The organism is Achromobacter piechaudii NBRC 102461, from assembly GCF_001571245.1.
Lineage (GTDB): Bacteria > Pseudomonadota > Gammaproteobacteria > Burkholderiales > Burkholderiaceae_B > Achromobacter > Achromobacter piechaudii.
Genome location: NZ_BCTK01000001.1, coordinates 504,704 through 560,732, shown reverse-complemented (window position 1 = coordinate 560,732; position 56,029 = coordinate 504,704). Strand labels below are relative to the sequence as shown.

The following is a 56,029-nucleotide window of genomic DNA, read 5'->3' as shown; positions in this document are numbered from 1 at the left end:
ATCCAGGTAATCGACCATCTTGCGATTCAACGTTGCCCAAAGCTCGTGCGTCATGCACTTGCCCGGCTTTCCGTCGTTGCCGCTCGTACAGTCCCGTTTGCCGCCGCAGCTGGTCGCGTCCAGCGGTTCGTCGACGGCAAAGATGATGTCTGCAACGGTCACATTACGCGCCAGGCGCGCAAGCGAATAACCGCCGCCAGGTCCGCGCACGCTGTCCACGAGTTCGTGGCGACGCAGTTTCCCGAACAGCTGTTCCAAATAGGAAAGCGAAATATTCTGACGCTGGCTGATGGCCGCAAGAGTGACCGGGCCGCTGTGCTGACGCATCGCAAGATCGATCATGGCAGTCACGGCGAAACGCCCTTTGGTAGTTAGCCGCATGGTGGGTTCCCTGTGATTCGGCAATGGCCGCCAGCGAATCCAGCGGTCAATACCCGAGTAATTGGGTCAAGTATAGCCTATTCCCGACTAATTTGGTATGGCTCCGGGCCAGAAAAAACCGCGCTGTTGCGCGGTTTTTTCGTTGCCAGATACCCCAAGAGCCACGCGCTGCGTGGCTCTACGGAAAAGCGGTCAGGCCGCTTGGTACTGGGTGGCGCGCTTGCGGACCAATTCCAAGACACCCTGGCAGGCGTCTTCCAAATAATCGAGAACCTTGCCGAAACCGTCAGCGCCGCCATAGTAAGGATCGGGCACGGTGGCCTCTTCGAACTCATTGGCGAAACGCATCAGCAGCATCAATTTGTGCTGATAGGTTTTGGGACACTGTTGCTGCATGGCGGACAGGTTGTCCCAATCCATGGCGAGGATGAGATCAAAATCGCGGAAATCATCCGCGGTGACCTGACGCGCCTCACAGTGCGTGATCTCGTAGCCGCGTTTACGCGCCGCAGCCTGCGCCCGGGCATCAGGCGCCTCGCCGATATGAAACGCGTGCGTGCCCGCAGAGTCGATGCGAACAACGTCGCTCAAACCCGCGTCGTTCACCAAATGGCGAAACACGCCCTCTGCGCTCGGCGAGCGACAGATATTGCCCATGCAAACGAAAAGTACCTTGGTCATCATGGGAGTAAGTGTGAGGGAAAACCCGAGATAAGGCAAGCTTTTTTTGCAAAGAAACAATTGCGCAGCGGGCTCGGATAAGTCAGATTTTCTTTCGTAAAATCAATGGTTTATATCAATATTCAAATGTCATTGCTCGGTGCCGAACGCGTCAGCGGCGGGCTTATTCAGCCCCGCCGCGCAACACTCTCCCCAACACCTAAATTCAGCTAGCTGTCAGCACGCATTTACCTCTTGATCCGCCCCTCTAATCAGACGGCGCCATCCAGCAAGACGCGTTGCTTCAAGGCGGTGAGAGCATCGCGCGCGGCCGCCGCCTGCTCGAACTCGAGATTCCGGGCGTGGTCCATCATGAGCTTTTCCAGACGCTTCAGCTCCCGTGCCAGGGCCTTCTCGTCCTTCAGGAATTCGGCCGGTATCGCGGCTTCCAGGGCATCATGCTGCACCGGCGCGACGATGCCGTCGATCAGCTCGCGCACAGCCTTGCGAACCCCTCGGGCCGTAATGCCGTTATCAATATTGAATTGCAACTGCTTGGCCCGGCGGCGACTGGTTTCTTCCATGGCCCGCTGCATGGAGTCCGTCACACGATCCGCATACAGAATGGCGTGCCCGTTCAGATTGCGCGCCGCCCGACCGATCGTCTGGATCAAGCTGCGCTCGGACCGCAAGAAGCCTTCTTTGTCGGCGTCCAGGATCGCCACCAGCGACACCTCGGGAATATCCAGCCCTTCTCGCAGCAAGTTGATGCCCACCAGCACGTCGAAGGTGCCCAAACGCAGGTCACGCAGGATTTCCACGCGCTCGACGGTGTCGATATCGGAATGCAGGTAGCGGACCTTGACGCCATGCTCACTAAGGAAGTCGGTCAGGTCTTCGGCCATACGCTTGGTCAGCGTAGTAACCAGGACGCGCTCGCCCACGGAGACACGCGCCTTGATCTGCCCCAGCAGGTCGTCAACCTGCGTGCGCGCCGGCAGCACCTCGACCAGCGGGTCGACCAGGCCCGTCGGCCGCACAACCTGCTCGACCACATTGTCGGCGTGCTCTTTCTCGTATGCCGCGGGCGTGGCTGACACAAACACGCACTGGCGCATACGTGCCTCGAACTCTTCGAGCTTGAGGGGCCGATTGTCCATCGCGGACGGCAATCGGAACCCGTATTGCACCAGGGTTTCCTTGCGCGACCGGTCCCCGCGATACATGGCACTGAGCTGACCGATGGTGACGTGACTTTCGTCGATGAACATCAGCGCATCGGGCGGCAGGTAATCGATCAGCGTGGGAGGCGGCTCGCCAGGCGCGGCGCCAGAAAGATGGCGCGAGTAGTTTTCGATTCCCTTGCAAAAGCCCAATTCCTGAAGCATTTCCAGGTCGAACCGAGTGCGCTGCTCGAGCCGTTGCGCCTCAACAAGGTGGCCGTCATCGACGAACCGTTTGACGCGGTCGCGCAGCTCTACCTTGATTGTCTCAATGGCGCGCAGCACCGTGTCGCGCGGCGTCACGTAGTGCGAACCGGGATACACCGTGAATCGGGGCAGCTTTTGGCGGATACGCCCGGTCAACGGATCGAAAAGCTCAAGGCTTTCGATCTCGTCATCAAACAGCGTCAGGCGCAACGCCAATTCGGCGCTTTCCGCCGGGAAGATGTCGATGGTTTCGCCTCGGACGCGAAACACGCCGCGCGTGAACTCTGCGTCGTTACGCGTGTACTGCATGGCGACCAGCCGCGCCAGGATCTCCCGCCGCGAAATCTGATCGCCGCTGCGCAGGATCAGCACCATGGCGTGATAGTCGCCAGGGTTGCCGATACCGTAAATGCAGGAAACCGTGCCCACGATGATCGTGTCCCGGCGCTCCAACAGGCTCTTGGTTGCCGACAGACGCATCTGCTCGATGTGCTCATTGATGGACGAATCCTTCTCAATGAACAGGTCACGCGTCGGCACATAGGCCTCGGGCTGGTAGTAGTCGTAGTAGGAAACGAAATACTCGACGGCGTTCTTCGGAAAGAATTCGCGCATTTCCGCGTACAACTGCGCCGCGAGCGTTTTATTGGGGGCCAACACCAAGGCGGGGCGGCCTAGCTGGGCGATCACGTTCGCCATCGTATAAGTCTTGCCGGAGCCGGTCACGCCCAGCAAGGTCTGGAACATCAGGCCGTCTTCGATACCCTGCGTCAACCCCTCGATCGCCGTGGGCTGATCGCCCGCCGGCGGATACGGCTGAAACAGCTGGAACGGGCTGTTCGGGTACTCGACAAAGCGCGGCTCCGCACCAGCGATGGGCGCGACGTCACTCGTAGCCGGCACGTCGGGATTTCCCGCGAGATTCTGGGCCAGATCTCCCGCGCCGCTTGGGTCTATTGGACTGTTTGGCATGCTAGACTGTTCCAGGGTAAACCCCCCATTATCCACAGCACCTCGTACTGCGTCCACCCATCCTCATCAGAGTCCCATGAGCAACCTTTTCGATTCCGTCGAACTCGCGCCGCGCGACCCCATTCTTGGTCTGAACGAACAATACAACGCGGATACGCGCCCCGGTAAAGTCAACCTGGGCGTGGGCGTGTACTACGACGATCAGGGACGGATCCCCCTGCTGGGCGCCGTTCGCAAGGCCGAAACCGCCCGCATCGAAGCGGCCGCCGCTCGCGGCTATCTGCCCATCGAGGGCATCGCTGGCTACAACCAGGGCGCGCAAGCCCTGCTGCTGGGCAAAGATTCCGCGCTGGCCGCCGCTGGCCGCGTGCTGACCACCCAGGCGTTGGGCGGCACGGGCGCACTCAAGATCGGCGCCGACTTCCTGCGCCAATTGCTGCCCTCCTCCAAGGTCCTGATCAGCAACCCCAGCTGGGAAAACCACCGTGCGCTGTTCGAGCGCGCCGGTTTTGAAGTCGGCACGTACTCGTACTACGACGCTTCCACGCGTGGCCTGAACTTCGAAGCCATGCTGGCTGACTTGAAGGCCGCACCGGCCAAGACCGTTGTCGTGCTGCACGCGTGCTGCCACAACCCCACTGGCGTGGACCCCACGCCGGAACAGTGGAAGCAGATCGCCGCTGTCGTGAAGGAAAACAACCTGGTCCCGTTCCTGGACATCGCCTACCAGGGCTTTGGCGAAGGCTTGACCGAAGACGCCGCTGTCGTGCGCATGTTCGCCGACATGGACATGACCATGTTCATCAGCTCGTCGTTCTCGAAGTCGTTCTCGTTGTACGGCGAACGCGTGGGCGCGCTGACGATCGTGGCTGGCAGCAAGGAAGCGGCCGGCCGCGTCCTGAGCCAGCTCAAGCGCGTCATCCGCACCAACTACTCCAACCCGCCGACGCACGGTGGCACGGTGGTGTCGACGGTTCTGAACACGCCCGAACTCTTCGCCATGTGGGAAGAAGAGCTGGCTGGCATGCGCGACCGTATTCGCCTGATGCGCAAGCAGCTGGTCGACAAGATCAAGGAACACGGCGCCAAGCAAGACTTCAGCTTCGTCCTGCAACAGCGCGGCATGTTCTCGTATTCGGGCCTGACCGCCGCTCAGGTGGATCGCCTGCGCGAAGAGCACGGTGTTTACGCGGTGTCCAGCGGCCGCATCTGCGTCGCTGCGCTGAACAGCGGCAACATTGACAAGGTCGCCGCCGGCATCGCCGCCGTGCTGTAAGCCTGATCGCTTTCGGGCCCATTTGCGGCCTTGGATGACAAAACGGAGCCTTTGGCTCCGTTTTGCTTTCCGGCGAACGCGAGCGGCTTGCATTTTTGCGCTGCGTCCCCCAGAATGGCGCTGTATATATGTACAGTCCGCTCACACCGGATCATCGCCATGGCCAGCAAACTTACCGATCGCCAGCAACAAATCCTGGACCTTATCCGGCAAACCGTCACGCGCACCGGCTTTCCGCCAACGCGCGCCGAAATAGCCCAGGCCCTCGGTTTCCGCTCACCCAATGCGGCGGAAGACCATCTCAAGGCACTGGCGCGCAAAGGCGCTATCGAGCTTACCGCAGGCGCCTCGCGCGGCATCCGCTTGAAAGACAGCCCCACCTCCTCGCCCACTTCGTCAGCTATACCTTCGCTGGCGCAGCTGTTGCTGCCGCTGGTGGGGCGCGTCGCGGCAGGCAGTCCGATCCTTGCGGCGGAGCACGTGGAACGCGAAGTCGGCGTGGACCCGCACCTGTTCGCACAAGCACCAGATTACCTGCTGAAGGTGCGCGGCATGAGCATGCGCGATGCCGGCATCCTTGAAGGCGACCTGCTTGCCGTAAAGAAGGCGTCTGAAGCCCGCAACGGCCAAATCGTTGTTGCTCGCCTGGGCGACGACGTTACGGTCAAACGCCTGCAACGCACTAACGGACACATCGAACTGCTTCCAGAAAATCCCGACTTCCAAACCATTGTGGTCGAAGCCGATCAGGAATTCGCCTTGGAAGGCATCGCTGTCGGACTAATCCGTACGACAGCTCTGCATTGAATTGCCAAGCGCGTTGCCAATGCAGCGCAGTATTTGGCACCGCAATAAAAAACCCCGCCAGACACAATGGCGGGGTTTTTATTTGGGCGCCCCAAACTGAAGGCGCCCAGCCTGGAGAGGCAATCAGTGCTTGAGCACCGGGTCGGTCGAACCAGGTTCAGCAGGCTTGGTCACCAGCGCGTCTTTGACGGCTTCTTCCTCGGCCAGCGGTTCCGGCAGACGTTCCAGCGCCAGTTCAAGCACCTTGTCGATCCAGCGTACCGGCACGATCTCAAGGTGGTTCTTGACGTTGTCGGGGATCTCCGCCAAATCCTTGACGTTTTCCTCGGGGATCAAGACCGTCTTGATACCACCACGGTGGGCTGCCAGCAGCTTCTCTTTCAAGCCACCGATGGGCAACACTTCGCCGCGCAACGTGATCTCACCGGTCATGGCGACATCGGCACGCACCGGAATGCGCGACAAGGCTGAAACCATGGCCGTGGTGATCGCAATACCCGCGGACGGGCCGTCCTTCGGCGTGGCGCCTTCAGGAACGTGCACGTGCATGTCGTGCTTTTCGAAGACGCTGTCAGCAAAGCCCAGGCGGCGAGCGCGTGAGCGCACCACCGTGCGAGCCGCTTCAACCGACTCCTTCATCACGTCGCCGAGCGAACCCGTACGTTGGATGACGCCCTTACCCGGCATGTCGGCGACTTCGATGGTCAGCAGATCGCCACCCACCTCGGTCCACGCCAGACCCGTCACCTGACCAATCTGGTTTTCCTTTTCGGCCATGCCGAAGGTGTAGCGACGTACGCCCAGATAATCGCTCAGGTTGTCGCCCGTGACATTCACCGGCTTGACCTCGAGGGTCTTGCCTTCCGCCTTGGCGCGATCATTCTGAGTCAGCAATTGCTTGATGACCTTGCGGCAGATCTTGCCCACTTCGCGCTCGAGCGCCCGCACACCGGCTTCCCGGGTGTAGTAACGCACGATATCGCGCAGCGCGCTGTCATCGACGGTCAGCTCGTTATCCTTCACGCCGTTGTTCTGCATCAGCTTGGGCAGCAGATGGTCGCGGGCGATATGGATCTTTTCCTCTTCCGTATAACCGGACAGGCGGATCACTTCCATACGGTCCAGCAGGGCCGGCGGGATGTTCAGCGTATTGCTGGTCGCCACGAACATGACGTCCGACAGGTCGAAGTCGACTTCGATGTAGTGGTCCTGGAACGTGTGGTTTTGTTCCGGGTCCAGCACTTCAAGCAACGCCGACGAGGGATCGCCGCGGAAATCCATGCCCAGCTTATCGATCTCATCAAGCAGGAACAAGGGATTGCGCACGCCAACCTTCGACATGTTCTGCACGATCTTGCCAGGCATCGAGCCGATGTACGTACGACGGTGGCCACGAATCTCGGCCTCGTCACGCACACCACCCAGCGCCATACGCACGAACTTGCGGTTCGTCGCCTTGGCGATGGACTGCCCCAGCGAGGTCTTACCCACGCCCGGAGGACCGACCAGGCACAGGATCGGCGCCTTGACCTTGTCTACGCGCTGTTGCACGGCAAGATACTCAAGGATGCGTTCCTTGACCTTTTCCAGACCGTAGTGGTCGTTGTCCAGCACCGTCTCGGCGTTGGCGATCGAGTTGTTGATCTTGCTCTTCTTCCTCCAGGGAAGGTTGATGAGCGTATCGATGTAATTGCGCACCACGGTGGCTTCGGCCGACATGGGCGACATGAGCTTGAGCTTCTTGAGCTCGGCGTCGGCCTTCTTACGTGCCTCTTTGGGCATGTGGGCCGCGATGATCTTTTTCTCGAGCTCTTCGATATCCGCGCCCTCTTCGCCTTCGCCCAACTCTTTCTGAATGGCCTTGACCTGCTCATTCAGGTAGTAGTCGCGCTGGCTCTTCTCCATCTGCTTCTTCACGCGGCCACGAATCCGCTTCTCGACCTGAAGAATGTCGATTTCGGTTTCGAGCTGGGTGAGCAGACCTTCAAGGCGCTCGGAAGTACCGACGATCTCGAGCATTTTCTGCTTTTGCTCGAGCTTGAGCGGAAGGTGCGCGGCGATCGTGTCAGCCAGGCGGCCCGCATCATCGATGCCAGCCAACGAGGTCAGGATCTCCGGGGGGATCTTCTTGTTGAGCTTTACGTACTGCTCGAACTGGGCAACGATCGCGCGGCGCAGGGCCTCGGTCTCGGAGCCTTGCATGGCGTCCGGCTCAATCGGCGTCACCTGGCAGGTGAAGTGCGAATCGGCGTCCTCGATGCTGTTGATACGGGCACGCTGAGTGCCCTCGACCAACACCTTTACGGTGCCGTCGGGCAGCTTGAGCATCTGCAGAATACCGGCGACGCAGCCGATTTCGTAGACGTCTTCGGGGGTGGGATCATCCTTGCCGGCGGACTTTTGGGCCACCAGCATGATGCTTTTGCCCGCTTCCATCGCAACCTCGAGCGCGCGGATAGAGCGCGGACGGCCGACGAACAGCGGGATGACCATATGCGGAAACACCACGACATCGCGAAGTGGCAGCAGGGGCAGGTCGATCGGGTCGGAAGGCAGGGTCTGGCTGGCAGACATAGGAGGTTCCTCGGTATGACTCGGCGTATCGGGGACGGGGAGCCTGGGAGAGTACCCGGGCTATCCGCGTCAGTTACGTCTGTTATGGGAACAATAGCCGAAAATTCAAGATCCCGGCTGCCGGATAGGCAAAAGGCGAAAAAAAATGCCCCGAAGGGCACTCCTACGGCAAAAAAACCCGTTACAGGAACGGGCTTTTTTGAAATATTACGCTGCGGCGTCGCGAACCTCGCCACGCTCGGGCTTGTCGCTCTCGCCAGCTTCGTCCGCATAGATCAGCAAAGGCTTGCCTTCACCTTCAATCGCGTTCTCGTCGACGACGACACGTTTGACGTTGCCCTGCGAGGGCAACTCATACATGGTGTCCAGCAACGTCTGTTCGATGATCGAACGAAGGCCGCGCGCGCCAGTCTTGCGCTTGAGCGCCTTGCGGGCGATGGCTTTCAAGGCGGCGGGCCGCAGATCGAGCTCGGCGCCTTCCATCGCAAACAGCTTCTGGAATTGCTTGAGCAGCGCGTTCTTGGGTTCGGTCAGGATCTGAACCAAGGCCGCTTCGTCCAGTTCGTCCAGCGTGGCGACCACGGGCAGACGACCCACGAGTTCCGGAATCAAGCCGAACTTGATCAGATCTTCGGGTTCGACTTCCGAGAACAGTTCGCCCACGCCACGTTCGGACTTGGCGCGGACCGAAGCCGAAAAACCGATACCAGACTTTTCGGTGCGATCACGGATGACCTTTTCCAATCCGTCGAAGGCGCCGCCCACGATGAACAGGATGTTGGTCGTGTCCACCTGGACGAAGTCCTGGTTGGGATGCTTGCGCCCGCCCTGCGGGGGCACCGAAGCGACCGTACCTTCGATCAGCTTGAGCAGCGCTTGCTGCACGCCTTCGCCGGACACGTCGCGCGTGATGGACGGGTTGTCCGACTTGCGGGAAATCTTGTCGATTTCATCGATGTAGATGATGGCGCGCTGCGCCTTCTCTACTTCGTAATTGCAGTTCTGCAGCAACTTCTGAATGATGTTTTCGACGTCTTCACCGACATAGCCGGCTTCGGTCAGCGTCGTGGCGTCTGCCATGACGAAAGGCACATTCAGCATGCGCGCCAGAGTCTGCGCCAACAGCGTCTTGCCCGAGCCGGTGGGCCCGATCAGCATGATGTTGCTCTTGGAGAGCTCGACTTCGTCACCCTTGATCTCGCCGTGACGAATGCGCTTGTAATGGTTGTAAACCGCCACGGCCAGCATGCGCTTGGGCGAATTCTGCCCAATGACGTACTGATCGAGGAAGGTCTTGATTTCGGCCGGAGTGGGCAGTTCGGAACGAATCGCCGCGCGCGCGGTCGCTTGCGCTTCCTCGCGGATGATGTCGTTGCACAGATCTATGCATTCATCGCAGATGAACACCGACGGACCCGCGATCAGCTTGCGGACTTCGTGCTGGCTTTTATTGCAAAACGAGCAATGCAGCACTTTTGCGTCTGCCGATCCCTTTTTTTCAGGCATATTTGTTTCGTATCTCAGGTAAAGATGCGCCAGACCGGTCAGGGGTCCAGCGCATGCGCTTACTCAAACTTGGTGGCAGCGGGTTCGGATCAGCCTGGAAGTCAGCCTTCCGAGCGCGAGCTCATCACCTTGTCCACCAATCCATACGATACCGCATCTTCGGCGGACATGAAGTTGTCACGTTCCGTGTCCAGGCCGATTCGCTCCATCGACTGGCCGGTGTTGTCGGCCAGGATCCGGTTCAGGCGTTCGCGCAGGTCCAGGATCTCGCGAGCCTGGATCTGGATGTCGGACGCTTGCCCTTGGGCGCCACCCGACGGCTGGTGGATCATGATCCGGGAGTTGGGCAGCGTGAAACGCTTGCCCTTCTTGCCAGCCGCCAGCAGGAACGCACCCATGCTGGCTGCCAAGCCCGTGCACAGGGTCGAGACGTCCGGCTTGATGAACTGCATGGTGTCGAAAATGGCCATTCCCGCATACACCGACCCGCCCGGCGAGTTGATGTACAGGGAAATGTCCTTGTCAGGATTCTCCGATTCCAGGAACAGCAACTGCGCCACAACCAGGTTGGCCGTTGCGTCATTGACCGGACCCACCAGGAAAATGAGCCGTTCGCGGAGCAGACGCGAATAGATGTCGTAAGCGCGTTCACCGCGCCCCGACTGCTCGATAACCATGGGAATGTAGCCCAGGCCGGTGGGGGTCACCGAAGACCCGCCATTCATTGCCGCATAGAAATCGGTGAATCTCTGCATAGTGTTACGCCATCCCCATCAACTGATCGAAAGGCACCTTTTCGTCGGTGACCTTAGCCTTTTCCAGCACGTGCGCGACGACATTGTCTTCCAGCACGATAGCCTCGATTTCAGCACGACGCTGGCGGTCTGCCAGGTAATAGCTGACAACCTGAGCGGGTTGTTCGTAGTTTTCCGCGAATTCTTCAATGCGCGCACGAACTTGCTCGGGCTTGGCTTGCAGCTGGGCTTGCTTGACCAGTTCCGACACCAGCAGGCCCAGGCGGACACGGCGTTCGGATTCGGTCGAGAAGGCTTCAGCCGGGATCGGCACGGATTCGGCGTTGGGGATGCCACGCTGCTTGAGCTCTTCGCGGGCAGCGGCGACACGGCCTTGGACGTCGTTGTCGACCAGCGCCTTCGGCACGTCGAACTTGCCGGCTTCGACCAGGGCGTCCATGACGCTGGACTTGGTGCGGCCAGCCGAACGGACCTTGACTTCGCGTTCGATGTTGCTGCGGATGTCGGCCTTGAGCTTTTCGACGTCGCCTTCGGCTTGGCCGAGGGACTTGGCGAATTCGCTGTTCAGTTCGGGCAACACGCCTTCAGCCACTTCCTTGACGGTGATGGTGAATTCAGCGGTCTTGCCGGCAACTTCCACGCCTTGGTAGTCGTCCGGGAACTTCAGTTGGAAGACCTTGGTTTCGCCAGCCTTCAGGCCACGAGCGGCTTCTTCGAATTCCGGCAGCATGCGGCCTTGGCCGAGCACGAACGGGAAATCTTCGGCCTTGCCGCCTTCGAACGGCACGCCGTCGATGGTGCCAGCGAAGTCCAGCGTGACGCGGTCGCCGTCTTGCGAGGCGCGGCCTTCACGGGCTTCGAACGTGGCGCGCTGCTTGCGCAGGACGTCCAGGGTTTGTTGAACTTCGGCGTCGGTGACGGCGGTTTCGTAACGGGTGACGGCCAGCGCCGACAGGTCCGGGACGACGACTTCGGGGTACACCTCGAACGTGGCGGTGAACGCCAGCGTGTCGTCGGTGACGCCTTCAGTCTTGGGTTCCAGGTTCGGGGCGCCAGCGACGCGCAACTTGGCGCCGTCGATGGCTTGTTCGAACGCACGGCCAACTTGGCTGTTGATCACGTCGTAGCGGATGCTGGGGCCATGGCTGCGCTCGAGCATGGCGAGCGGAGCTTTACCCGGGCGGAAGCCGGGGACCTTGGCGGTGCGAGCCACGCGCTTCAATTGCGCCTGGACTTCCTTTTCGACGTCGGCCACCGAGACGGCCAGATCAACACGGCGCTCCAGGCCGGAGAGGGTTTCAACCACAGGCTGCATTAAAAGACCTATTTTCCGAGAGATGAGATTACGGGCGGATAAACGCGCCATTTTACCGGAAACTTCCGGAACCCTGACGCAAAGGGGCGCGAGCCCCGGATTTGCCCGGATACTCGCGCCCCGATTTCCACCCGAAAGGGGAGGAAGAACGTCGCTTTGACGCCTTATTTGGCCTTGGCGATGCGATCTTCGATGTGTTGAGCGCGCTTGGCCGAGGACGGGTGCGAGCTCATCATATCGCTCTTGCCGCCATCCAGCTCGGCAAGCTTCTGAAATGCCGTCACCAGACCGCGGGTATTGAGCTTCTTGGCCTGGAGCTGGTCGAACGAATAGTCGTCCGCGGCGCTTTCCTGCGACTGCGAGAACTGAGCGTTGATGAATTTCTCCGTCAGGTCGCCCAGTTGCGAAGAATTCAGCGCGGCCACCGTCGCGCCGCCTGCAGCGCCGGCGGCGTCACGCGCGGCGGACACGGTGTAGGCGGTCTGCATGGCCTTCTTGCTGTGGCCCAGCGCCACGTGACCGATTTCGTGGCCGACCACGCCCATGACTTCGTCGTCCGTCATCATGTCCATCAGGCCGCTGTAGACGCGGATGCAGCCGTTGGCCATGGCCCAGGCATTGACGTCCTTGGTGATGTAGACCTTGTAGTTGGCCTTCTGACCATTGACGGTGCCGCCCAGCGCCTTGGCGATTTTCTGCAGACGCGCGTCGTACTTGCTGCCGGGCGCGGCGATCTTCTCTTGCGAATCGCTCTGCGCGCAGGCCTTGTCGGACAGCGTCTTGATTTCGGCATCACTCAGGGTGGCAGCTTGCACGACCTTGCTGCCGGCGCCCACCAGGCCACCGATGTCGAAGGCATGCGACGCGGAATAAGGGGCAAGCGCAACGGTCAACGCGGCAACGGTGTAGCGAATCTTCATGGGAACAAACTCCTCTGGACTGACTCTATGCGAGCGAGGCGGCAATTCTATCTATGCCAAAAGCGCTCCAAGCGTTTCGCCACAGAGTTTCGCAAATGGCAGTTTCGCTTACATAAAAGGCCGGCAAACCGTCTTCAAGCGTGCTAGCCCGGCGCGCCGCACTGACCAACAGATGTCATAAAAATCTGCTGCGGCTGTCGTCGCGGCGTTGTTAGAATTGCCGCCGCGCTTTTCATCGCAACCCACAAATGGCTCGCACCCAACAATGATTGAACGCTCCCCTCCCCGCCTGGGCCTGCTGCCCAGTCTGATCTTCAGTTCGCGCTGGCTACAGCTGCCGCTCTACCTTGGCCTGATCGTGGCGCAAGGCGTTTACGTCATGCTCTTTTTGAAAGAGCTGTGGCACCTGCTGACCCACGCCAACAGCTTTGGCGAAATGGAAATCATGCTGCTGGTGCTGGGGCTGATCGACGTCGTCATGATTTCGAACCTGCTGGTCATGGTGATCGTCGGCGGCTACGAGACGTTCGTGTCACGCCTGCGCTTGCAGAACCATCCGGATCAACCGGAATGGTTGAGCCATGTGAACGCCAGCGTGCTTAAAGTGAAACTGGCGATGGCCATCATCGGCATCTCGTCGATCCACCTGCTGCGCACCTTCATCGAAGCCGGCACGATCGGCACGCCGAACGCACGTTTTACCGAAGCCGGCGTCATGTGGCAAACCATCATCCACGCCCTGTTCATTCTGTCGGCGTTGGGTATTGCGCTGGTCGACAAACTGTCCACGCCGACCGCGCACAAGCATTAAGACTGCATGTGCTGCGGCGCATGGCGTCGTGGCGAAAAAAAAGCCTCCACACATTGCGTGTGGGGGCTTTTTTATGGGCCGAACACCAGGCGCACCCGGCGCGCTACCCGCGGAGAATCAGGTTGCGACCTTGATGTTCTTGGCGCTGGGACCTTTGGGACCGGTACCGACCTCGAAGGTGACGCGCTGGTTTTCCTGCAGCGATTTATAGCCTTCGCTGCGGATCTCGGAGTAATGGGCGAAAAGGTCTTTGCTGCCGTCGTCGGGCATGATGAAGCCATAACCCTTTTCGGCGTTGAACCACTTAACGATGCCGGTTGCCATGGAGTGTCCTTGAACCTAAGAGATGCGATTTCTCGCGGGGCGCCAGATCATCAAGGATGGGAGAGGAAGCAACCGCAGCACCACTGACGGCGACAAGTTGACGCAGACCGCGTCGCTTGAAAATCTCGCTGAACCCAGTGTATTGGTGAACCCCGAAAAACGTCAAATATGCGAACGGTCGATCAAAGCACGACGCAAGACAGCCGGAATTTTCACCTTGCTATGAAAAGATACACGCCGATACCTACCGCTATCGGAGCGCGGCCAGGGAGTTGCCTGGCGGATCAGCCCGCAAAGCCTCCTGACTCCAGGAATTCATGCTCGGCTTGCGTGGTCTGTCGGCCCAGCACCGCGTTGCGATGAGGGAAGCGGCCAAACCGTTTGATGATGTCGCGATGCAGGACGGCCCAGCGCAGCGTGTCCGCTTCCAAGGGTTCCATCAACGCCACGCCGCGATTCTGCATCGCCAAACTCTCCGAGTGTTCGAACGGCATGTAGAAAAACTGGCGCATCGCCGGCGCAACAGCCAGATCGTGGCCAGCCGCGATAGCGCGTTCAGCAAAGTACTGCGCCAAGGGATCGGTGGCGAACATATGCGCCGTGCCCCGATACGCGTTGCGCGGGAACTGGTCCAACAGGATCATCAACGCCAGGGCGCCATCGGCGTCTTCCTGCCAGGCATCCAACTGACGCGACGCGGCCGCCCAATGTGTCGATTCGAAGCGTTGGCGGAACTCAGCGTCGAACGCATCGCTTTTGCGATACCACTGCGCGGGGCCTGCATCGGCCCAGAAGGCCACCACATCGTGCGCTTGGATAGGTTGGGTTGCTGACGGCGAAGATGTCATGGGAACGATCCTGAAGGCGCTGGAGCGATAAGGGCATGCGCGCCGCGTGTAGCGCGGCACCGCAGCCTTGCCAAGAATAGCGCGGCCAAAAACAAAAAAAGCCCCCGAAGGGGCTTTTTTGCGAAAACTCAGACCTTTACAGGACCTGAATCTTCGTGGCTTGCGGGCCCTTGGGGCCATTGGCCGTCACAAAGCTGACGCGCTGGTTCTCTTCCAGAGACTTGAAGCCAGAACCCTGGATTTCGGAGAAGTGAGCGAACAGATCTTTACCACCCGCTTCCGGGGTGATGAAGCCATAGCCTTTTTCCGAATTGAACCACTTAACGACGCCGGTTTCCATACTGTATTTCCTAGAGATAATGGGCAAATGCCCGGAGGTCACGAATCAATCAAGGAGGGGACAGTAGAACAATAACGCTGAGCCGGAAAAGGCACGGCACTGAACGAAAATCGCAACGCTTGTGATCGTGTGCCGACACTATCGTTATGTTCCCCTCACAAGTCAACATAATCCTAAAAAATACGTGCCAATAATGCAACAAAGAGAAACTGCGTTGAAAATTTGCACGTTTTCATAGGCAAAACTTGTCCCTGCATAGGTGTAAACACCCATACAACATAAAAAAACAATCAGGGCTTATATAAATGCTGTCCTAATGCATACGTCTTTCATACGTCATTTGGATCAGCACTTTGGTTTGCCGCCAGGCTTACTCGTCGATAGGTAAACCCAACAGATCGAGAGCCGCGCCAAAAGCATCGGATCCCGAGCAAAGGAAAACCGCCACGTCGCCGGGATTCATATTTTCCAGGACTTGGTCGATTTGTTCTTGCGCATTATCAATATTGTCGACATTTGAAGCGTGTATATCCGCTCCGGCTTCGACCTTTTCGATGGGGACGATGTCAGCGATCGCATTGAGATCGGATACGCCCACCACCACATAGACGCTGATGGGCTCGCCATCCAGCGTCGTGAGCAGCTCGACGCCGCCCGCTACGTCGGCAAGGTGCCGACTTACTATTTCCATGTTCACTCTTCCTTGATCAGCGGGCAGGGCCCGCTTGGACGCACGCACCGTGAAGGTGCAATCTCACGCCCAGGCGCGACTATAACAGCCTTCGCCTAATGTTTTTTGACATTCGGGCCCAGGGACTGCCGAGCGGCCCCGGACGTGGCCGCCACGCTACGGCAGCGCACCCCGGCATCGGTCAGCACGCGAATGAGCGGCTTCTGGGTCGCCAGGAACACGCTCTTCTCTTCGCCAGCGAGCTTGCAGATGAACATCTGCGCCTGCAATTGCGTGCGGCGGGCCTTACGGTTGTCGGATTCCTGGGCAAGCCAGTCACCGATCCAGGCAGCCGCAGACTCGGCGTCGCCTTGTTGCTTGACGTGGCCCAGCAGGTCGAAAATCGTCACGCCTTCGATGCGCTCGTCTTCGCCTCGGGTGAGGTAGAGCTTGGCGGCCTGGCCCGAATAACCGGGGATCACCGCGAGGCAATCGCGTTCAGCGGGTTTCTTCATAAAGTTCTGTAGGTAGAGTCAGTTGTCGAGAACCATCGACTGTAACCCGACCTTGCGCGCCGTCGCATCCGCGCCACGTAACTCTGCTATTGTCAGCCTACCCATTTTCTTACGGTGAACATCATGCAACGCGATTTCGACTTGGTCGTCACGATCCTGGGCGCCCTGCGCGACGCGCCCGGGCCCAACCTGAGCACCCACGACATCAAGAACGCCGCCCTGGCCCCGCACCCGGAAGAACAGGGCTTGCAGGTCATTGCTCATCACCTGGATCTGTTGGCCGACGCCGGCCTGGTCAAGCAAGTCAGCGAGACCGCGGCCAACGCGGGCGCGGCGCGCTGGCGCATTACCTGGAAGGGCTATGACGCGCTGGAACAGGATGAAGACGACGAAGACGACGCCGACGAATTCGACGCCGAAGAGTAAAGCGTAAGGCCTGGGCTCAGCGGCGCTGCAAGATGCGCCGCGTGAGCAAGGATGCGGCGGTGCCGATCACCAGGCTGAACATGAATGCGGCGATGGCAAGCATCGCCGACAAGTCGCCGAAACCACCCTGGCGCGAAAGCATCACGACCGCCACGCAAATGGCCGAGGCCAGCGCGATCACGCCGATCAACACCTGTTTGACCGAGCGCAGGCGGCCGCATAGCGAGCCGCCGACCAGCGCGGCCGCCACCATCACGGCCATGGACCAGAACAAATATTCGTACTGCATGCGAACGTCTCCCCCGTAGGCGTTGAGGCGTGCGCATTATAGGCGGCGCTCCCCCGTGCCTGGCCCCGTCAAGCCGGGGCGGCGACGGCAACCACGCTGATCTCGACCTGCGCTCCGAAATGCAATTCGCGCGTGGGCACGACCGCACGCGCCGGACGATGATTGCCGAATGCTCGCTCGTACACCCGATTGACTTCATCCCACAAGCCGATGTCGGGGATGTAGACCGTCACGCTCACGACCGAATCCAGCGATGCGCCCGCTGCGTGCAGGATGGCGCCAATGCTGCGCAGCGCCGCTTCGGTCTGCGCGGTGGCTCCCGTTGCAAGAGCGGGCCTGGCGCCCGGCTGCGCGGCGGGCAGAAAGCCCAGTTGCCCCGACACGAACACAAAACCGTTAGCACGGACGGCTTGCGAGTAATGGCCAGCGGGCGGCGTTGCGTCCGGGGTATTAATGAAATCCATGTCCGGTTCCTTGTTCATTCCGATTACCAGCCTCGAAAGCGTTCCCAATGCGCCACTACACCCGGCACGCCGGGCTGCACGACTTCGTAGGCGTCGTGCTGCGCGCAGGTCGCGCAGGCATGGTTGGGCAAAATGCGCAGCTTCGTACCCAAGGGCAGATCAGGCAAAGAGGCGCCACTTGCCGCGCGCAGCTTGACGATGCCCTGCTCCTGGTTCGTTTCGGCCAGCAGCAGATCAGGATAGATCCGCCCCTGCACATCACAAACCACGCCGTACAACTGGTCGACTGCCTGCTTGGCAGTGCCCCGGTCCCGTGACATGGCCATCCATCCCGCATCCACCAAGATCCAGCCCTTGTCGGGCTGATGGCCGATCACGGTGGTGAGCACCGAGGCAGCGATATCGTCCACCGTACACACGCCCAGGCCCGCCATCACAAGATCGAAAAACACGTACACGCCCGCACGCACTTCCGTCACGCCTTCCAGGTTGCGCGCGAAATGGGCGGTAGGCGTGGACCCCACGCTCACCACCGGGCAAAGCAACCCCGCGCCGCGGATCGTCTCGGCGCAACTGACTGCGGCGGCGCGCTCCTGCTCGGCCATGTCGGCGATTGCTTCAACGCTGCGGCAAGCATAAGACTCCCCCGCGTGGGTCATCACGCCGCGCAGGCTATGCGCCTCGTGCAGGACGCGGGCAATCGCCACAAGCTGCTCGGCGTTGCCGGGTTGCACGCCGGCGCGGTGACCGTCGCAATCGATTTCGATCAGTGCGGGAATCGCAGCGCCGGCCATCTGAACGTGCGCGGCCAGGGCGCGCGCCGCTTCCAGGCTGTCGACGACCACCGTCAGGTCGACGCCGCGCTTGCGCAGCGCCTCTACGCGCGCCAGCTTGCCGGGCGCCACGCCCACCGCGTAGAGCAGATCGGTGACGCCGGCCGCGGCAAATTGCTCGGCCTCCTGAAGGGTGGACACCGCCGCCGGCCCCTGCGGGCTGCTCATGACGCGCCGCGCCACCTCCACCGATTTGGGCGTCTTCAGGTGCGGGCGCAGTTGAACGCCATGCTCGGCCATCAGCGCGCCCAAGCGCTGGATATTGCGCATCATGCGCGATTCATCCAGCAGCAGGCACGGCGTTTCCAGATCGTCGAGCGTGGGAGTAAGGGTGGCAGCAGTCATGGCAAATCTCGGAGTGAAGAAGCGTTCGGAACAGTTTGAGTGCAATGACGCCAGTATGGCGCGCACGGGCTGGACCGTGTTTAATCATGGCTTAATTTTTCATTAAGCTGAAACTGAATGATTACCACCGACGACCTGCGATTTTTCCTGAGCCTGTCGGCGACGCCTTCGCTAGCGCAAGCGGCGCGCGCGCTGGACGTGACGCCGCCCGCCGTCACGCAACGGCTACACGCATTGGAAAAGCGTCTGGGCGTCCGGCTGGTCAATCGGTCGGGTCGAGGCACCGCACTGACCGACGAAGGCCGCCTGTTGGCGCTGCGGGCCGGGCAGATCTGCGGCGAGCTTGGCGACCTGGCCGACGAACTGGCGGGCCGCCGTGGCGTCGTGGCGGGGCATCTGCGCGTCGTGGCGCCGCTGGGCTTCGGGCAACGATATATGGCGGAACTGGTGGCGGACTTTCGCAAGACCAGCGACAACATCACGGCAAGCCTGACCTTGTCCGACGGCCCGCCTCGGCTGGCGACCGACAACTGGGACGTCATGGTCCACATCGGCGAACTGCGCGATTCGACATTGGTGGCCTACCCCTTGGCGCCCAATCGCCGCATCCTGTGCGCGTCCCCGGCATACCTGGCGCGCCACGGGGCCCCGGCCAAGCCCGAAGACCTGCGCGATCACGACTGCATCGCCCTGCGCGAGAACGACGAGGACGTGACGCTGTGGCGCTTCAAGCGTGGCCGTGGTCCGGCGGTAGGGGTGCGCGTGGCACCCGTGCTGTCCAGCAATGCGGGCGGCGCGGCGTTGCAATGGGCGTTGGCGGGACACGGCATCGTTGCACGCTCGGAATGGGACGTCGCCGAACATCTGCAAACGCGGGCGCTGGTGCCGCTGCTTGCCGGCTGGAACTTGCCCGACGCCAACGTCGTGGCGCTGGTGAAGTCGCGCCAGGACCAGTCGGCCCGCACCGCCGGATTCCTGGCGCATCTGCGCGCGGCCTTCGCCACGACGCCGTGGCGCGACAAGCCCTAGCCGGGGGCCCTGCCCTAATCCAGCATGGCTTCCGCTTCGATCTCGACCAGCCATTCGGGCAGCGACAAGCCGCTGACGATCACCCAGGACGACGGCGGCGGGTCTTGGGGGAAACGATCCCGCAGCGCCTGCGCAATGACTTCCTGCTCTCCGCGCACGGTGTCGCAGATGTAGATGCGCAACATGATGACTTGCGCCAGCGTGGCGCCCGCAGCGGCCAGCACGCGTTCGATATTGTCGAGCGCCGCTTCGGTTTGGCCTTGCAGGCCCGGGCTGACGGTGCGTTCATGGATGTCGACGCCGACCTGGCCCGACAGCAGTATTCTGCGCTGGCCGGTCACGATGACCGCCTGACTGAACCCGTACTGGACGGTATTGAAAACAGTGTCGGGGTTGATGACGGTTCTGGACATGTGTGCTCCTGTGAACGGCGCGGCCCACACCGCGCCGGAACCGCCATTCTATCGACGCCCTGGCCTACCGCGCGGCGTTCGTCGCCGCTTGCATCCGAGCGCCCGGCAAAGCCACCAGCAGCACCACCGCGCCGGCTGCCGCCGCCGTCCAGAAACCCGCTTGCACACCGTAGTGATCGACCACCCAGCCCGCTATCGCCGCCCCCGCCGCCACGCCCGCGCCCAATCCCGTGATCAGCCACGTCAGGCCTTCCGTCAGGCGCTGGCCCGGCACATTGCTCTCGACCAAAGCCATCGCAATGATCATGGTCGGCGCGAACGACAGCCCGGCCAGCAACACACCCAGCGCCAGGGTCAGCAGATCGTTCACCAGCAGCAGCGGCAAGGTCGTGAATGCCGTCACGGCCGCTGCGATCGACAGCAGGCGCGCCAGCGGCATCTTGAATTTCATGACGCCGAACGCCAGCCCCGCCACGCACGAACCCAGCGCGTAGGCCGACAGCACGAGGCTGGCGCCGGCGGGTACACCTTGCGCCCGCGCAAAGGCCACGCTCAACACGTCGATGGTGCCCACGATGACGCCCATGGCCGCCATCATCGCCACCAGGGCGCGCATGGACGGCATGCGCAGCACCGACGCCTGGCGCCCTGCTGGCCGGGCCTCTACCGCTGGCGCGGTGGCGCGTTGCGATACGAATGCCGTCACGCCCACCGCCAACAACAACGCGGCGACGAGCGGACCCGCCTGCGGAAAGAACATCACACTGAGCCCCACGGCCAAGGGCGGTCCCAGGATGAAGCTGACCTCGTCGGCCACCGACTCCAGCGCATATGCCGTGCGCAGTTGCGGCTGGTCGCGGAAGATTTCCGTCCAGCGGGCGCGGATCATGGCCGGCATGCTGGGCAAGGTGCCCGCCAACGCGGCAAACAGAAACAGTGTCCAATCCGGCGCGTTCCAATGCACGCAGGCGGACAGGCAGATCAGCGCCGTCACGCAGGCACCGGCGGCAAGCGGTAGCACGCGTCCCTGCCCATGGCGGTCGACCAGCCGGGAAATGCGCGGCGCCAGCAAGGCCGTGGCCAGCGCAAAGGTGGCCGCAACGGAGCCCGCCAATCCGTAACTGCCCCGCACTTCTGACAGCATCGTGATGATGCCGATGCCAATCATCGGCAGCGGCAGGCGCGCGATGGCGCCGGCCAGGACGAAACCCAGGGCCCCGGGTGCATTGAACAGCTCACGATACGGATTGGACACCGACGACCTTCGAATTCATGTGGACGGGCAGATCGTATTCACATACATTGCGTATGTCAATTAAGCTACGCACCGTATGTCAGGGGGAGACGCGCATGTCCCGCACTCGCGCACAAATGATCGAAGCCACCCGCGCCAAACTGCTGGCCACTGCCCGGCACGCGTTCGAGCGCGTCGGTTATGCGGCGACGTCCATGGACGATCTCACCGCCCAGGCCGGGCTGACGCGAGGCGCTTTGTATCACCATTTTGACGACAAGAAGGGTTTGCTGGCGGCGGTGGTCGAACAGATCGACGACGAAATGGACCAACGCCTTACGGACATTTCCGACACGGCGCCTGATGCCTGGACGGCGCTGCGCGAGCGGTGCCGCGCCTATCTGCGGATGGCGACCGAACCGGCCATTCGAAGAATCGTGCTGCAAGACGCGCCAGCGGTGTTGGGCGCGGCACCGAACGCGGCGCCATCGCAGTGCATCGCATCAATGGAGGCGTTGATCCAGCAACTGGTCGAAGACCAGCTCATCAACGCTGTCGCTCCCCGAGCACTCGCGCATTTCATCAATGGCGGATTGACGGACAGCGCATTGTGGATCGCTAGCGCCACAGAGGGCGAAGAACGCCTGGATGCAGCGTTGCACACGCTGGACAGCTTGCTCGAAGGCTTGCGGCGGCGCTGACCGCGTCGTCCTGATCATTGCTTATCGGCAGATGCCGCCAATCCTCGGACCTTACGCATCGAAATACAGCAAAGGCGGTATAGAACGTCACGCGCGTCTTTGCTACGCTCATTAGCACCTGCAAAAGGTGGCGCCCATGAGCAACAAGATTCGAGTCCTTTGCGTTCAACCGTCTTCGCTATCGGCGAGGTTCGCCTTCCTGGCGATTGCGCTGCGATGGTCTTTGGGCGCGACGCCACGCCCTACGCGCCTGATGATCGGGCCGCATGACCTGGAACCGCTGGGATCTGAATCCGCCTTCTGGCGCTTTGCATTGCGGCATGCGCTGACCGGTCAATCTTTCCTTGTCACCCGCGGCGGACACTGGGATCTGGCGGCGTCGGTGGATGGAGACGAGGTCCACGCTTTCGGCCGCAAATTCGCCCTTAGCCAGTGCCTCTATTGACCGATCTGTCGCCGGCTTGATCGCTCGGAAGCGAAGCGCTCACGCGTCGCAGTCGGGCTTGCGGTGGAAGGCCACCAATTCCTCGGCGGTCCAACGTTGACGCGCCTCGTCCTGACAGCACGACCGAAACACCCGTGCGCCCACGTCCAGGAACCGGCTGACGTCGGCATCGCTCAGCTTGCCTTGGACCTCCAACAGACAATCGGCGTAGGCGGACAGCACGCCATCCCAACCGTCCAACTTATCAGGCGCCACGTGCTGGGAAATCATGCGGGCCATCATTTCACTGTGATCCATTCGGTTCTCCCCCCTCGGATACCGCATCGACGGCCGCAGTGCCGCAACCGTTCGTGAAGAACCCATCAGCAAGTGCCATGCCCGAGGTCGCTCGATTTACTTGCTCGGCGCCGCGTCCTGCGCCCTGCCGCGCAACAGCGCGTCCGGGTGGGCCTGCAAATAATCGGACAGTTGCCTTAGCGAGCGCGCCGCCCGACCCAGCTCACGCAGGGCAGTATCCGTATTTACCGGTAAGTCCGATTCGGGCGCCAGCAAAGCGCCCACGGCGGCCAGCGACCGGTTGGCCTGGCGCAGCACGGCCTGCGCCTCGGGGGCCAATTGCCCGTCCAGCCGCTTGACCAGCTTGCTTGCCCCACGCAGCGCGCCAGCCAGCTCGGTGCCGATCTCGTCGAACGGCACCTTCTCGACCTTGGTCAGGATGCTGTTCAGTTGCTGCTGCAACTGGTCCAGGTTGTTGGGCACTGTAGGAATGAAGGGCTGGTCTTCCATCGTGAAAGTCACCGGCTTGGCATTCGGAAATTCAGCCAGCGCCACGTAGAGTTGCCCCGTCAACAGATTGCCGATGCGCAACTGGGCGCGCGTGCCCCGCGCGACCAACGCGGCCATCAACACGCCGCTGGGATGCCGCGTGTCCGGCCCCGCGAAATCCTTGATTCGCTCGAACGTCTGCGCCCCCAGGCGTTCGGGGTACAGCGTGGCGGAAACCAGGGCGTAGAACTGCTTTGTCGTCTCGTCAAAATCCAGGTTGATGGCGTCCACCTTGCCCACGGTGACGCCGTACGCGTCGATGGGAGCCCCCACCACCAACCCACGCACGGACTGGTCGAAACGCATGCGCACGCGCAGTGGAATGCCGTCGGGCTGGGCACGGGCCGACTCTTCGCTTGAGAACAGCGGAAAAGCGGTGCCCGCTGCCGCGGGTTGCCGTTCATGCTGACCCAGGGTGTCGAAAGCGACGCCACCGATGATGACCGAAACCAGGGACTGTGACCGCATTTGCAGACCGCGCGCATCCACGCTGAAGTCCACCCCGCTGGCATTCCAGAAGCGCGTGTTTTCGTTGACGTAAAGGTCATTCGGGGCGTCGACGAACACCTGCACGTCGACGCCGTCCCCGCCCTTGGCCAGCCGGTAGCTCACGACCTGGCCGACGGCGATGCGGCGGTAGTACAGGGGCGAACCGACATCCAGCGACCCCAGGTCGTTCGCGTGCAGCGTAAAGCGCTTTCCCGCGCGATCCTGGGCCACCTCGGGTGGGATTTCCAATCCGATGAAGTCGCTTTTGCGTTCGCCCTGGACGCCATTTTTGCCCTGGCCGCCAACGGGATCCAAGCCGATATACGAACCGGACAACAGCGTGCCCAGGCCGGACACGCCGCTCAGGGTCAATCGCGGTCGGACCACCCAGAATACGGTTCCTTCACGCAACAGCGTAGCCGCGTCCTTGTCGACGCGAATGGTCACCACCACGCCGGTGCGATCTGCATTCAGATTGACGCGTTCGACCAGCCCGACCGTGACTTCCTTGTACCGAACCTGCGTCTTGCCGGCTTCCAACCCTTCGGCCGTCTGGAAGTGAACGGTCGCCGTGGGGCCCGCATTCAGCCACGCTTGCAGCACCAGCGCCAGTCCGCCTATCACGGCCACAACCGGAACCAGCCAGATCCAGGACAAGCGGCGCCGCCTGCGTGGCGGCGTCGGACCTGCGGCAGCATCAGACTGAGCCATAGAGGATGTCCCCTTTGTGTATGCGTCAGACCCCGACGCCCCGCCAGCAGGCGCCCGCAATAGCAGGTAGCATGGCCCTCCTATTTGGAGGAAGTCAACGTGAATATCGCCATCCGCCCCGCCACCCTCTCGGACGCGGCCCAGATCTACGCCTTCATCACTGAACTGGCCGTCTACGAACGTGCCGCGCACGAAGTGATCGCCAGCGCGGACGACGTCGCCCGTACTCTTTTCGCCCCCCAGGCGCCCGCCAAGGCGTTGATGTGCCTGGTAGATGGAAAGCCCATCGGGTATGCCGTCTATTTCTACAGCTATTCCACCTGGCTCGGCAAGAACGGCATTTACCTGGAAGACCTGTACATCACGCCCGAACACCGCGGCATCGGGGCCGGACGCGATCTGCTGCGCCACCTGGCGCAGGAGGCGGTGGCCAACGGTTGCGGACGGCTGGAATGGAGCGTGCTGGACTGGAACAAGCCAGCCATCGACTTCTACGTGTCGATTGGCGCGGTGCCGCTGGATGAATGGGTGCGCTACCGCCTGACCGGCGACGCGCTGACGGGCTTTGCCGAAGGCCGCCGCCTGCCCGCCTAGAACTCCGGCAGATCGAACAGCGTGTGCAGCGTGGAACTGGGGGCAGGCACAGAGGCCAGCAGCTCGCTGCCGTCGTCGGTCCTCAGCACTCGAACGGGACGCAGCGCCACGCTGGTGCCGTCCACGCTGATGGCGGTTTCCACGTCCGCCCCGTCCTTGATCACGTCGATGACCTCCGACGCCGACGCCGTGACGGGCTCGGTGACCCAGCCCGGCACGCCGCGTTCCGCCTGGCCCCAGCGCACGTAGGCAATGTGCCCGGTGACGGGCTCTTTTCGAACGGCGACGATCACGTAAAAAGACATCCAGGCCTCCCTAAAGTGGTTTGGCCAGGATCGTATAGCAAGTCGGCGCCGATGGCATGCGCGCCTGCTTCAAGGTTCGATATCGATGGCCGCAAAGGATTTCACCAGATCGTCCAGCTGCTTGAGCTGGGTGAGGAAGGGTTCCAGCTTGTCCAGCGGCAGCGCGCTGGGGCCGTCGCACTTGGCGTTCCTGGGATCGGGGTGCGCCTCCAGGAACAGGCCCGCCAGGCCCACTGCCATGCCGGCGCGCGCCAGTTCGGCCACCTGCGCACGGCGGCCGCCCGATGCCGCATCCAGGGCGGAACGCTGCTGCAAGGCATGCGTCACGTCGAAAATCAAAGGACGGTTCCCCGACACCTTTTTCATCACGCCGAAACCCAGCATGTCGACCACCAGATTGTCGTAACCGAAACTGGTGCCGCGATCGCACAGGATCAGCTTGTCGTTGCCCGCCTCGGTGAACTTTTCAACGATGTTGAGCATCTGGGTCGGGCTGAGGAATTGCGGCTTCTTGATGTTGACCACGCGCTGCGTCTTGGCCAGCGCCACCACCAGATCGGTCTGGCGTGCCAGGAAAGCCGGCAATTGCAGGATGTCGGCCACTTCGGCCACCGGTGCGGCCTGCCAGGGCTCGTGCACGTCGGTGATGACCGGAACGCCGAACTCTTTCTTGACGGCTTCGAAGATCTTCATGCCCTCTTCCAGGCCGGGGCCCCGGTAGGAATGGATCGAAGAACGGTTGGCCTTGTCGAACGACGCCTTGAAGACGTAAGGGATGCCCAGCTTGGTCGTCACGCGCTGATATTCTTCACACGCGCGCAGCGCCAGATCCAGGGATTCCAGAACGTTGATGCCCCCGAAAAGCACGAAGGGGCGATCATTGGCGCAGCGGATCGACGAGGAAATTACGACTTCTGGGGCGGTCATGATGGGGAAATCCTGTAGAAATAAGGCGGGTGACAGTGCGTAATGTACAACCTGCCCGCCCCCCGTTTCCCCTTGCGGCTGTTTTTTCCTGGGCGGCTTACCGGCTGCGCAGCATGCGGCGCAACACGCCGTCGCGCAGGTAGTAATGGTGGAACAACGCCGCCAGCGCGTGCAACAGCGCCAGCACGATGATTGCCCATGCGACCAGCTCGTGCATGTCCCCGATGAAATGGCGCTGTTCGCGGTCAATCGCAATCAGCCTGGGCACGTCGAACAAGCCAAAGAACGTGAACGGTTCGCCTTGCGCCCAGCGAAACAGGAAGCCCAGCACGATCTGCGCTGCCATCAACAGGTACAAGAGGCCATGTACACCTGTACTAGCTGCCCCTAAAAACCCCTGGGCGGCGGGCGGCAGGCGCCGGCCCTGCGTCGAGCGCCAGATGATGCGCAGCACGAACACCGCCGCGAACAGCAGGCCAAAGGATATGTGCAGCGATTGCAGCAAGCGACGCGTCGGCGTCCCGCGTGGCAGGAAGCTCCAGATCTCCGCCAGCGCGAACAGGCCCACCACCAGCACGGCGGTGGCCCAATGCAGCGCAATCGTCATGCGGTCATAGTGGGACCGCAAGGGGTCCGTGGCCTGCAAGGGGGAGGTAGTCATCAATGGGCTCTGAGTCTTAAGGTAACCGGCAAGCGTATTGATTTCCGACTTACGGCGTCCTGAGCGACGCTTGCCACTGCGCGGCGTCAACGCTGGACGTGGCCGCGAACCGTGGCCACAATGACCCGTCGTGGGGGCCGGCGCGTCGCCCACCCTCTGATTCAAAGGCAGGCACATGGGTTTTTTCGACACGCTGTTCCGGCGCAAGCCTACGCAGGACCAATTCGCCAAGCTCTTCGTCGAGGCGGCGCGCAGGCAGGGATTCGAGGGCGACCTGAGCTACAAGGCCGATGAATTCCGCTTGCTACTGGGCGAAGGCTCGTTCTTCAACCTGCACAACGCCTACCACGCCTATTGCAATACGCAGGGCGCCCAGCAAAAGCGCGCGCTGCAAGGCTTTGTGTCGGCCCTGGCCAGCAGCAAGCAACTGACGCCGCAGCAGGCAAGCGTGGCGCGGCCCATGCTGCGCGCCGTCATCCGCAGCCGCACCGCATTGGAAGACGTGCGCCTGCACCACGTGCGCACCGAGGGAAACGATGCCGCCTTCCACCCCGCCTACCTGCCCTTTGGGGACGACTGCGTCGTGCTGCTGGCGCTGGACCACCCGGACGCCATCTCCACCCTGACCAACGGCCCCGAGGCCGCATGGCAGTTGACGTTTGAACAGGCGCTGGCCATCGCCATCGACAACCTGCGCGACACCCCCGACGACTTCGCCGAAATTTCCCCTGGCGTGCACCGTGGCGCCTGGGCAGACGGCTATGACATCAGCCGCGCCCTGCTGCCCGACATGATCGAACGCGTGCCGGTACGGGGTCGCCCAGTGTTCATGATGCCCACGCGCGACGTGCTGCTGGTCACCGGCGACAACGACGATGAGGGACTTTCCAACATGGTCGAGCTGTCGCTCCAGGCGCTCATGCAAGGCCGATCGGTCAGCGCGCACATGTACCACTTCAATGACCGTCAGCCGCAGCGCTATGAGCCGACAGACCCGGTGCTGGCGCAACGGCTGGCGCATCTGGCGCGCCTGTTGGACAAATCGGAATACGACGCACAGAAGGCCGTGCTCGACCATATCCATGAGGAACAAGGCCACGACATTTTCGTGGCGAACTACAACCTCTTCACCACTGACGAAGAGCCGGCCATGTCGTTTTCGTTGGCGTCCTGGACACGCGGGGTGGACACGTCGCTGCCCAAAGTCGACCGTCTGGCGCTGGTGCGCCCGGACGCCCAGGACGACATCGGCGAAGTCCGCGTCGTTTCATGGGACCAGGCGGCGCACCTGCTGGAACCCTTGCTGGCGCGCGAGCCGGGCTACCCGGTCCGCTATCGAACGCGCGGCTTTCCCGACGATGCGCAACTGGCTCAACTGACGGAAGTGCCCTAGCCTGGCTAGCCCGGATTTATCCCTGCACCGGCGTGCAAAGCTCCACCAGCGTACCGTCCGGGCAACGCACATACGACACCACTTGCCCCCAGGGCTTGGCGCTGGGCGCGCTCAGTTCCGACGCGCCCTCGGACACAGCCTTGGCATGGGCCGCCGCCACGTCGTCCGTCACGAACGCCACTTCCATGCCCAAAGGCAGTGAAGACGAAGACGCCTGGACGTGGCCCGAACCGAAATTCATGTCGGCCAGTTCATGCGCGGCGAACGACAGCGTGGTGTCGCCAGTGTCCAGTTCGCCATAGGTTTTCGACTCGTGCAGGAACCGGATCGGAAAACCGAAGGCGCGTTCAAAGAACGACAGCGATGCCGCCACATCGGGCACGTAAATGATGGTGTATCCAAATTTCATGTCAGGTCCTTGAAGGCATCGTGCGCACCCACGGGCATGCGGGTGCGCCAGCCTGCGCATGATACGCGGAGGTCGCCGCGATCATGCGCGTACCGAGGCGTATCAGGCCTTGAGCTGCCGGGCTTCCAGGCTCCACAACTGCGGGTCGCTGGTGGACACCCCCACCGCGCCGTGCTTCATCGCGGTGCCGATATCCGCCTGGTTGCAGACAAAGCCCGAAGCCACGATAGGCGGCAGCGCTTGCAGATCCTGCCTGGCCATGTGGGTCAGCATCGGCGCGGGCATCAGCTGCACCAGGTTAGGGTCGCTTTGCTCCAGCGCCTTGACGCTGCGCGGCCAGGTGGAACGGTCGGTCACGAAGACCTTTTGCATCGTGACCATGCCCGCCCGATTCGCCCGCTGGATGGTGGCCACCCGGGTGGAAACCAGGCTGGCAACGCCGATGTCGGCCAGGTATTCCACCCCGCCCTTGTCCTGCGACAGGCCCTCGCAACTGTCGATATTGACGATTGCGAACTTGCCCGCGCGGTTCAAGGTGGCGATCACCGGCGCCAGCTTGCGCAGTTCGACGTTGGCGACGATGCCGATTTCGGCCACGCTGCCCACGAAGGTATTGATCTGCTCAAGCCCGTACAGCGTCGCGATGACCGGGTGGCGCGCCAGGCACGCCCCAAAAGACCTATCCATGGCTATCAACTTTCCTGACCGTAATGGCGCTGATCGCTCAGGCCGAGCTTGCCCGGGTTGAGAATATTCTGCGGATCCAACTGGCGCTTGACCGCAAGCAGCACGTTGAACGCAGCGCCCAGCGAATCCTGCATGTAGGGCGCTCGCAGCAGGCCCACGCCGTGATGATGACTGAGCGCCGCATTATATTTAATCAGCACTGCATTGGCCGCATCCCACGCGGCGCGATACCACTGAGCGCGGCGTTCCACCGCCACGTCGCCGCGCAGCGAAAAATACAGGCAGGCGCCATCGACATAGGCATGCGATTGATGCGCGGACCCGGCCAAGGTGCCAGGCACCGCGTTCACCGCCGCGACCACCTCGCTGTAGATGGCAGGCAGGTCGCTCCAGCGGCCGGACATCTCAAGCGTATCGGCAACGAAACCGGGGCTGCGCTTGAAGCCTTCCGCGCTCTTGCCCGTCAGATAGCGCGTTTCAAGCCAACGTTCAAAAATGGCCTCGCCGTCGAGCTTGTCGCCCAGCGATTCGCACACGCCCTCGCTGAGCTGCATGACGGCGTCGACGATGGCGCGCGCGCCCTCGTCGGCCACCAGCAGCACATTCGTGTCCGGCAGGTTGAACTGCACGCCGCTTTCCAGTTCGTCGTACAGGCGCAGCGCTGCGGGATTGGCGCCGCGCTGCATGATTTCACGGCAGGCTTGCAGGCCGATAGCGAAGGTCTTGAAGCCGTAGGCGATGGCGCGGCCATAATCGGGCAGGCGGTGCAGCTTGAGCCGCAGCCGCACGATCACGCCGAGCGTGCCTTCGGATCCGATGAACAACTGTTGCAGGTCCGAGCCCACCGCCGCGCGGGAATATCCGCCCACCGTGATGAGGCTGCCGTCCGCCAGCACGACATCCATGCCGAACACCATGTCTTCGATCTTGCCGTAACGCGTGGACAGCTGCCCTGCCCCCCGGCACGCGGCCCAACCGCCCACGGTGCTGATGCCGAACGACGATGGCCAGTGGCCCATCGTCAGCCCGTACTCCTCTTGAATCGTCTGTTCGAAGACGTCGCCGAACATGCCGGCTTCGACTTCCACGATCTGGCTTTCCCGGTCCACGCCGATCAGCTTGTTCAGTTGGCAGACATCCAGCACGATCCCGCCGCGCACGGGCAAGGCTGCGCCCGTGACGTTGCTGCGCCCGGCCGACACGGTGACCGGGATCGCGTGGACATTGGCGATGCGCATCACCGCCTGGACCTGTTCTACCGAAGATACCGTCACGATCACCGCATGCGGCGTGGCGGGCTTGCCGCCTGTCTCCGACACCATCGACCCCGCCCACCAGTCGCGCGTCCATGCGACGACGTCAGCGGTCGCGGTCATGACCTCATCGGCCACGTGGCGCAAGGCATCAAGCTGCGCATCCGTGACGCGCACGGGATCCCGTTGCAGGCCGGGTTCATCACCGGTGTTCGCCAAGGTCGCGGCGTAGGCCGGCGGCGTGTGCGCGCCCACGACGTAGTTGCCCCGGTTGTAGCCGCGTTTGATGGCTTCTTTGCTGATCATTGTTCGTCTCCCATGAGTATGGATTTTTCGTGCTTGATGGCAGCCAGGTAGTCATGGACCTGCTGCGCGATGGTCGAGGGCGGCAAATCGAGTTCCGCCTGGAGGATCTGTCCGACGCGGCCAGCGGCAAGCGCCGACGCGTCGCGCGCCATCAGGCGCGTGCGCATGCGCCTGGCCAGCACGTCTTCGACGGTGCTGGCCATTTCGTGGCGCACCGCGTAAAGCACCTCGGCTTCGGTATAGGGCAGGCCCTGGACGATGGGCGTCAACAAGGCCGGCGATGCCTGCATCAAGTCACTGACAAAGCGCGCCTCGGTGCCATAGCGTTCGCCCAGATGCGCCGACATGCCGCCGGACGCCACGATCGCCTGGGGGTCGTAGCCGGCCGCGCCCAGCAGGTAGGCTTTTTTGGTCTGACAGGCATTGCGCTGGCCCAGCACCTGCTGCGCGGCGTCGATGGTCTGCTCGGCCATGTGCCGCGACGTAGTGAGCTTTCCGCCAACCACCGTGACCAGCCCGTCGTCAGACACGCGGATTTCGTGGTTGCGCTTGATCTCCAGCGTCTTGCCGCCGGGCGGGGCCACCAGCGGCCGGCAACCCGCGATGCTGCCCACCACGTCTTCGGGCTGCAAATCGGTCTTGAGCGCCGATCGCGCGCCTTCCAGCAGGAAGTCCAGCTCGCGCCGGGTGCAGCACACATCGTCCAGATTGCCGTCGTAATCTTCATCGGTCGTGCCCAGGTAAGACACGTCGCCCCAGCGCGTGATGGTGGCGCGGCGGCTGCGGCCGGGCACGGGAATGGTGACCGTGCAATCGTTGCGCACCTTGATCCAGGGCACCGCCACGTGCACGCCCTTGGCGGGGCGCACGTGCAGGACGGGTTCACCGCCCTTTTTCGCGCCGGTCCAATCGCGCAGCCATACGCCCGTGGCCATGATGACCACCCGAGCGCGCGCGCGGATTTCCCGCTCGTCCGCATGCACGATGACGCCATCCACCTTGCCATGGGCATCGCGGGTCACCTCGACCGCCTTGGCGTGATTGGCCACTGCCGCGCCATGAAAGGCGGCGGTGCGCGCCACGGTCAGCGTCAGCCTTGCATCGTCGACCCGGGCGTCGTAATACAGGAAGCCGCCCAATAGGCCGTCTTCCTTGAAGGTCGGACAATGCGACAGCACTTCGGCGGCGGTCAGCTTCTGGTGCAGGATGCCTTCGCGCCAGCCGCCCGCCATGTCGTAAGTCCACAGCAGGCTTTCAAACGCCTTGGACAGGCGCTTGTCGAACACGCCGTCACGCTCCAGGATGGGAAACAGAAACGGCAGCCGCTGCACCAGATGGCGCGCGTTGCGTCGCAGCCGTTGGCGTTCGTGCAGCGAATGCCGCACCAGGCCCAGGTTGCCCTGCTCGATGTACCGCAAGCCCCCGTGCACCATCTTGGAGGACTTCGACGAGGTACCCGACGCAAAGTCGTCTTTCTCGATCAGGGCGACGCGATATCCGCGCAACGCGGCATCCAGCGCGGCATAGGCGCCAGTGATGCCGCCGCCCACGATCAGGATGTCGAATTGCTCGCTGCCCAACCGGTCCAGCTGTTCGCGCCGTTTCAGGCGCAGGGGTTCGGTGCTGGTCATGTCGGCCCGGTCCTTCCTGGGCTTTCTGGATAGCCACCCGATCATTTGTGCAATGCCTCCTGGTTGTCTTGCTTGAATTGTTTGACGTGGCCCAGTTCGGAGCCCACCCGGGCGTGCCACAGCGCGCGCCGGCGCTGGCGCTCGTTCGCATCGATCACCGGCTCAAACACGGCATCGGTCACGATGGTCTTGCAGGCCTCATGCAATGACGGCCACAGCAAGCCCGACGAACCCGCCAGATACGCGATGCCGCGCAGGCTGGCGCGATCGGCCTCCTGCATGCGGCGGATGGGGATGCCGATCAGGTCAGCGTGCATCTGGAGCAAGGGATCGCTGCGCGACAGGCCCCCGCCCACGACCAGTTCGGACACGCGCACGCCCGAGGCTTGTTCGTCCGCTTCGATGCAGCTGGCGACCGAATGCGCGATGCCCTCCAGAATGGCGTAGGCCACTTCGGCCTGCGTGGTGGCCATCGACACGCCCGTCAACGAAGCTCGCGCCGACGCTTCCATGCGGGGCACGCGCAGGCCGGTCAAGGCTGGCACGAAGGTCACGCCGTTCGAGGCGCTTACCGATTGCGCGAGCGCGCTGATTTCGTGCGCATCCTTGAACCACTTGAGCTTTTCGCAGACCCAGTTCAGCGCCGACCCGGTCGTCGCCACGAAGGTTTCGACCGCGAAGTGCGACACGCCGGCGTGGCGCCGCGCGGTCATCGTCAATGAACCGTCGGACATGGATGCGTGAGCGGGAGGCTCGGTGCCGATGACCAGGTCCACAAAGCTGCCGGTGCCATGCACGCACATCGCCTGCCCGCGATCCAGGCAACCCAGGCCGATCGCGCCCGCGTGCTGGTCGCCGGCCGAGGCCAGGATGGGCACGTCGATACCCAGGACGTCGCTGCGGGTACGTCCGAAGTCATCGGCATCCTGGCGCAAGGTGGGCAGCAGTTCGTAGGGAAAGCCCAGTTGCTGCACCCATTCCAGGTAGTAACGGTGGTCGGCCAGCAGATAAGCGCCAGCGGAGGTGGCGTTGGTCGGCGTGGTAACGCAATCGCGGCGTTGCGAGAAGTGCCACAGCAGCCATGTATCCACGGTGCCGAAAGCCAGATGCTTCTCGCGCCATGCCTCAGCCACCACCGGCGTGTCGCGCAGATGACGCGCCGCCCACAGGTACAACGAACGCACGCCGACCGGCCGCCCCACGCGCTCGCGCAGCCGCGCGTCCCACTCGGGCGCCAGCGTGTCCAGTTCGTCCACGAAGCGGGTGTCTTGCCAGACCATCGCCGGCACCAGCGCCCGGCCGGTGCGCGTGTCCCACAAGACAGCGGTGGCGCGCTGCGTGGCCAACGCCAGCGCGACGATCGTCTGACCCTCACGCTGCGCTTGGGCGATGGCGTCCCGGCAGACGCGAATCGTGCTGTCCAGGATGTCGTTGGCGTCCTGTTCCACGACACCCGGCCGGGGCGAATCGACATGCAGCGCCACGTACTGCAGGCAAGAGACATGGCCGTCCTGCGACACCGTAGCCGCGCGCGTGCCGGAGGTGCCCTCGTCTATGGCCAGAATCACATTGTTGTTTGTCATCGCGAGGCTTTCCCAATGGCGGGATCCAGAACCGGCAGCACAGCGTCGTCCTTGAATTGCGGCGCGCCGGCTTCGTTGTCCGGATTGATGGTGGTGCGAGTGGGGTCCCACTTGATCACGAAGCAGATGATGCTGGCGACAAGCGGCACGATCGAAAGGATCAGGAAGGTCTTCTCAAGCCCGTAGTTTTCGCGGAACAGCGGGAACACCAGCAGACCGACGGCAGCGCCCGTCGACCCCAACGCGCCGATGATGCCGTTGGCGCCCGCGCGCAGTTCGCTGCGAAACGACAGCGACGACAGGCTTTTGCCATTGGCGCCCGGCCCGCCCGAGTGGAACAGGATGAAAAGCGAAGGCACCACGACGGCCAGCCACAACGGCATCTTGCCGTGGAACGTGCCCAGGATGAGCAGCATCAGGAATACTGCGGCAAAGCCGAATGCCGACGCGCGCCGCAGGCCCAGCTTGCGGCCGATGTAGGGCGACAGAAAGCCGCCGAATATGCCGAACACGTTGAACACCAGCGCGCCGATGGTGGCAAAGACGAAGTCCTTGCCGAACAGGGCGGCGCTGATCAACGGCAAGTACCAGCCCACGGCGAAGTACTGGATCGACTGGCCGATCTGGACCGTGGCCGCCAGGATGGTGCGCGGCAGATACACGCCGCGAAAAATGAGCAGCACGTTGGCCATGCCGCGCTTGGCCTGGTTGACCACCGGCACGCGCTCATGCAGCGGCGCGGCGGCGAAGGGACGCCCGTAGATCCGGGTCATCGCAATGGCGGCTTGTTCGATGCGTTCCTTGCGGGCCAGCCAGATCGGGCTTTCCACCATGTAGCGCAGTTGCAGTACCAGGATCACGACCGCGAAGATGGCGGTGGCCGCGACGGAATAGCGCCAGATGGAATCGCCCACATCCCACGAGAAAAACAACAGCGCCAGCAGCAGGTTCGTGCACACGGCCGTGTACCACATGCCCTGCCAGGTGTTCAGCCGGCTCTTGAATTTGAGCGGCGTGAACTCGGCCAGGACGGCCATGGCGATTGCGAAGTCGATGCCATAGGCGGCGCCGACAAAGAACCGGCCGACGAGTATGACTTCAAAGCTGGGCGCGAACATCACCAGCAAGGCGCCGATGACGGCCAGGAATTTGGCGATGATCAAAGGCCGGATGCGGCCCCAGCGGTCGGCCATCCATCCGCCGATGGGATTGAACGCGATCGCCACCCAGGCAGCGAACGAGGTCATCAATGCGACCTGCCCCGCCTTCAGGCCCAGATCGCGCGTCATGGGGCCCAGCCCCGCGCTTAGTGCGGAATTAGCGAATGCATCCAGAAATAACCCGCCCAACGCCAGCCACCAGATGAGGCCGGCTCGACCCGTAATGCCGGGGCGTGAGTCGATAAAAGCGATGACATCGTCGATGCCACGTATTTTTTCTACGGTCGATGATTGCACAGTCGTCTCCTCTTGGAATTATTTCTGTAAGAGGTCGACGCAAACTGCGCGCAATAAAAGACCACCCTACAGATGGTCTTTTATCTAAATCTGTGCGGTGACTTTATGGGCTGGGCAAGGGAGTGTCAAGCCTTGCGGGCATCAGGATAAACCCTGTTTGTCGACGTGTTTGTTGGCCGATTGGATGCCCGAATCATCACTCATGTTTCGGCGGCGCGTGCCGAAATATAAAAGTATCCAAAGTGACGAAAAAGTATATGGAATGATGGATTTTTATACCTTTTTGTCTTTATTTTTCAATGACTTGCATTAAATATTTAAGCTGGCAAACTACGCCCGCTGTTTGATCTTCGCTTCATCGCGCCGGCCTCGACATTCGAAGCTGGCCCAACTCTGAACAACAAAAAAAACATCGTGGCGCATCGCGGCATTCGCGCGCGCCATGCGGGCGTACGCCCGTTCCACTCATATCCATCGCAACCCTCGCGTTTCACCAAGGAGAAACCCATGCGCTTAATCACCGATCAAGAACTGAGCAATATGTCGACGGAAAACAAGCGTCGCCGCCATCAAGAACTGGACAGAAAATTGTCGGTGGCCGCTGACCGGGGCTGGGCGTGCGCGCATCGCATCGAAGCCAGCCGCGCGAAAGTCCATGCCGCGATTTTGATGGACGTCCAGCTGGGCCGCGACGTCGAACCCAGAACCGAAAAGCGTCGCGACCGAATCAAGATCAAGAACTGACGAAAAAGCCGTCCAGAGGCGCAAATGGGGCTTTTTCAACAAGTGGGGCTTGTTCAAAGAGACTCGGTCCGGGTATTTTCCGTATTGCCTGCCACTACGGAATCCCGGCCTTATGACGATCGTTGTCCATACCCCGAATGCCAAAGGCCTCTGGACGACAATCCAGAACAATCTCAAGCGCACTGACGACGCCGCCGCTCGTGGCACCAGCGCCTGGCGCAAGGACGACACGGGACGCGCGGTCAAGATATTCCACGCCCCGCCTGCCGGCGGCCTGGATGAACGGGCATATTTCGTGGGCACGGTCCGCACCGGTCAGCTCTTGTTGCTGGACCTGCTGCCGGGCAGCGAACCCCTGAACTGGACCCGCTTCGGCCAGTTGCACGGCCATCTGGTCGGCATGCTGATGACCGAGTACGAGCGCGAAATCATGTCGCTCAACGTCTTCCCGAACCGGCCTGCGCCGGATGAGGGAGGTTAAGGCGATATCAGTCGATCGGCGTCGGAAAAAGAAAACCCCCGCAGCCTGCGAAGCGGCTCGGGGGTTTTCGCGACATTGTCGGGGTTTAGCTACGGGGTCAGCTTCGGGTTTAGCTAGATTAGCTAAGGCGTGCCAACCAAGGGCAAACCGCCAGTGCGTCCGCACCACAACGATGCATTAGCGCTACAACAATGTCAGACAATAAGTGGTGCGAAGGAGGGGACTCGAACCCCTACACCTGTTACGGCGTCAGGACCTAAACCTGGTGCGTCTACCAATTTCGCCACCTTCGCTAAAGGTCAAGCCCGCTATTGTAGCTTGCTTGTTAAAATCTTGCGTCATGAATCCGCGCCTCGATGCTTTACACCCCTACCCGTTCGAAAAATTGCGTGCCTTGCTGGCCTCGGCCGCCGCGCAGCAGAACGGCCTGACGCCTATCAATCTGTCGATTGGCGAGCCCAAGCACGCCGCGCCGGAACGCGTGGCGCAGGCGATTCGCGACCATATGGGCGGCCTGTCGGTGTACCCGTCCACCAAGGGCGAGCCGGCGCTTCGAGAGGCAATTTCGGGCTGGCTGGCGCGCCGCTACAGCATTCCCGCACCCGACATCGACACGCAGGTGTTGCCGGCGCTGGGCTCGCGCGAGGCGCTGTTCGCCTTTACGCAGACGGTGATCGATCCCTCGGCCGCTTCGGTCGTGATCTGCCCCAACCCGTTCTATCAGATCTACGAAGGCGCGACGCTGCTGGCGGGCGCCACGCCCTACTTCGTCAATGCCGACCCCTTGCGCAACTTTTCCAGCGACTGGAATCAGGTGCCCGAGGCCGTCTGGAAGAAGACTCGGCTGGTCTTCGTGTGCTCGCCGGGCAACCCGGCCGGCAACGTGATGTCGATGAACGAATGGGAAGCCCTGTTCAAATTGTCCGACCGCTACGGCTTCGTGATTGCGTCGGACGAGTGCTATTCCGAGATCTATCTGGATGAGGGCGATGCGCCGCTGGGCAGCCTGCAAGCGGCACGCCGCCTGGGCCGCGATGATTACCGCAATCTGGTGGCGTTTTCCAGCCTGTCCAAGCGTTCCAATGTGCCAGGCCTGCGGTCCGGTTTCGTGGCCGGCGACGCGGCGCTTATCGGCCGCTTCCTGCTGTATCGCACGTATCATGGCAGTGCCATGAGCCCGCTGGTGTCGGCGGCCAGCATCGCCGCCTGGACGGACGAGGCGCACGTGAAAGACAACCGCCGCCTGTACCGTGAAAAATTCGACGCCGTGGTCCCCATCCTTGAAAGAGTGCTGGATGTGTCACGCCCCAAGGCTTCTTTTTACCTATGGGCGGCCACGCCAGGGGCCGATACGGCATTTGTCCGTGACCTTTATGGCCGCACCGGTGTTACCGTTCTGCCGGGCAGTTTCCTGGCGCGGGAAGCGCATGGCGTGAACCCCGGCCACGGCCGTATCCGTATTGCGTTGGTGGCGCCCTTGGCTGACTGCGTGCAAGCAGCCGAGCGCATCGCCCATTTTGTACATACCTCTGTTTGATCAACCTTTAAAAGCTGAGCCGCTATGACTCTCGACCTTCAGACCACCATCGAAAAAGCCTGGGACGACCGGACCAACCTGTCTCCCACCGACGCCAGCGCCGAAGTGCGCGAAGCGGTGGAACACACCATCGACGGGCTGGATCTGGGCCGCCTGCGCGTGGCTGAGAAAATCAACGACGACTGGGTCGTGCACCAGTGGATCAAGAAGGCCGTGCTGCTGTCGTTCCGCCTGAACGACAACGCCATCATGGGCCAGGCACCGCTGCAGTTCTACGACAAGGTGCCGCTCAAGTTCTCCGAATACGGCGACAACGCCTTCAAGCAAGGCGGCTATCGCGTCGTGCCCCCCGCCGTCGCCCGTCGCGGCGCATACATCGCCCGCAACGTGGTGCTGATGCCCTCCTACGTCAACATCGGCGCCTACGTCGATGAAGGCACCATGGTCGACACCTGGGCCACCGTCGGTTCGTGCGCGCAGATCGGCAAGAACGTGCACCTGTCCGGTGGCGTGGGCATTGGCGGCGTGCTGGAACCCCTGCAAGCCAACCCCACCATCATCGAAGACAACTGCTTCATCGGCGCCCGCTCGGAAGTCGTGGAAGGCGTGATCGTGGAAGAAAACTCGGTGCTGGCCATGGGCGTGTTCCTGTCGCAAAGCACCAAGATCTTCGACCGCGCCACCGGCAAGATCACCTATGGCCGCGTGCCGTCGGGCTCGGTCGTGGTGCCCGGCTCGCTGCCCTCGGCCGATGGCTCGCACAGCCTGGCTTGCGCCGTGATCGTCAAGCGCGTCGACGCGCAAACGCGCGCCAAGACCAGCATCAACGATTTGCTGAGGGCGTAAATGAGCACGTCAGCCGTACTGGATCTGGTCAAGGACCTGATCGCCCGCCCGTCGGTCACGCCGGCGGATGAAGACTGCCAGGCGGCGCTTGCCGCCCGGCTCGAGCGCATCGGCTTCAGGTGCGAGACCATCGCACAGGGCGGCGTCACCAATCTGTGGGCCCGGCGTGGAAGCGCCGCGCCGCTGACCGTGTTTGCCGGTCACACCGATGTGGTCCCGCCGGGTCCACGCGAAAAGTGGGACAGCGACCCGTTCGTGCCCACCGAACGCGACGGCTGGCTGTACGGCCGTGGGGCGGCCGACATGAAAAGCTCGATCGCCGCCTTCGTGGTGGCAGCCGAGGAATTCGTGGCGGCCCACCCGCAGCATGACGGTTCCATCGCACTGCTGATCACGTCCGACGAAGAAGGTCCGTCCATCGACGGCACCGCCATCGTCTGCGACGCTTTGAAAGCACGCGGAGAAAAGCTGGATTACTGCATCGTTGGCGAGCCGACCTCGGGCGACGTGCTGGGCGACACCTGCAAGAATGGCCGCCGTGGTTCGCTGTCGGGCAAGCTGACGGTCAAGGGCATCCAGGGCCATGTCGCCTATCCGCACCTGGCGCGCAACCCCGTGCATCAGTTGTCGCCGGCCCTGGCCGAAATCGTCGCGATCGAATGGGATCAGGGCAACGAGTATTTCCCGCCCACGACGTTCCAGGTGTCCAACCTGAATTCCGGCACGGGCGCCACCAACGTGGTGCCGGGCGAAGCGGTCGCGCTGTTCAATTTCCGCTTCTCGACGGCCAGCACGCCCGAAAGCCTGAAGGCCCGTGTGCACGCGGTGCTGGACAAGCACGGCCTGGAGTACGAGCTGGATTGGGATTTGGGTGGTGAACCCTTCCTGACCCCGCGCGGCTCGCTGACCGACGCGCTGGTGCAGGCGATCCATGCCGAAACCGGCGTGACCGCCGAGCTGTCCACCACCGGGGGCACGTCCGACGGGCGCTTCATCGCCAAGATCTGCCCGCAGGTCATCGAGTTCGGCCCTGGCAACGCCACGATCCACAAGGTCAACGAGCGCATCGAAGTGGCTTCGCTGGAACCGCTGAAAAACATCTATCGGCGCACGCTGGAAAACCTGCTGCTGCCTAAATGAAACGCCGCTATGCGGACGCACTGCCCCCCTCCGATGGGGGGTGTTTTTTCCTCGTTCGGCATGCTGAACGGGAATAAAAGGCCTGTTATGTATCAATCCGCCCGCCAAGAATTGCTGACCCTGCGCGACCTCATCCGTTATGGCGTATCGCGCATGAACGGCGCCCAGGTGGCGCTGGGGCACGGTAGCGACAATGCCTGGGACGAGGCGGTCTATCTGACCCTGCACGCCCTGCACTTGCCGCTGGACACGCTGGAACCCTTCCTGGACGCCCGCGTCGTGCGGGAAGAGCGCGACCGCGTGCTGGATCTGCTGGAGCGTCGCGTCACCGAGCGCGTGCCCGCGGCCTACCTGACCAACGAGGCCTGGCTGCGCGGCCATCGTTTCTACGTGGACAAGCGCGTCATCGTGCCGCGCTCGCCCATTGCCGAGCTGCTGGACGAAGGCCTTGCCCCCTGGGTGCAGGACCCCTACGCCGTGGAAAATGTGTTGGACATGTGCACCGGATCCGGATGCCTGGCCATTCTGGCGGCCATGGCGTTTCCCAACGCCCATGTGGACGCGGTCGACGTGTCCGCCGATGCGCTGGAAGTCGCCCGCCGCAACGTGGACGACTACGGCCTGGCCGAGCGCCTGGACCTGCACGAAAGCAATCTGTTCGACCAGTTGCCGGCGTGCCAATACGACGTCATTGTCTGCAACCCGCCCTATGTGAACAGCGGATCGATGGACGTATTGCCCCAGGAGTACCGTCACGAGCCGCAACTGGCGCTGGCCGGTGGCGATGACGGCATGGATCTGGTGCGGCGCATCCTGGCATCGGCGCCGAAGTACCTCGCGCCCGAAGGCGTGATCGTCCTGGAAATCGGTCATGAGCGCGACTTCTTCGAAGCCGCCTTCCCGCAGTTGTCGCCCGTCTGGCTGGACACGGAAGAAGCCTCGGACCAGATCCTGCTGCTTACCCGCGAGCAACTCAGCCTGTGATACGCGCTACTGGATTGACCTTGCGCCGCGGCACGAAAGTGCTGTTGGACGGCGCTGAATTTGTTGTGCACCCTGGCGAGCGCGTTGGCATCGTCGGCAAGAACGGCGCGGGCAAATCGTCGCTGTTTGCGCTGCTCACCGGCGCGCTGGACCTGGACGCCGGCACGGTGAATCTGCCGGCCGGCTGGCGCATCGCCAGTGTCAAGCAAGAGCTGGACGCCGACGACCGCCCTGCCCGCGAATTCGTCATTGATGGCGACACGCATCTACGCGAGTTGCAGGCACGCCGCGCGCAACTCACCGATGACCAGGGCACGCAGATCGCCGAGGTGGAAGCCGCCCTGATCGAAGCGGGCGCCTGGAGCGCCGCCTCGCGCGCCGAGCAATTGCTGGCCGGCCTGGGTTTCAAGCCGCATGAGTGGATGCTGCCAGTCGAGAGTTTCTCGGGTGGCTGGCGCATGCGCCTGGCCTTGGCCAGCGCGCTGATGGCCCCCTCGGAATTGCTGCTGCTGGACGAACCCACGAACCACTTGGATCTGGACGCGATGCTGTGGCTGGAGAAGTGGCTGGGCGCCTATCCGGGCACGGTCATGCTGATCTCCCACGACACCGAATTCCTGGACGCGGTGGCCAAGTCGATCCTGCATTTCGACCACGCCAAGCTGGTGCGCTATCGCGGTGGCTATGGGGACTTCCTGACGCAGCGTGCTGAACGCCTGCGCCAGACCAACATCGCCTACGAACGCCAGACCCGCGAAACCGCCCGTCTGCAAGGGTTCATCGATCGCTTCAAGGCCAAGGCGTCCAAGGCCAAACAGGCGCAAAGCCGTGTCAAGGCGCTGGCTCGCATGCAGGTGCTGGCGCCGCTGCAGGCCGAAGCGGGCATCGACATTCGCATCCCGTCGCCCGATCAAGTGCCCGACCCGCTGCTGACGCTTGAGCACCTGTCCGCCGGTTACACCGACGCGGCTGGCAACGCGATTCCGATCCTGCGCGACGTCACCCTGATGGTGCGCGCGGGCAGCCGTGTCGGCGTGCTGGGCGCCAACGGCGCGGGCAAGAGCACGCTGATCAAGACCTTGGCCGAAGAAATCCCCGTGCAAGCGGGTGAACGACGCGCGTCGCGCGGCCTGGCCATCGGGTACTTTCACCAGCACCAGCTGGATATGCTGGACGTAGACAGCACGCCCATCGCGCATCTGGCCCGCCTGGCCCCGGAAACGCGCGAACAGGAGCTGCGCAATTATCTGGGCGGCTTCGGTTTTTCCGGCGACACGGTCACCAGCAAGGTCGGACCGATGTCTGGCGGCGAGAAAGCGCGGCTGGCGCTGTCGCTGATCGTCTGGCAAAAGCCCAACCTGCTGCTGCTGGACGAACCCAGCAACCACTTGGACGTCGAGACGCGCGAGGCGCTGGCCGCCGCACTGGCCGACTTCGGCGGCAGCATGCTGCTGGTTTCGCATGACCGACACCTGCTGCGTACCACCGTGGATAGTTTCTGGATTGTCGCGGATGGCGCGGTGCGCGAATTCGATGGCGACCTGGAGGACTATCGTGATTGGCTGGCCGCTCGCAACGCCGGCGAACGCGCCGAAGCCGCGCGCGAAAATGCCGAAGGTGGCGAGCCGGTCGTGGACCGCAAGGCCCAGCGGCGCGCCGAGGCCGAACAGCGCCAACGCCTTTCCGCGCTGCGCAAGCCGCTGGAATCGAAGCTGGCCAAGGTCGAAACCGAAATGGAAAAACTGCGCGCCAAGCTGCACGCGCTGGACGCCATCATCGCCGACGCAGACCTGTATTCAGACGCCCGCCGCGCGGAACGTCAGAAGGTCATGGCCGAGCACGGCGAACACGGCAAGCGCATGGACGAGCTCGAAGAGCAATGGTTGGAAATCCAGGGTTCCCTGGAAGAGATCGACCGCAGCGAAGCCTGAGGGCGCAGGCTAACGGGGGGCCGATGACTCAGCCCCCCGCTCTCAATCACGAATACGGACGTTCGCGCAGGCGAGTGTGATGATCGATCACGGTGTCGATCACTTCGCGCAAGATGGTTTCGGCCAGGGCGGGCGGCACGCCCGCCTCTTCGGCCAAACGGCGAATGCGTTCGACCTGCTGGGTTTCCCGTTGCGGGTCCACCAGGTCCATGCCGTGATTGGTCTTCAATTCGCCGATCATGTCCGTGCAGCGAAACCGCACGCCCAACAGCAGCATGATCTGCTGATCGATTTCATCGACCTCGGCACGCAGCGACGACAGTTCGGCTTTCGGGGACTCGTTGTTGGCCATGTTTAACCCTGAACAATATCCAGCTTCGCGATACCCAGCGCCAAGGTCTTGGCGCCCACGTCACGAAACTGGATTTCCGCCTGGGCGTCCTGTCCAGCGCCGCTCAAGCCAATAATCGTGCCATCGCCAAACCGCGCGTGATGCACGCCCTGACCCACACGATACTGCTTGTCGCCCACCGTGACACCGGTGGCCACGCCACGCGGTTGACGCGGCGCAATGGTATTGGTTGCCTTGCGGCCAAACGCATCGCCGCGATTACCGCCGCCCCACCCGGCGCCCGTACTGCTGACCGGCGCAAGCCCGGCCTTGGGCGACAGCCACTTCAAATGCTCTTCGGGAATTTCGTCCAGGAATCGCGAGCGCATCGCGTAGCGCGTCTGGCCGTGCAGCATCCGGCTTTGTGCCAGGCTGATGTACAGACGCTGGCGTGCGCGGGTGATCGCCACATACATCAGGCGACGCTCTTCTTCCAGTCCGGACTGCTCAAGAATGCTGTTCTCGTGCGGGAACAGACCTTCTTCAAGGCCGGTGATGAAGACGGCATCGAATTCCAGACCCTTGGCAGCGTGCACCGTCATGAGCTGAACGGCGTCCTGGCCTTGCTGCGCCTGGTTGTCGCCAGCCTCAAGCGCCGCATGCGACAGGAAGGCCGCCAGCGGCGTCAAACCGTCCGATGCAACGATGGGCGCATCGACGACGCCAGGCATCAATGTCGATGAGGTGGCCTGATCCGGCACCACGCCAGCGGGCATGCCGTCGTAGTTCTCTTCCGATGCGAACACCGCCGCGGCGGTGATCAATTCGTTCAAGTTTTCCAGCCGCTCGGCCCCTTCGCGTTCGGCCTTGTAGTGCGCGTTCAGGCCGCTGGTTTCGAGCATGTGCTCGACCATTTCAGGCAGCGGCAGGTCGCGCGTTTCTTCGATCAGGCGATGGATCAGCTGCGCAAACTGCGCCAGGTTGGATCCGCCCTTGCCGCCCACCAGCGCCACCGCGCCGTACAGGCTGGTGTCGTGAGCGCGCGCGGCGTCAGCCAGCTGCTCAAGCGTGCGTGCGCCGATGCCCCGCGTCGGGAAATTGACGACCCGCATCCACGACGTATCGTCGTGGGGGTTGGCCATCAAGCGCAGGTATGCCAGCGCGTGCTTGATTTCCTGGCGTTCGAAGAAGCGCAGACCGCCATAGACCTTGTACGGAATGCCGGCCGAGAAAATGGCGTGCTCGATCACGCGCGACTGCGCGTTGCTGCGATACAGCACGGCGATTTCGCGGCGTAGGCTGCCGTCATGGATGAGCGAACGAATTTCGTCCACGATCCATTGGGCTTCCATGCCGTCCGACGGCTGTTCGATGACGCGTACCGGTTCGCCTTCGCCCTGGTCCGTCCACAGATTCTTGCCCAGGCGGCCGCTGTTGTGGCCGATCAGTGCGTTCGCGGAATCCAGGATGTGTCCGAACGAGCGGTAGTTCTGCTCAAGACGGATCACGGTGCCGTGCGCGTAATCGCGTTCGAAGTCGGACATGTTGCCGACGTTCGCGCCACGGAACGCATAGATGGACTGGTCATCGTCGCCCACGGCGAAGATGGCCGCGCCCCCACCGGCCAACAGGCGCAGCCACTTGTACTGCAGCGTGTTGGTGTCCTGGAACTCGTCGACCAGAATGTGGCGGAAACGGCGCTGGTAGTGTTCACGCACCGGCGCGTTGCGCGACAACAGCTCGTAGGCGCGCAGCAGCAGCTCGGCGAAGTCGACCACGCCTTCGCGCTGGCACTGGGCTTCGTAAAGCTGATAGACCTCGATCAGGCGGCGGCGATGGGCGTCATAGGCCTCGACGTCCTGGGGACGCAGACCTTCTTCCTTGGCGCCATTGATGAAGCGCTGAACATCGCGGGGCGGATACTTTTCGTCGTCGACGCCATTGGCCTTCATCAGGCGCTTGATGGCGGCAAGCTGATCGGTGACATCCAGGATCTGGAAGCTTTGCGGCAAGCCGGCATCGCGATGATGCGCGCGCAGCATGCGGTTGCAAAGGCCGTGGAACGTGCCGATCCACAAGCCGCGCGTATCGATCGGCAGGATCGCCGACATACGCGCCAGCATCTCGCGCGCCGCTTTATTGGTGAACGTGACCGCCAGAAGCCCAAAAGGCGAAGCCTGGCCGGTTTGAATCAGCCAGGCCATGCGGGTAGTGAGTACCCGGGTCTTGCCGCTGCCCGCCCCGGCCAAGACCAGGGCGTGCTGCGGTTCTAACGTTACTGCGGCGCGTTGTTCAGGGTTGAGCTTCTCTAGCATCATGCCGCGTAGCGGCGCAGATGTTGAGCGAATTGCTCGAGCCCGGCGATGCCGCTTTGCTGGGCGCGCTGGCACCAGGCCTGCAGGTCATGAAGAAGCTGTTCGCTGCTGGCGCTGGAGCTTTCCCAGATACGGCCCAGTTCGCGGCGCATCTGCACCAAGGTCGACAACGACTTGTTTTGGGCAATCGCGCTGTCCACGGCAGCAAGCTGCTCGGGTTGCAGGATTTCCTCGTTGCGGTGGATGGCGCGGCGCACTTGACGCAGCTTGGTATAGCCGCAATCAGCGTTGCCTTCCTGGCGCGAGGCCTTCAGCTTGTTCATTTCTTCGCGGGCGGCGCTCTTGATCACGTCCGCATAGCGGGCCATGACTTCGTAGCGGTGCGTGATCACGCCTTGCAGCGTGCGCAGGTCGATGCCGGTGCGGCTGTCGTCCAGCTTGAGCTTGGGCGCAACCTTCTTGATCTTGGCCAGGCCAAAGAACTTCAGGATGTTGATGTAGCACCAGCCGATGTCGAATTCGTACCACTTGGCCGAGAACTTGGCCGACGTGCCGTGGGCGTGGTGGTTGTTGTGCAGCTCTTCGCCGCCAATCACGATGCCCCACGGGAACACGTTGGTGCTGGTGTCCGGGCTGTTGTAGTTACGGTAGCCCCAGTAGTGGCCGATACCGTTGACGACGCCGGCTGCCCAGAAGGGGATCCAGGCCATCTGAACCGCCCACACCGTGACGCCGACAGCGCCGAACAGGGCGACGTCGATGGCGAGCATGGACAACACGCCCCACAAGCTGTGCTTGCTGTAGACGTTGCGTTCGAGCCAGTCGTCAGGCGTGCCGTGGCCAAACTTGGCCATGGTTTCCTTGTTGTTCGATTCTTCGCGGTACAGCTCCGCGCCGCGGAACAGCACCTTCCAAATGCCGAACAGCATGGGCGAGTGAGGATCGCCTTCCTTTTCGCACTTGGCGTGGTGCTTGCGGTGGATGGCGACCCATTCCTTGGTGACCATGCCGGTCGTCATCCAGAGCCAGAAGCGGAAGAAATGCATGACGGCAGGATGTAGATCCAGACCGCGGTGCGCTTGGCTGCGATGGAGGAAGACGGTGACTGCAACAATCGTGATGTGCGTCACGACCAAGGTGAATACGACGATCTGCCACCAAGTGGCTTGGGTCAGACCGCCGGCAATGAAGGAGAGGATGTAATCCATAAAGCTGTTATGAGCCTCGCTTGAGAAGTGCCTGAAGTTTAGCTTACCTTTGCCGACTTATGACAAGGGAGTTTCAAAATTGTTTTTGAGCGAAATCAAGGACTAAGCCTGAATTTTGAGCACAAAAAGACACTCTCGCGACCACTTCAGACAGATCGCGAGGCTAGCCTTGCGGACAGACGGCGCTTTGAGCCGGCTACCCCTTGTAGGTGGGGGGTATTCGCAAAGACACCAGGTTTTGGCTACATTCCGCTACTAAAGTTCCTGTCAGCAAAGGGCGTTCCCTTCCGCGCGCAGCGTGAAGACGACGGATTCTTGCTGTTTTGCTACCCCAAATCTGTCTCTTTTGCCCCACTGATGCCGTTCCGAAACACCCGTCCCTTATTTTTTTCCGCCCTTGCCTTGTTCGCATCGGTCCTGCATGCGCCCGCGTCGGCGCAGACCCTGAAGTCCGGCGACGTGTCGGTGCTGGCTTCGTACTATGAAATCCGGGGTTCGGACTGTCTGGCGCTGCGGGCGCCGCGTGTGGTGATCACGCAATACCCCACCCTGGGCAAGGCCAGCATCGTGCAGACGCGCGGCCAATCCGCCGAATCCGGCCGTTGCGCCTACAAGGCAGTGCCCGTGGCGCAGGTCGTCTACGTGGCGGACCAGCCGGGCGCCGACCATCTGGCTTGGGAAGTGAAATACCAGAACAAGACGGTGGGCACCCGACGCTACAGCGCGACCGTAGGCGTCACGCCGGCCAAATAGACGGGATACCGTCCGGCCGGCGTGTTTGATCGCCTGGGGTCAAGCCGGCTTGTCTTGGGCTTCGGCCTGGGCAACCGGCTCGGCGACAGGCTTGGCATCGTCCTGCGCCTCTGACGGGGCGGCAACAACCGCCGATTCCGATTCCGCTATAGCATCGGACGCCAGGCTTTCGTCGATGTCGTCCGCAACATCAGACTCGGCCGCTTCAGCCACCGTATCAGCCGCCGCGCCCTTCTTCTTGCGTTCGAACACCGCCGCGAAGAAGCCGTCCGTGCCATGCACGTCGGGGCGCAATTGCAGGTAAGGCCCTTCCAGCTTCAAGTTTTCGCAACGCGAAGCCAGGATTTCGGCGGCGTCCAGGCGTTCAAAGTCGGGGTGGCTGGCCAGGAAGCGTTCAGCCTGCACCTCGTTTTCTTCCGCCAGCAGGCTGCACGTGGCGTACACCAGACGCCCGCCCGGCGCCACGCAACGCGCAGCGCTATTGAGGATGCGTTCCTGCAACTGACCCAGTTCGGCCAGCGCCTGGGGATGTTGGCGCCACTTCAAGTCGGGATTGCGGCGCAGGGTACCGATGCCGCTGCACGGGGCGTCGACCAGCACGCGCTGGGCCTTGCCCGCCAGACGCTTGACGCGAGCATCGTTCTCGCTGTCGATGACGACCGGCACCACGTTCGACAACCCGCTGCGCGCGAAACGCGGCTTGGCGCGCGCCAGACGCGCGGCCGAGACGTCGAAGGCATACAAGCGGCCGGTGGAGCGCATCAGCGCTCCCAGCAGCAGCGTCTTGCCGCCCGCGCCCGCGCAGAAATCGATGATCATTTCGCCACGGCGCGGGGCGACCAGCAGCGCCAGCAGCTGGCTGCCTTCGTCCTGCACCTCGATGCTGCCGTTTTCAAACTGCGGCCAGCGGTTGATCGCCGGCCGACCTTCCATCCGGATGCCCCACGGCGAAAACGGCATGGCGACCGGCTCGTAACGGCCAGCGCTTTGTTGCAGCTCGGTCAGCATGGCGTCGCGCTCGACCTTGAGCGGGTTGACGCGCAGGTCCAGGCTGGCCTGACGGTTCAGCGCTTCGACCAGCGTGTCCGGGCTGTCCATCAGCGCCAGGCGTTCGTCGAGCCAATCGGGGATGCTGCCACGCACCGCGCGCGGCAGGGTCGACAGGTCGATCTGCGAGACGCGCTTGAGCCATTCGGCTTCGGCTGCATCCAGCCCCTCTTCCAGCGCTTCGGCGCCCAGCGTCGCATTCAAACCCAGGATGGCCAGTCGGCGCGAGGCGGGACCGACGCCGCTTTCGCCGAATTGGCGGTAGCGACGCAGATGGCGCAGCACGTCGTACACCGCCTCGGCAACCTCGGAACGGTCGCGCGCGCCCAGGTTGGGATGGTGGCGCAGCCAATGCGACAACGCCGCGTCGGCCGGATACGTCCATTGCAGGATTTCACCCAGCACGCGCTGGACCTGATCGATGCGGATCGCCGCATACGACTGGCGCGGACGATTGAATTGCGGCTTTTGAGCGCCCGAGTCGCGATTGCCTTGACCGGCGTCGCCACCACGCTGACCGGCGTAATGGCCGCGCTCGCCACGCTCTTCGCCTCGCGGACCGTCGTAGGACGGACGCGCCTGGCCTTCGCCGCCATGGGAGGGACGTTCGGAGCCATAGGAACCGCGCTCGCCGCCACGGCTTTCGCCGCGCGGGGCATTGCCATAGGAAGGACGCGAATCCGGACGGCCCTGGCCTTCGCGGCGCTCGGAACTGTACGAACCACGCTCGCCACCACGGCTGTCGCCACGCGGGCCATTGCCATAGGAAGGACGGGAATCCGGACGGCCCTGGCCTTCGCGGCGTTCGGAACCATACGAACCACGCTCGCCGCCACGGCTGTCGCCACGCGGGCCATTGCCATAGGAAGGACGCGAATCCGGACGGCCTTGGCCTTCGCGGCGCTCGGAACTGTACGAACCGCGTTCACCGCCACGGCTGTCGCCACGCGGGCCATTTCCATAGGAAGGACGCGAATCCGGACGGCCCTGGCCTTCGCGACGATCTGAACTGTACGAACCACGTTCACCGCCACGGCTGTCGCCGCGCGGGCCACTGCCATAAGAAGGACGCGAGTCCGGACGGCCCTGGCCTTCGCGGCGATCGGAACTGTACGAACCACGCTCGCCGCCACGGCTGTCGCCACGCGGGCCATTGCCATAGGACGGACGCGAATCCGGACGGCCCTGGCCTTCGCGGCGCTCGGAACCATACGAACCACGCTCGCCACCACGGCTGTCGCCACGCGGGGCGTCGTAGGACGGACGCGGCGACGGACGGCCCTGGCCCTCCCGGCGATCACCGCCGAAGGAACCGCGCTCGCCGCGCGCTTCACCGCGAGGAGCGTCGAACGAAGGACGCGGCGCGGGGCGGCCGGCGTCGCGGCTGGGGCGCTCTTCGCGCACGCGTTCAGCGCGCTCGCGCACGGGCGTCTCGCGGGCATCGCCCTTGGGACGCGAGAAAAAAGACCGACCGTCGCGCCCTTCGGAGGCGGCCCTCGGGGAGCCAGCCGGACGAGAACGCGGAGATTGGGGTTTAGTCATGGTGTGTTCCAGTGGGGCGGAGGAGTTCCGCCCGATAAAAGCGATTCAGGGCCGGTTAAACGGCCGGCGACCAGGTGAAAAGACGCGCGGGATCCCCCTGCACGTCCACCCGATGGTCGGTTGTCAGGGTAACCCGGCCTTCGGCCAACCAGCGCACGGCGGCCGGAAAAGCCTGATGTTCCACCGCCAGCACGCGGTTGGCCAGCAGTTCAGGGGTATCGCCCGCCAGAACCGGCACGCAGCCCTGGGCGATGATGGGGCCGTGATCCAGAACCGGGGTCACGAAATGCACCGTGCAGCCATGCACGCGCACGCCGGTGGCGAGCGCCTGCGCATGCGTGTGCAGGCCGGGAAAGGCCGGCAGCAGCGACGGGTGGATATTGACCAGGCGCCCGGCGTAATGGTTGACGAAACCGGGCGTCAGCACCCGCATGAAGCCGGCCAGAATGACGTAATCAGGCGCATAGCGGTCGATTTCGCCCGCCAGCGCGGCGTCGAAGGCTTCGCGGCTGGCGTAGTCCTTGTGATACAGCGCAGCCGTCGGGATGCCCTGAGCGGCCGCCCATTCCAGGCCGCCCGCATCGGGGCGGCTGGCGATGACGGCAGCAATGTCGGCGGGCCAGCCTTCGTTTCGGCAGGCTTCGGCCAGCGCCTGCATGTTGCTGCCGCGCCCCGAGATCAGGATGACGAGGCGGCGCTTAGAAAGTTGTGTTTCCGGCAAGATAAAGAATCCAATGATTACCCCCGAACGCGCCCGGAGAGGACGTGCTTCGCCCGGCGTAACGGGCCTGTCCACCACCATCGCGCACCATAAAAACCGTTCGGCGCGTGAATGATTGGGGGGATTGGAACAAACCCGGAATCCAAAATTGTAAACTCTCGCTCGTGAAACCATCGCTGCGTATCTACCGATCCCTGCCTCCACCCGACCGGCGTGCTCCTTGCGCGCTGACGATCGGCAATTTCGACGGCGTCCATCGCGGGCATCAGGCCATGCTGGCGCGCGTCTGCCAAGCCGCTCGCGAGCGGGGGCTCGTGCCTTCCGTGATGACGTTCGAACCGCATCCGAGGGAGTATTTCGCCACGCTGAACCACCGCCCCGAACTTGCGCCGACCCGGGTTTCCGGCCTGCGCGACAAGCTGTCGGCGTTGGCGCGTTACGGGGTCTCCCAAGTCGTCGTGCAGCGCTTTAACGCGCGGCTGGCGGAAATGTCCGCCAATGCCTTCATCGAAACCCTGCTGGTGCAGGGGCTGCAAACGAAATGGCTGCTGGTGGGCGAAGACTTCCGTTTCGGTCACAAGCGCAGTGGCGACATCGACCTGCTGCGCGAGGCCGGCATGCACCACGGCTTCGAGGTGCAGACCCTGGCCGACGTGACCGATCAGCAAGGCCACCGCATTTCCAGCTCCGAGGTGCGCACCGCACTGGCGGTGGGCGATCTGGACCGCGCCCGCCACCTGCTGGGCCATCCGTACCATATCAGCGGCCACGTCATCCACGGCCAGAAGCTGGGCCGCACGCTGGGCTACCCCACGATGAACCTGCGCGTGGCTGAACGCTGCGCCGCGCGCTCGGGCATCTACGTGGTGCAGGTCCATGGGCTGGCCGATCGCCCGCTGCCCGCCGTCGCCAGCCTGGGCGTGCGCCCGACCGTCGAGGACCGTGGCAGAGTGCTGCTTGAATCACACCTGCTCGACGACACCGTCGATGCTTACGGTAAACTCGTACGCGTCGAATTCCTGCACAAGCTGCGGGATGAAGAAAAATTTCCTGACCTCCCTTCCCTGACTGCCGCCATCGCCGAAGACGCGCGAAACGCGCGCGCCTATTTTGCCGTTCATGGACTATAAAAAGACCCTCAACCTGCCCGATACCCCCTTCCCCATGCGGGGCGACCTTGCCAAGCGCGAGCCCGCCTGGATTTCGCAGTGGGAGGAAAACCACGTCTACCAGGCGATCCGTGCGGCCAGCCGTGGCCGGCCGCGTTTCGTGCTGCACGACGGCCCGCCTTATGCGAACGGCGACATCCACATCGGCCACGCGGTCAACAAGATCCTGAAGGACATCATCGTCAAGAGCCGCAACATGGCGGGCTATGACGCGCATTACGTGCCGGGCTGGGACTGCCATGGCATGCCGATCGAAATCCAGATCGAAAAGAAGTACGGCAAGCACCTGCCCGTGGCAGAAGTGCAGTCGAAGGCTCGCGCCTACGCGCTTGAGCAGATCGACCGCCAACGCAAGGATTTCAAGCGCCTGGGCGTGCTGGGCGAATGGGATCGCCCGTACATGACCATGAACTTCAGCAATGAAGCCGACGAGATCCGCGCGCTGGGCCGCATCCTGGACAAGGGTTACGTGTTCCGTGGCTTGAAGCCCGTGAACTGGTGTTTTGACTGCGGCTCGGCGCTGGCTGAAGCCGAAGTCGAATACGCCGACCGTGTCGACCCCGCCGTCGACGTCGCCTTCCCGTTCGCCGAACCCGCCAAGCTGGCGGCCGCGTTCGGGCTGGATTCCGTGGACGATGGCGCCATCGTCATCTGGACGACCACGCCCTGGACCATCCCGTCCAACCAAGCCTTGAACGTGCACCCGGAAATCGAATACGCGCTGGTGCGCGTGTCGCCGGCGCCCAAGTTCGGCCCGTTGCTGCTGGTTGCGAAAGACCGCGTTGAAGATTGCCTGAAATCCTGGCATCTGGAAGGCGAAATCATCGCCACGGCGCCCGGCTCGGCGCTGTCCGAAATCGAATTCCGCCATCCGCTGGCCCAGTACAACCCGGCCTACGATCGCCGCGCCCCCGTTTACCTGGGCGACTACGTCACGGCCGATTCGGGCACGGGCGTGGTGCACTCCGCCCCCGCCTACGGCATCGAAGACTTTGTGTCGTGCAAGGCGCACGGCATGAAAGACACGGACTTCATCAGCCCCGTCATGGGCGACGGCAAGTACGTGGAAAGCCTGGCGCTGTTTGGTGGCCTGTCGATCTGGGACGCCAATCCGAAGATCGTCGAAGCGCTGACGGAAGCCGGCGCGCTGATGCACGTCGAAAAGCACAAGCACAGCTACATGCACTGCTGGCGCCACAAGACGCCGATCATCTACCGCGCCACCAGCCAATGGTTTGCCGGCATGGACGTGGCCCCCAAGGATGGCGGCCCGACCCTGCGTGAATCGGCGCTGGCCGGCATTGACGCCACGGCCTTCTACCCGGCCTGGGGCCGCGCCCGCCTGCACGCCATGATCGCCAACCGTCCGGACTGGACCCTGTCGCGCCAGCGCCAGTGGGGCGTGCCGATGGCTTTCTTCGTGCACAAGGAAACCGGCGAGCTGCATCCGCGCACCTCCGAACTGCTTGAGCAGGTCGCGCAGCGCGTCGAGCAAGGCGGCATCGAAGCCTGGCAAGCGCTTGAGCCCCGCGACCTGCTGGGCGACGAGGCCGACCAATACGAAAAGAACCGCGACACGCTGGACGTCTGGTTCGATTCCGGCAGCACGCACGCCACGGTGCTGGGCGGCAAGGACGGCGACTTCGCCGGCTCGCATGGCGCCGAACTGGGCTGGCCCGCCGACCTCTACCTGGAAGGTTCGGACCAGCATCGCGGCTGGTTCCACTCGTCGCTGCTGACCGGCTGCATGCTGTACGGCCAGCCGCCGTACAAGGCGCTCCTGACGCACGGTTTCGTCGTGGACGGCCAAGGCCGCAAGATGAGCAAATCGGTAGGCAACGTGATCGCGCCCCAGAAGGTCTCGGACTCGCTGGGTGCGGAAATCCTGCGCTTGTGGGTCGCCTCCACCGACTACTCGGGCGAGCTCTCCATCTCGGACGAGATCCTCAAGCGCGTGGTCGAAGGCTATCGCCGCATCCGCAACACGCTGCGCTTCCTGTTGGCCAACGTGGCCGACTTCGACGCGGTGTCGCAGGCCGTGCCTTATGGCGAACTCTTCGAAATCGATCGCTACGCGCTGGCCATGACGGCGCAGATGCAGTCCGAAGTGCAGGCCAATTACGAACGCTATGACTTCCACCCGGCCGTCTCGCGCTTGCAGACGTTCTGCTCGGAAGACCTGGGCGCGTTCTACCTGGATATCCTGAAAGACCGCCTGTATACGTCCGCACCGGACAGCGTGGCGCGTCGCTCGGCGCAAACCGCGCTGCTGGACATCACGCAGACGCTGCTCAAGCTGATGGCTCCGATCCTGTCCTTCACCGCCGAAGAAGCCTGGAAGGAACTGGTGGGCTCCGCGCTCAAGCACCAGGCAGACGCGGCTCGCGCCACGATCTTCACCGAGGTCTATCACGCCCTGCCCCCGTTCGCGGACGCAGACGCGCTGACCGCGAAGTGGGCACGACTGCGCGCCATTCGCGCCGAGGTCCAGCGCAAGCTTGAAGAAGTGCGCACGGCGGGCGACATCGGATCCTCGTTGCAGGCCGAAGTCGATCTGTACGCCAATGGCGATGACCAGGCCTTGCTGGCCAGCCTGGGCGACGACCTGCGCTTCGTGCTGATCGTGTCGCGCGCCACCGTGCACGCTGGCGAAGGCGAAACGCGCATCGACGTCACGCCGTCCACGCACAAGAAGTGCGAGCGCTGCTGGCACTGGCGCCTGGACGTGGGCCAGGACGCGGATCACCCCGAGATCTGCGGCCGCTGCGTGTCCAACCTGTTCGGCTCGGGCGAAGCCCGCGACAAGGCTTGAACATGGCGCGCCCTTCCGATACCGGAGCGCCGGGCGCTGCCGCCCCTACCCGCGCGGCGCCCGCGCGAGTGGGCGGCTGGCTGGCGCTGGCGCTGCTGATCATCGTGCTGGACCAGTTGACCAAGGTGTACTTCAACACCTCGTTCCAATATGGCGAGCGCGTCAATGTGCTGCCGGTGTTCGACTTCACGCTGATGTACAACCGGGGGGCCGCGTTCAGCTTCCTGGCGTCCGAAGAAGGCTGGCAGCGCTGGTTGTTCACGGGGCTGGGCTGCATCGCGGCGGTGGTCATCACGATCATCTTGCGGCGCACGCATGGCCAGCCGCGTTTCAGCCTGGCGCTGACGCTGATCCTGGGCGGGGCGATTGGCAACGTCATCGATCGCGTGGCCTATGGCCACGTGGTGGACTTCCTGCTGTTCTACTGGAACGAGTCCTACTTTCCGGCCTTCAACCTGGCGGACGTAGGCATCAGTTGCGGCGCCGTGCTGCTGGTGCTGGACGAACTGCTGCGTGCCCGTAAAAAGCCGCAGGCCTGACCGCTACGCGCCGGGGCGTTCTGCCCCGGCCACCCCTGCTCCACCCGGCTTTCGCCCTGCTTGACACCCCCTGAATGCATGACGAACGGCGCAATGCCGCAATGCAGAATAAAATCACCCTCCATTCTTCGATTTCACGGCGCTGAACCCGCCGCCACGCCCTCATGCTCGATCTCGCCCGCAAACGCATCGTCCTCGGTCTGACCGGGGGCATCGCCTGCTACAAAATCGCCGAGCTGGTGCGGCGCATGACCGAACAAGGCGCCACCGTCGACGTGGTGATGACCGAAGCGGCCACGCACTTCATCACGCCCGTGACGATGCAGGCCCTGTCGGGCCGTCCGGTCTTTGTCGACGCCTGGGACGCGCGCGTGCCCAACAACATGGCGCACATCGACCTGACGCGCGGCGCGGA

Annotated in this window: 55 protein-coding genes and 1 tRNA gene (2 of these 56 cut by a window edge); 21 read left to right on the top strand and 35 right to left on the bottom strand. The window is 62.9% G+C overall.

The genetic code is table 11. From position 1 onward, the window contains the following. The 3 genes from iscR to uvrB all read right to left on the bottom strand — a co-directional run. Positions 1-381, bottom strand: the 5' portion of a protein-coding gene (gene iscR, locus API01S_RS02690; RefSeq protein WP_006220176.1) for a Fe-S cluster assembly transcriptional regulator IscR. 162 nt of this gene lie to the left of the window's left edge; 381 of the gene's 543 nt are visible here — the first part of the coding sequence; the start codon lies at positions 379-381; the stop codon falls past the left edge of the window. A 192-nt stretch (positions 382-573) separates the two neighbouring features. Beyond that, positions 574-1,065, bottom strand: coding sequence for a low molecular weight protein-tyrosine-phosphatase (locus tag API01S_RS02685; protein WP_006220177.1), 492 nt, complete (start codon positions 1,063-1,065; stop codon positions 574-576). Between the two features lie 248 nt (positions 1,066-1,313). Next, positions 1,314-3,443 carry an excinuclease ABC subunit UvrB gene (gene uvrB, locus API01S_RS02680; protein ID WP_254598531.1) on the bottom strand — a complete coding sequence of 710 codons (2,130 nt, stop codon included), beginning with the start codon at positions 3,441-3,443 and terminating at the stop codon, positions 1,314-1,316. Between the two features lie 76 nt (positions 3,444-3,519). Here uvrB and API01S_RS02675 point away from each other — a divergent pair, with 76 nt between their 5' ends. Beyond that, positions 3,520-4,719, top strand: coding sequence for an amino acid aminotransferase (locus tag API01S_RS02675; protein ID WP_006220179.1), 1,200 nt, complete (start codon positions 3,520-3,522; stop codon positions 4,717-4,719). Positions 4,720-4,878: 159 nt separating this feature from the next. Further along, positions 4,879-5,526, top strand: coding sequence for a transcriptional repressor LexA (lexA, locus tag API01S_RS02670; protein WP_050730123.1), 648 nt, complete (start codon positions 4,879-4,881; stop codon positions 5,524-5,526). Positions 5,527-5,649: 123 nt separating this feature from the next. On the opposite strand, the gene lon is transcribed toward lexA, so the two are convergent. The 5 genes from lon to loiP form a co-directional block, all read right to left on the bottom strand. Next, positions 5,650-8,100, bottom strand: coding sequence for an endopeptidase La (gene lon / locus API01S_RS02665; protein WP_006220181.1), 2,451 nt, complete (start codon positions 8,098-8,100; stop codon positions 5,650-5,652). 207 nt (positions 8,101-8,307) lie between these two features. After that, the gene (clpX, locus tag API01S_RS02660) at positions 8,308-9,606 is read right to left on the bottom strand and encodes an ATP-dependent Clp protease ATP-binding subunit ClpX (RefSeq protein ID WP_046805799.1); all 1,299 of its coding nucleotides are present in this window, start codon (positions 9,604-9,606) and stop codon (positions 8,308-8,310) included. A gap of 101 nt (positions 9,607-9,707) precedes the next feature. Then, positions 9,708-10,361, bottom strand: a complete 654-nt coding sequence (gene clpP / locus API01S_RS02655; protein WP_006220183.1) for an ATP-dependent Clp endopeptidase proteolytic subunit ClpP — start codon at positions 10,359-10,361, stop codon at positions 9,708-9,710. Positions 10,362-10,365: 4 nt separating this feature from the next. Further along, on the bottom strand, positions 10,366-11,676 hold the full coding sequence (gene tig / locus API01S_RS02650) for a trigger factor (protein ID WP_050730121.1): 1,311 nt from the start codon (positions 11,674-11,676) through the stop codon (positions 10,366-10,368). A gap of 164 nt (positions 11,677-11,840) precedes the next feature. Continuing rightward, positions 11,841-12,596 (bottom strand): metalloprotease LoiP, encoded by a 756-nt coding sequence (loiP, locus tag API01S_RS02645; RefSeq protein ID WP_006220185.1) that lies wholly within the window; start codon positions 12,594-12,596, stop codon positions 11,841-11,843. Between the two features lie 265 nt (positions 12,597-12,861). On the opposite strand from loiP, the gene API01S_RS02640 reads away from it, so the two are divergent. Then, positions 12,862-13,407, top strand: a complete 546-nt coding sequence (locus API01S_RS02640; protein WP_006220186.1) for a TIGR00645 family protein — start codon at positions 12,862-12,864, stop codon at positions 13,405-13,407. A gap of 117 nt (positions 13,408-13,524) precedes the next feature. Here the strand turns inward: API01S_RS02640 and API01S_RS02635 are convergent, their stop codons facing one another. The 5 genes from API01S_RS02635 to API01S_RS02615 all read right to left on the bottom strand — a co-directional run bounded on the left by API01S_RS02635 (position 13,525) and on the right by API01S_RS02615 (position 16,104). Then, positions 13,525-13,731: a cold-shock protein gene (locus tag API01S_RS02635; RefSeq protein ID WP_006220187.1), complete on the bottom strand. Its 207-nt coding sequence runs from the start codon at positions 13,729-13,731 to the stop codon at positions 13,525-13,527. A 284-nt stretch (positions 13,732-14,015) separates the two neighbouring features. Further along, the gene (locus tag API01S_RS02630) at positions 14,016-14,579 is read right to left on the bottom strand and encodes a DUF924 family protein (protein ID WP_006220189.1); all 564 of its coding nucleotides are present in this window, start codon (positions 14,577-14,579) and stop codon (positions 14,016-14,018) included. Positions 14,580-14,715: 136 nt separating this feature from the next. Beyond that, a complete protein-coding gene (locus API01S_RS02625; RefSeq protein WP_006220190.1) occupies positions 14,716-14,919 on the bottom strand; it encodes a cold-shock protein in 204 nt (67 codons plus the stop codon). A 370-nt stretch (positions 14,920-15,289) separates the two neighbouring features. Next, the gene (locus tag API01S_RS02620; protein WP_006220191.1) at positions 15,290-15,610 is read right to left on the bottom strand and encodes a hypothetical protein; all 321 of its coding nucleotides are present in this window, start codon (positions 15,608-15,610) and stop codon (positions 15,290-15,292) included. A 95-nt stretch (positions 15,611-15,705) separates the two neighbouring features. Next, a complete protein-coding gene (locus tag API01S_RS02615) occupies positions 15,706-16,104 on the bottom strand; it encodes a hypothetical protein (RefSeq protein ID WP_050730120.1) in 399 nt (132 codons plus the stop codon). A gap of 123 nt (positions 16,105-16,227) precedes the next feature. Here API01S_RS02615 and API01S_RS02610 point away from each other — a divergent pair, with 123 nt between their 5' ends. Further along, positions 16,228-16,530 (top strand): DUF2513 domain-containing protein, encoded by a 303-nt coding sequence (locus tag API01S_RS02610; protein ID WP_006220195.1) that lies wholly within the window; start codon positions 16,228-16,230, stop codon positions 16,528-16,530. A gap of 16 nt (positions 16,531-16,546) precedes the next feature. Here API01S_RS02610 and API01S_RS02605 read toward each other — a convergent pair whose 3' ends face one another. The 3 genes from API01S_RS02605 to API01S_RS02595 form a co-directional block, all read right to left on the bottom strand. Beyond that, the gene (locus API01S_RS02605) at positions 16,547-16,819 is read right to left on the bottom strand and encodes a hypothetical protein (RefSeq protein ID WP_006220196.1); all 273 of its coding nucleotides are present in this window, start codon (positions 16,817-16,819) and stop codon (positions 16,547-16,549) included. 68 nt (positions 16,820-16,887) lie between these two features. Continuing rightward, the gene (locus tag API01S_RS02600; RefSeq protein WP_061303824.1) at positions 16,888-17,283 is read right to left on the bottom strand and encodes a RidA family protein; all 396 of its coding nucleotides are present in this window, start codon (positions 17,281-17,283) and stop codon (positions 16,888-16,890) included. A 23-nt stretch (positions 17,284-17,306) separates the two neighbouring features. Continuing rightward, the gene (locus tag API01S_RS02595) at positions 17,307-18,461 is read right to left on the bottom strand and encodes a DSD1 family PLP-dependent enzyme (protein WP_061302957.1); all 1,155 of its coding nucleotides are present in this window, start codon (positions 18,459-18,461) and stop codon (positions 17,307-17,309) included. A gap of 117 nt (positions 18,462-18,578) precedes the next feature. Between API01S_RS02595 and API01S_RS02590 the strand changes: the two genes are divergently transcribed. After that, positions 18,579-19,490 (top strand): LysR family transcriptional regulator, encoded by a 912-nt coding sequence (locus API01S_RS02590; RefSeq protein WP_061302954.1) that lies wholly within the window; start codon positions 18,579-18,581, stop codon positions 19,488-19,490. A gap of 14 nt (positions 19,491-19,504) precedes the next feature. On the opposite strand, the gene API01S_RS02585 is transcribed toward API01S_RS02590, so the two are convergent. Together API01S_RS02585 and API01S_RS02580 are read right to left on the bottom strand one after the other, a co-directional pair. After that, entirely contained in the window at positions 19,505-19,903 is a 399-nt protein-coding gene (locus API01S_RS02585; protein WP_061302953.1) for a RidA family protein, read from the bottom strand. Between the two features lie 64 nt (positions 19,904-19,967). After that, the gene (locus API01S_RS02580) at positions 19,968-21,158 is read right to left on the bottom strand and encodes an MFS transporter (RefSeq protein ID WP_061302950.1); all 1,191 of its coding nucleotides are present in this window, start codon (positions 21,156-21,158) and stop codon (positions 19,968-19,970) included. Between the two features lie 95 nt (positions 21,159-21,253). Between API01S_RS02580 and API01S_RS02575 the strand changes: the two genes are divergently transcribed. Together API01S_RS02575 and API01S_RS02570 are read left to right on the top strand one after the other, a co-directional pair. Beyond that, positions 21,254-21,838, top strand: coding sequence for a TetR/AcrR family transcriptional regulator (locus API01S_RS02575; RefSeq protein WP_061302948.1), 585 nt, complete (start codon positions 21,254-21,256; stop codon positions 21,836-21,838). Between the two features lie 136 nt (positions 21,839-21,974). Further along, positions 21,975-22,283 carry a hypothetical protein gene (locus API01S_RS02570; RefSeq protein WP_039883328.1) on the top strand — a complete coding sequence of 103 codons (309 nt, stop codon included), beginning with the start codon at positions 21,975-21,977 and terminating at the stop codon, positions 22,281-22,283. A 39-nt stretch (positions 22,284-22,322) separates the two neighbouring features. Here API01S_RS02570 and API01S_RS02565 read toward each other — a convergent pair whose 3' ends face one another. Both API01S_RS02565 and API01S_RS02560 read right to left on the bottom strand, forming a co-directional pair. Beyond that, positions 22,323-22,580 carry a hypothetical protein gene (locus API01S_RS02565; RefSeq protein WP_039883329.1) on the bottom strand — a complete coding sequence of 86 codons (258 nt, stop codon included), beginning with the start codon at positions 22,578-22,580 and terminating at the stop codon, positions 22,323-22,325. 96 nt (positions 22,581-22,676) lie between these two features. Further along, positions 22,677-24,308: a PqiB family protein gene (locus API01S_RS02560; protein ID WP_061302946.1), complete on the bottom strand. Its 1,632-nt coding sequence runs from the start codon at positions 24,306-24,308 to the stop codon at positions 22,677-22,679. Between the two features lie 99 nt (positions 24,309-24,407). Between API01S_RS02560 and API01S_RS02555 the strand changes: the two genes are divergently transcribed. Beyond that, entirely contained in the window at positions 24,408-24,902 is a 495-nt protein-coding gene (locus API01S_RS02555; RefSeq protein WP_039884284.1) for a GNAT family N-acetyltransferase, read from the top strand. Here the strand turns inward: API01S_RS02555 and API01S_RS02550 are convergent. The 3 genes from API01S_RS02550 to API01S_RS02540 all read right to left on the bottom strand — a co-directional run bounded on the left by API01S_RS02550 (position 24,899) and on the right by API01S_RS02540 (position 26,795). Beyond that, positions 24,899-25,207 carry a hypothetical protein gene (locus API01S_RS02550; protein ID WP_006220207.1) on the bottom strand — a complete coding sequence of 103 codons (309 nt, stop codon included), beginning with the start codon at positions 25,205-25,207 and terminating at the stop codon, positions 24,899-24,901. The two genes, API01S_RS02555 and API01S_RS02550, sit on opposite strands and share 4 nt — an antisense overlap. A 69-nt stretch (positions 25,208-25,276) precedes the next feature. Next, positions 25,277-26,134 carry a 3-deoxy-8-phosphooctulonate synthase gene (gene kdsA, locus API01S_RS02545; protein ID WP_006220208.1) on the bottom strand — a complete coding sequence of 286 codons (858 nt, stop codon included), beginning with the start codon at positions 26,132-26,134 and terminating at the stop codon, positions 25,277-25,279. Positions 26,135-26,231: 97 nt separating this feature from the next. Continuing rightward, positions 26,232-26,795: a cytochrome b gene (locus API01S_RS02540; protein ID WP_050730113.1), complete on the bottom strand. Its 564-nt coding sequence runs from the start codon at positions 26,793-26,795 to the stop codon at positions 26,232-26,234. 175 nt (positions 26,796-26,970) lie between these two features. Here API01S_RS02540 and API01S_RS02535 point away from each other — a divergent pair, with 175 nt between their 5' ends. Further along, on the top strand, positions 26,971-28,188 hold the full coding sequence (locus tag API01S_RS02535; protein WP_061302944.1) for a DUF1444 domain-containing protein: 1,218 nt from the start codon (positions 26,971-26,973) through the stop codon (positions 28,186-28,188). Positions 28,189-28,204: 16 nt separating this feature from the next. Here the strand turns inward: API01S_RS02535 and API01S_RS02530 are convergent, their stop codons facing one another. The 6 genes from API01S_RS02530 to API01S_RS02505 all read right to left on the bottom strand — a co-directional run bounded on the left by API01S_RS02530 (position 28,205) and on the right by API01S_RS02505 (position 35,514). Then, positions 28,205-28,597 carry a VOC family protein gene (locus API01S_RS02530; protein WP_006220211.1) on the bottom strand — a complete coding sequence of 131 codons (393 nt, stop codon included), beginning with the start codon at positions 28,595-28,597 and terminating at the stop codon, positions 28,205-28,207. Between the two features lie 102 nt (positions 28,598-28,699). Beyond that, positions 28,700-29,284, bottom strand: coding sequence for a glycerol-3-phosphate responsive antiterminator (locus API01S_RS02525; RefSeq protein ID WP_050730111.1), 585 nt, complete (start codon positions 29,282-29,284; stop codon positions 28,700-28,702). A gap of 5 nt (positions 29,285-29,289) precedes the next feature. Beyond that, on the bottom strand, positions 29,290-30,843 hold the full coding sequence (locus API01S_RS02520) for an FAD-binding oxidoreductase (RefSeq protein ID WP_050730110.1): 1,554 nt from the start codon (positions 30,841-30,843) through the stop codon (positions 29,290-29,292). Beyond that, complete coding sequence (locus tag API01S_RS02515; protein ID WP_006220214.1) at positions 30,840-32,519, bottom strand: glycerol-3-phosphate dehydrogenase/oxidase; 1,680 nt, start codon at positions 32,517-32,519, stop codon at positions 30,840-30,842. Before API01S_RS02515 ends, API01S_RS02520 begins: the two co-directional genes overlap by 4 nt. Beyond that, complete coding sequence (locus API01S_RS02510) at positions 32,516-34,057, bottom strand: FGGY family carbohydrate kinase (RefSeq protein ID WP_061302941.1); 1,542 nt, start codon at positions 34,055-34,057, stop codon at positions 32,516-32,518. The genes API01S_RS02515 and API01S_RS02510 overlap by 4 nt, the downstream gene beginning before the upstream one ends. Continuing rightward, positions 34,054-35,514, bottom strand: a complete 1,461-nt coding sequence (locus API01S_RS02505) for an MFS transporter (RefSeq protein WP_050730108.1) — start codon at positions 35,512-35,514, stop codon at positions 34,054-34,056. The genes API01S_RS02510 and API01S_RS02505 overlap by 4 nt, the downstream gene beginning before the upstream one ends. Positions 35,515-36,021: 507 nt before the next feature. On the opposite strand from API01S_RS02505, the gene API01S_RS02500 reads away from it, so the two are divergent. Together API01S_RS02500 and API01S_RS02495 are read left to right on the top strand one after the other, a co-directional pair. Next, a complete protein-coding gene (locus tag API01S_RS02500) occupies positions 36,022-36,258 on the top strand; it encodes a hypothetical protein (RefSeq protein ID WP_050730107.1) in 237 nt (78 codons plus the stop codon). 112 nt (positions 36,259-36,370) lie between these two features. Continuing rightward, a complete protein-coding gene (locus tag API01S_RS02495) occupies positions 36,371-36,739 on the top strand; it encodes a hypothetical protein (protein ID WP_050730106.1) in 369 nt (122 codons plus the stop codon). Positions 36,740-36,945: 206 nt separating this feature from the next. Here the strand turns inward: API01S_RS02495 and API01S_RS02490 are convergent. Next, a tRNA-Leu gene (locus tag API01S_RS02490) sits at positions 36,946-37,032 on the bottom strand. A gap of 47 nt (positions 37,033-37,079) precedes the next feature. Between API01S_RS02490 and dapC the strand changes: the two genes are divergently transcribed. The 5 genes from dapC (at position 37,080) to API01S_RS02465 (ending at position 43,177) form a co-directional block, all read left to right on the top strand. Further along, on the top strand, positions 37,080-38,276 hold the full coding sequence (gene dapC / locus API01S_RS02485) for a succinyldiaminopimelate transaminase (RefSeq protein WP_050730105.1): 1,197 nt from the start codon (positions 37,080-37,082) through the stop codon (positions 38,274-38,276). Positions 38,277-38,300: 24 nt separating this feature from the next. Next, a complete protein-coding gene (gene dapD / locus API01S_RS02480; protein WP_050730104.1) occupies positions 38,301-39,122 on the top strand; it encodes a 2,3,4,5-tetrahydropyridine-2,6-dicarboxylate N-succinyltransferase in 822 nt (273 codons plus the stop codon). Continuing rightward, the gene (gene dapE, locus API01S_RS02475) at positions 39,123-40,262 is read left to right on the top strand and encodes a succinyl-diaminopimelate desuccinylase (RefSeq protein ID WP_050730103.1); all 1,140 of its coding nucleotides are present in this window, start codon (positions 39,123-39,125) and stop codon (positions 40,260-40,262) included. A gap of 87 nt (positions 40,263-40,349) precedes the next feature. Then, a complete protein-coding gene (prmB, locus tag API01S_RS02470) occupies positions 40,350-41,246 on the top strand; it encodes a 50S ribosomal protein L3 N(5)-glutamine methyltransferase (protein WP_061302939.1) in 897 nt (298 codons plus the stop codon). Further along, a complete protein-coding gene (locus API01S_RS02465; RefSeq protein ID WP_156329933.1) occupies positions 41,243-43,177 on the top strand; it encodes an ABC-F family ATP-binding cassette domain-containing protein in 1,935 nt (644 codons plus the stop codon). Before prmB ends, API01S_RS02465 begins: the two co-directional genes overlap by 4 nt. A gap of 46 nt (positions 43,178-43,223) precedes the next feature. Here the strand turns inward: API01S_RS02465 and API01S_RS02460 are convergent, their stop codons facing one another. From API01S_RS02460 to API01S_RS02450, 3 genes are read right to left on the bottom strand one after another with little or no spacing between them, the layout of a single operon-like run. Next, positions 43,224-43,529, bottom strand: coding sequence for a chorismate mutase (locus tag API01S_RS02460; RefSeq protein ID WP_006220229.1), 306 nt, complete (start codon positions 43,527-43,529; stop codon positions 43,224-43,226). 2 nt (positions 43,530-43,531) lie between these two features. Next, positions 43,532-45,826, bottom strand: a complete 2,295-nt coding sequence (locus API01S_RS02455; protein ID WP_006220230.1) for a UvrD-helicase domain-containing protein — start codon at positions 45,824-45,826, stop codon at positions 43,532-43,534. Next, positions 45,823-47,031 (bottom strand): DesA family fatty acid desaturase, encoded by a 1,209-nt coding sequence (locus tag API01S_RS02450; protein ID WP_006220231.1) that lies wholly within the window; start codon positions 47,029-47,031, stop codon positions 45,823-45,825. The genes API01S_RS02455 and API01S_RS02450 overlap by 4 nt, the downstream gene beginning before the upstream one ends. A 402-nt stretch (positions 47,032-47,433) precedes the next feature. Here API01S_RS02450 and API01S_RS02445 point away from each other — a divergent pair, with 402 nt between their 5' ends. Next, positions 47,434-47,784 carry a hypothetical protein gene (locus tag API01S_RS02445; RefSeq protein WP_039883334.1) on the top strand — a complete coding sequence of 117 codons (351 nt, stop codon included), beginning with the start codon at positions 47,434-47,436 and terminating at the stop codon, positions 47,782-47,784. A 39-nt stretch (positions 47,785-47,823) separates the two neighbouring features. Here API01S_RS02445 and API01S_RS02440 read toward each other — a convergent pair whose 3' ends face one another. Together API01S_RS02440 and purN are read right to left on the bottom strand one after the other, a co-directional pair. Next, positions 47,824-49,236, bottom strand: coding sequence for an RsmB/NOP family class I SAM-dependent RNA methyltransferase (locus tag API01S_RS02440; RefSeq protein ID WP_050730258.1), 1,413 nt, complete (start codon positions 49,234-49,236; stop codon positions 47,824-47,826). A gap of 1,192 nt (positions 49,237-50,428) precedes the next feature. Then, positions 50,429-51,094, bottom strand: a complete 666-nt coding sequence (gene purN / locus API01S_RS02435; RefSeq protein WP_050730100.1) for a phosphoribosylglycinamide formyltransferase — start codon at positions 51,092-51,094, stop codon at positions 50,429-50,431. Positions 51,095-51,258: 164 nt separating this feature from the next. On the opposite strand from purN, the gene API01S_RS02430 reads away from it, so the two are divergent. From API01S_RS02430 to coaBC, 4 genes are all read left to right on the top strand, one after another. After that, positions 51,259-52,224, top strand: a complete 966-nt coding sequence (locus API01S_RS02430; RefSeq protein ID WP_039883336.1) for a bifunctional riboflavin kinase/FAD synthetase — start codon at positions 51,259-51,261, stop codon at positions 52,222-52,224. Then, on the top strand, positions 52,214-55,075 hold the full coding sequence (ileS, locus tag API01S_RS02425) for an isoleucine--tRNA ligase (RefSeq protein WP_050730099.1): 2,862 nt from the start codon (positions 52,214-52,216) through the stop codon (positions 55,073-55,075). Before API01S_RS02430 ends, ileS begins: the two co-directional genes overlap by 11 nt. 2 nt (positions 55,076-55,077) lie before the next feature. Continuing rightward, the gene (gene lspA, locus API01S_RS02420) at positions 55,078-55,614 is read left to right on the top strand and encodes a signal peptidase II (RefSeq protein WP_006220238.1); all 537 of its coding nucleotides are present in this window, start codon (positions 55,078-55,080) and stop codon (positions 55,612-55,614) included. Positions 55,615-55,778: 164 nt separating this feature from the next. After that, positions 55,779-56,029 carry the beginning of a bifunctional phosphopantothenoylcysteine decarboxylase/phosphopantothenate--cysteine ligase CoaBC gene (gene coaBC, locus API01S_RS02415; RefSeq protein ID WP_050730097.1) on the top strand. It continues 946 nt past the right edge of the window, so the window shows 251 of its 1,197 coding nt (coding positions 1-251); its start codon is at positions 55,779-55,781; its stop codon lies beyond the right edge, outside the window.

What these genes read in the sequence shown, in the direction of transcription:
- API01S_RS02685 (WP_006220177.1), bottom strand. Translation starts at nt 1,065, where the DNA reads ATGATGACCAAGGTACTTTTCGTTTGCATGGGCAATATCTGTCGCTCG.
- uvrB (WP_254598531.1), bottom strand. Translation starts at nt 3,443, where the DNA reads ATGCCAAACAGTCCAATAGACCCAAGCGGCGCGGGAGATCTGGCCCAG.
- API01S_RS02675 (WP_006220179.1), top strand. Translation starts at nt 3,520, where the DNA reads ATGAGCAACCTTTTCGATTCCGTCGAACTCGCGCCGCGCGACCCCATT.
- lexA (WP_050730123.1), top strand. Translation starts at nt 4,879, where the DNA reads ATGGCCAGCAAACTTACCGATCGCCAGCAACAAATCCTGGACCTTATC.
- lon (WP_006220181.1), bottom strand. Translation starts at nt 8,100, where the DNA reads ATGTCTGCCAGCCAGACCCTGCCTTCCGACCCGATCGACCTGCCCCTG.
- clpX (WP_046805799.1), bottom strand. Translation starts at nt 9,606, where the DNA reads ATGCCTGAAAAAAAGGGATCGGCAGACGCAAAAGTGCTGCATTGCTCG.
- clpP (WP_006220183.1), bottom strand. Translation starts at nt 10,361, where the DNA reads ATGCAGAGATTCACCGATTTCTATGCGGCAATGAATGGCGGGTCTTCG.
- tig (WP_050730121.1), bottom strand. Translation starts at nt 11,676, where the DNA reads ATGCAGCCTGTGGTTGAAACCCTCTCCGGCCTGGAGCGCCGTGTTGAT.
- loiP (WP_006220185.1), bottom strand. Translation starts at nt 12,596, where the DNA reads ATGAAGATTCGCTACACCGTTGCCGCGTTGACCGTTGCGCTTGCCCCT.
- API01S_RS02640 (WP_006220186.1), top strand. Translation starts at nt 12,862, where the DNA reads ATGATTGAACGCTCCCCTCCCCGCCTGGGCCTGCTGCCCAGTCTGATC.
- API01S_RS02635 (WP_006220187.1), bottom strand. Translation starts at nt 13,731, where the DNA reads ATGGCAACCGGCATCGTTAAGTGGTTCAACGCCGAAAAGGGTTATGGC.
- API01S_RS02630 (WP_006220189.1), bottom strand. Translation starts at nt 14,579, where the DNA reads ATGACATCTTCGCCGTCAGCAACCCAACCTATCCAAGCGCACGATGTG.
- API01S_RS02625 (WP_006220190.1), bottom strand. Translation starts at nt 14,919, where the DNA reads ATGGAAACCGGCGTCGTTAAGTGGTTCAATTCGGAAAAAGGCTATGGC.
- API01S_RS02620 (WP_006220191.1), bottom strand. Translation starts at nt 15,610, where the DNA reads ATGGAAATAGTAAGTCGGCACCTTGCCGACGTAGCGGGCGGCGTCGAG.
- API01S_RS02615 (WP_050730120.1), bottom strand. Translation starts at nt 16,104, where the DNA reads ATGAAGAAACCCGCTGAACGCGATTGCCTCGCGGTGATCCCCGGTTAT.
- API01S_RS02610 (WP_006220195.1), top strand. Translation starts at nt 16,228, where the DNA reads ATGCAACGCGATTTCGACTTGGTCGTCACGATCCTGGGCGCCCTGCGC.
- API01S_RS02605 (WP_006220196.1), bottom strand. Translation starts at nt 16,819, where the DNA reads ATGCAGTACGAATATTTGTTCTGGTCCATGGCCGTGATGGTGGCGGCC.
- API01S_RS02600 (WP_061303824.1), bottom strand. Translation starts at nt 17,283, where the DNA reads ATGGATTTCATTAATACCCCGGACGCAACGCCGCCCGCTGGCCATTAC.
- API01S_RS02595 (WP_061302957.1), bottom strand. Translation starts at nt 18,461, where the DNA reads ATGACTGCTGCCACCCTTACTCCCACGCTCGACGATCTGGAAACGCCG.
- API01S_RS02590 (WP_061302954.1), top strand. Translation starts at nt 18,579, where the DNA reads ATGATTACCACCGACGACCTGCGATTTTTCCTGAGCCTGTCGGCGACG.
- API01S_RS02585 (WP_061302953.1), bottom strand. Translation starts at nt 19,903, where the DNA reads ATGTCCAGAACCGTCATCAACCCCGACACTGTTTTCAATACCGTCCAG.
- API01S_RS02575 (WP_061302948.1), top strand. Translation starts at nt 21,254, where the DNA reads ATGTCCCGCACTCGCGCACAAATGATCGAAGCCACCCGCGCCAAACTG.
- API01S_RS02570 (WP_039883328.1), top strand. Translation starts at nt 21,975, where the DNA reads ATGAGCAACAAGATTCGAGTCCTTTGCGTTCAACCGTCTTCGCTATCG.
- API01S_RS02565 (WP_039883329.1), bottom strand. Translation starts at nt 22,580, where the DNA reads ATGGATCACAGTGAAATGATGGCCCGCATGATTTCCCAGCACGTGGCG.
- API01S_RS02560 (WP_061302946.1), bottom strand. Translation starts at nt 24,308, where the DNA reads ATGGCTCAGTCTGATGCTGCCGCAGGTCCGACGCCGCCACGCAGGCGG.
- API01S_RS02550 (WP_006220207.1), bottom strand. Translation starts at nt 25,207, where the DNA reads ATGTCTTTTTACGTGATCGTCGCCGTTCGAAAAGAGCCCGTCACCGGG.
- kdsA (WP_006220208.1), bottom strand. Translation starts at nt 26,134, where the DNA reads ATGACCGCCCCAGAAGTCGTAATTTCCTCGTCGATCCGCTGCGCCAAT.
- API01S_RS02540 (WP_050730113.1), bottom strand. Translation starts at nt 26,795, where the DNA reads ATGACTACCTCCCCCTTGCAGGCCACGGACCCCTTGCGGTCCCACTAT.
- API01S_RS02535 (WP_061302944.1), top strand. Translation starts at nt 26,971, where the DNA reads ATGGGTTTTTTCGACACGCTGTTCCGGCGCAAGCCTACGCAGGACCAA.
- API01S_RS02530 (WP_006220211.1), bottom strand. Translation starts at nt 28,597, where the DNA reads ATGAAATTTGGATACACCATCATTTACGTGCCCGATGTGGCGGCATCG.
- API01S_RS02525 (WP_050730111.1), bottom strand. Translation starts at nt 29,284, where the DNA reads ATGGATAGGTCTTTTGGGGCGTGCCTGGCGCGCCACCCGGTCATCGCG.
- API01S_RS02520 (WP_050730110.1), bottom strand. Translation starts at nt 30,843, where the DNA reads ATGATCAGCAAAGAAGCCATCAAACGCGGCTACAACCGGGGCAACTAC.
- API01S_RS02515 (WP_006220214.1), bottom strand. Translation starts at nt 32,519, where the DNA reads ATGATCGGGTGGCTATCCAGAAAGCCCAGGAAGGACCGGGCCGACATG.
- API01S_RS02510 (WP_061302941.1), bottom strand. Translation starts at nt 34,057, where the DNA reads ATGACAAACAACAATGTGATTCTGGCCATAGACGAGGGCACCTCCGGC.
- API01S_RS02500 (WP_050730107.1), top strand. Translation starts at nt 36,022, where the DNA reads ATGCGCTTAATCACCGATCAAGAACTGAGCAATATGTCGACGGAAAAC.
- API01S_RS02495 (WP_050730106.1), top strand. Translation starts at nt 36,371, where the DNA reads ATGACGATCGTTGTCCATACCCCGAATGCCAAAGGCCTCTGGACGACA.
- dapC (WP_050730105.1), top strand. Translation starts at nt 37,080, where the DNA reads ATGAATCCGCGCCTCGATGCTTTACACCCCTACCCGTTCGAAAAATTG.
- dapD (WP_050730104.1), top strand. Translation starts at nt 38,301, where the DNA reads ATGACTCTCGACCTTCAGACCACCATCGAAAAAGCCTGGGACGACCGG.
- dapE (WP_050730103.1), top strand. Translation starts at nt 39,123, where the DNA reads ATGAGCACGTCAGCCGTACTGGATCTGGTCAAGGACCTGATCGCCCGC.
- prmB (WP_061302939.1), top strand. Translation starts at nt 40,350, where the DNA reads ATGTATCAATCCGCCCGCCAAGAATTGCTGACCCTGCGCGACCTCATC.
- API01S_RS02460 (WP_006220229.1), bottom strand. Translation starts at nt 43,529, where the DNA reads ATGGCCAACAACGAGTCCCCGAAAGCCGAACTGTCGTCGCTGCGTGCC.
- API01S_RS02455 (WP_006220230.1), bottom strand. Translation starts at nt 45,826, where the DNA reads ATGATGCTAGAGAAGCTCAACCCTGAACAACGCGCCGCAGTAACGTTA.
- API01S_RS02450 (WP_006220231.1), bottom strand. Translation starts at nt 47,031, where the DNA reads ATGGATTACATCCTCTCCTTCATTGCCGGCGGTCTGACCCAAGCCACT.
- ileS (WP_050730099.1), top strand. Translation starts at nt 52,214, where the DNA reads ATGGACTATAAAAAGACCCTCAACCTGCCCGATACCCCCTTCCCCATG.
- lspA (WP_006220238.1), top strand. Translation starts at nt 55,078, where the DNA reads ATGGCGCGCCCTTCCGATACCGGAGCGCCGGGCGCTGCCGCCCCTACC.